A 55,797-nucleotide genomic window follows, 5' to 3' on the forward strand; every position below is an offset into this window, starting at 1 on the left:
TCCCTGGCGCGGAAACGCTCGAGCTCTGCACGCCAGGGATTGAGCGGTGCGGCGCTGTAGATTTCGTCGAGATTGACCTCGCGGGACAGTTTGTCAGCACGGGCGGCGCGTTCAGCCTGAATCCTCGCCAAGGCCCATCCGGGCGCTGCGAGATCCCTTTCGACGAGGCGAAAAACATCGTGGGGATCGGCGAGCGGCCGCACGAGCAGGGTGTCAAAGAGATCAAAGCTGGCGGTGGCGAACATGCATCAACTCTGCGTAGAAGGATTCGAGGTCCGCCCCGTGCGTTTCCAGGGAGAAGCGATCTTTTGCGGACTGCGCCGCGGCAGCGCTCATATGGAGAAGCAGGGAGGGGTTGCCAAACAGCGTGCGCATCGCCGACGCAAGGGCTTCGGGAATGGCGTCGGAGACCAGCCAGCCTGTGCTGCCATGCTCGATGAGCTCGGGGGTGCCCGCTCGTTCGAGGGCGAGGACCGGCGTGCCGACGGCGAGGCTCTCGATGACACTGAGCGGACAGTTGTCCGCCAGCGATGGGAAGAGATAGAGGTCAGCGGCGGCGTAGGCGAGGGCGATGGATTGATCATCGACAAGATGCCCGGTTCGAATGACTCGCCCGGGAAGGCCTCTTCCGAAATCGGACTTGTCGGCTCCGACGAGCATGCTGACAACCTCGTTGTCTCCCAGAATTCGGATGGCCTCGCGCGCCATCGCCGCGCCCTTGCGTGGATCGTCAAGCGAATGGGCTGCGATCAGCACAACTCGCTGGGCGGGGTGAAGGCCGTGGCGCTGCCTCGCCTCGTCGCGGATCCCGGAATTGAAGACGGCCAGATCAGCCGGGTTGTAGATGACCCGTGGCTTGGGATCGAAGAAACCGGAGCCGGCTGCCTGGCTGGCCATCCATTTGGACGGCGCGATGGCGGCGAAGTTGGAGACCGGGCGGGCATGCCGCTTGATGATTTGAGCCTGGCGGGTCAGATCGAGCGGCATCCGCAGGGATCGTTTTTGCGGACACTTTCCGCAGTTTTTTCTGAACCGTTCGCAGCCGAAGGGATACAGGCAGCCACCGGTGAAAAACGAGGCGTCATGAAGCGTCAGGGCAACGGGCGCATGGCGTGTCATCCATTTCACTGACCATGGCGAAACGGCGCTCCAGTGATCGCTGAAGTGCACGAGATCGTAGTTGTGGCGAAGGCTTCGCAGTCGGGGCCATTCAAGAGGCAGGAATTCACCCCCGAGGCAGCGCCGTGACAAAGCATGTGTGAGTCGAAGCACACGGGCGAACGGGCGGCGGAACAGGGGGCGATTTTGGTTGCCGGCGGAAGTGGGATGGATGGTCAAGAGATCCACCTCATGGCCACGAAGACGCATGGCTGTCTGCAGAAGCTCCGAATACTTCGAAGCCCCTCCTCCGGTTCGGTTGCTCCTGCTGACGACAGCGATCTTCATGGGCCGGGATGCCCTGGGTTCGTTCCGGGCGATTCAAAAAGCGCGGTTGCCTTGAGCCGGCCTCTGGCGACGGCGCCTTCAAAGCCAAGAGAACCCGTTCCCCCAGTGAGGCGGCCGATCAGGGCTTTGAGTCGGAGCTTCATGCGTGCGTATCCCTTGGCATCCGGAAGTCCCTGAGCGAGGTCCAGCCAGTGATGTGAGGCGGTGATGTCTTCAACCAAACGCGTGAGATAGCGTTCTTGAAGCCGTGATGCCGGGATGAGATGGGTGACGCGCAATGCCGTCATGCAGCCGCAGCCAAGGCCGAGTGAGCAGGCGGCCAGGCCGATGTCGGTGTCGCCGCCCGCGAGCAGGGACTGACCGTCGCGATCGAGGCGAAGCCGTCGAGGATCATCGAGCAGGCTTGCCCGATAGGCGGTCATGACCTCGCGCCTGACCACCATGCCGGCGCCGACCGGCAGCGTTTGTCCCCGCGGATGGTTCGACCATCGATCATGGGAGAACTCCGTGAGCGCCAGGTATGGCAGATAAGGTTTCATCCACGCCTCTGGGGGCGTCTCGAATTCACCATGAATGCTGGCCGACCATACTCCGAGGAACGGCATGCCGTCGGCCAGGTGAACCGCAGTCGCAAGGTAATTGGAGTCGAGGACATTGTCGTCGTCCACAAAGATGAACAGAGAGGATGAAGCCTCGGAACAACCGCGCAGGCGCGCGTGAGTGAGCCCGGGAGTCTCCTCGCGAACGACGCGTGCGAGTGGATGCCAGGAAAGATCGTATGAGGGTGCAAGGGGCGGGTCGGATTGATTGTCCACGACAATCAATTCCCATTCGCCCGCAGAAAATGTTTGCTGCCGCAATGCACCAAGCACGCGCCCGAAATATTGAGGCCGTGGATTCCGGGTGCAAATGACGACAGAAAGGCGCGGTGACATGGGGCAAGTCTATCTTTGCGCAGCGAGTTCGAGCAGGCGCTTCGAGAAAGTTCCGATGGGGTCAGCGGCGATGAGGCTGATGGCGCGCTCTCGCGCAGCCAGTCCCATTGCGGACCATTCGCCACGGCGAACCCACGCGTGTTCAAGCGCCTCATCAAGGCATGCTGCGGTCGGAGCAGCGGCAACGAAACCGGAAACGCCGTCCGTGATTAGTTCGGCATTGCCGCCCACGTCCGTGACAATCGCCGGGCGCCCGCACAATGCTGCCTCAACAAGTGCAAGCGGGAGGCCTTCATGACGCGAAGGCAGAACAAGGGCGTGATGAGAGCGCCAGATGTCCTCGATTGAGTCGACGTGACCTTGAAACACGACCTGATCGTTGAGATTCAGGCGATCGACCATCTGATGAATCAGGAAGGTGCGGTCGCCGGTACCGAAGAGCGACAGACGGACGGGGCGATTGCGCCACTTGGCCTGAGCCAATACCTCAAGGAGCAGGTCCTGCCCCTTGCAAACAGGATCGTGGCGCGCGACGCAGGCGAGGCGGACAATGCTGATGTCTGATGGCCAAGCCAAAGCGCTCGTGACGTTCACTTTGAATGGATTGCGGACAATTTCCGCACGCTCGAGGCGAATGCCCCACTGGGTTTCAAAAAGCCGGCGATTTCGCTCTGCGACAAAAAACCAGTGGGCATTTGTCATGAATAGCCTTCTGGCTCGTGCAGCCTGGCTGTCAGTGGGCCAGAGCCATTCGATTCCGCACTGGGAGATGTTGCACCAAGGGACACCGGATGCGGCAATGAGCTCGAGACCTTCAAGCATGTCGATGCCTGCTCCATTGGATACGCAAATGAAGTCGGGACGCTGGGCTCGCATCCAAAGGGAGAGATCAATGAGTTCGGCCTCGGGTGCAATCCTGCCACGAAGGCGATGTTGGATTCGACGTAGGATGGTGGGGCGTCCTCGATTTCTTTGTTGGACAAGAATCCCCTTCCGATGAAGCGCCTCGATGGCACGAGCGGACTTTGGGTAGCGATACACACTCGCGGCAATCTCATGGCCGAGGCTGCGCAATTTCAGGGCTGTCTGGCACCAGAGCTCCTCGGAACCGCCCCAGGATCCTCCGCCCATGAAACTGACAAAGAGAAATCTCATGTTTGTGAAGCGTCAGGCAACGAGGCACCGGCATCGGGGATGACGCGCCGCTTCTTTCAGCATCGGAGCATGGTTCGCATGGGTGGAATGCGGAGCATCTGGAACAAGCGGCGCCTCGCAAAAAGGCATGGGAGACAGAGTGGCTCCATCGCAAGTCAAGTTATCTGCAGACCCGGAATCGCGTCGGGAAAAGCATCCAATTGCTTGCGGGCATTGGATGCCAATGTGGCCTCCCCTCACTATGCGCGGAAAATAGTTCGATTTGGCATCGCGGGTACAATAGTCGACGTATTGGGGCGGAGCCATGAGAGGTGAGGCCGACGCCTATTCAGGTTGTCGTGACTGCTGTTCGCTGTCGTCAGAAACGCTTGCAGCGATGAATCGCGTGGTGGTGGATGACTTTTTGCGCAAGAAGGGAACGATCCCAGTCATCCAGTCGGAGAATCGAACCAAACGTCGTCGCTTGTAACCTTCGAGTTCTCGGAGGCATTCCCGTTGATGCAGCAGCCGAGTCTGAAGCGTTGCGACATTGGTTATGGCAAGTTCCGGAATCATTGGATAAAGGCTTGGCAGGTCGAACTCCCGCACACCTTCAGGATAAGCGGAGCGACGGGGCAGAAGCGTTCCGGAGGGATTGAGGCTGGCGGCAGGATCTTCGGCCATGAGCTTGATCAGACGAACTACGCGGTCGGTGGCGGATCCGGGCTCCATCTGCAAACGGGAGAGGAAGTCCTGATAAACCAGACGGCGACGATGCTCCAGGTCATCTGGGCGCAACAGGCTCTCTAGTTCTCGCGCGAGAGTATCGGGACAGGTGGCGCGCCAGGCCGACAGGAGGTAGGCTGGGGAATTGGTGAAATCCACGATGAGGGTTGGAATGCGCAGGCGCATCGCTTCAAGCGCTAGCGTGGATGGCGTGGTTATGACTGCCGAGACCGATGCGAGGATACGTTCCAGGGGCTCCTGATTGTTTGTGACAGCCGCACTGCCCAGCCTAGCATGAGCCTGAAGACTTGGGGCAATGCGCCAACGCGGCGTCAGGAGCGGATATCGTCGCATGCATACTTCGGTAGCCTGAATTGCTGTGGCGACCTGCTGGGTTTCCTTGGTGGTGAAACCGGGAGTGTTTGCGCTTGCGATAAGGACTGACTTGTCAGGCTGCCGCACAATTGAATTGAGGTAATCGAGTCTTGGTGAACCGGTGATCTCGCAGCGGAACGGGTGATTGCCAAAGGACTCGAGGAGAAGCGCCTGCCAGAGTCCGAGACAAGCGATCCGTGACGACAGAACTGGTTGGAAGAGAGGCCGTCCGTCAGGCGTATTGGAGCGGGGATTGGTCCAGACATTGCGCCATTCGATGATTCCGTCCACTAGGTGAAGCACTGGTATGCGGCGCGCATGGAGTTCTGTAATGGCAGGAAACATTGCCCGGTTGAACTCATCACCAAGCAAGGCTAGATCACAATTGATTGAACTCGGGTCGGTCGAGAGCGGGACTGATTGCAGGTCAAACTCCGGCAGGCACTTCAACCATTCGAAGTAATGCGGCCGGAAATATGCATCAAGCAGCGCAATACGATAGGTTCGAGATGGCATGTCGTGAAGGCTCTTGAGGGTGTGCGTGGAAAACCAATGGGTTGGCTGCGCGGAGATTTTCGGCGAAGGTACAAGCGTTCATGCGAAACGAAACAGAACAGGATCTAGCAGCAAATGGCGAACTTTCGAGTGGCTGCGAAGAGTTGACACGATCTCATCAATTCTTGTTCGGGCCGATGATCAGGAAGCCGCGCTAATGCGAGTTCGGAGGGAGAGCGGAACCCGCCGGCTCGAATATGAAATACCACGGTTCAAGTTCACCTCCGAAACTGTAGGGAGGATGAGTGAGAAAGCCCTCGATTTCTCCGATGAGACCGGATGCGGGGCCGCGCAGGATGACCTCGCGGTTGTCAAACGGTCCGCGCTGTTGAAATCGCGCGACCAGGTCGGACACGGGTTGGGCGCCCGCTTCAATGAAACGCTGCTCCCACCAGTTCCGTGAGCGCAGAGTGCAATGGAATGCATTGTTCTGGCTGCTGGGGCGAAGGCTTATCGTAAGGAAGAGTCGTCTCCCGCATACACGCACCAGCTCCCGCGCTACTTTGGGAATTTGATCCGCCGGTATGTGCTCCAACACTTCGGAGGAAAAAACGAGATCGAAGTGACGGTCCGGGAAGGGCAGACTGGCCAGGTCGCCCTGCAGCACCTCCCCAGTGACCACTTCGCCATTCTGCACGGCGAATTGCGACACTTCGACGCCGCGCGCCTCATAGCCCTTTCGGAGCAGGTGTGCAACGACATCGCCGCGACCGCATCCGGCGTCGAGCACGGTGCGATAGCTTCCGGTGGAGAGAGCTTGATCGATGATGTTGATGCCGTAGCTCCACTGGGCGGGACGGGTTCTCCAGTAGCGGTCGTAGCGCAAGCGATGAAGTTGTCCGCGCAATCGTTGCAGGAATTTTCTCATTGGCACATGCGGATGCGTGGAGAGGTGAGCAGGCGGACCATGAATCTTCTCAATCACATTCCATTGTCTCCCACTTGTGCGAGAAGGCAAAAGTGTGACATGGACCGAATCCGAAGCCGTCGATTGGCGGCCCGGTGACCTGGAAACGGACTGCGTGCGGCAGATCGTGGAGATACTCCTGTCTTCCCTCGCCGTAGAGGCTTGTCGTGATCGAATATGCCCCCACAAGAAGCGGAAGCGCGGGAAGAGTGATCCTCACGGTCGCCCTTCTCTGGAGTGACCAGACAAGACCGTCGGCTGGAGATGCGAATGAACCGAGCACGCCCAGCGATGAGGAGTGGACATGGACAATCAATCTCAGGTTGCGCCGGGGATGTCTGCATGCGATGCGGACATCGAACGATAGCGTGTCACCTGTGAACAGCGCGCCAGGCGGACGTCCCGGGACTGGGTGAAGCGCTGCGCTCTCAAGCCAGACATCACGGTTCGAGGACTGTGTTGGTTCGGTTGCAAGGCCGATTTCCTGATAGAGTGCGATGCCCGCCTCAACCGAAGGGGCGATCTCGCCGCGCCCATGTTTCAAGACCAGGGCCGCAGAACAAATACGCGTGATGTCGATCACATTGTGCGATACAAGAATAGGGCTGGTGCCCTCACGCATGAGCTTTTCAATGCGCTGAAAGCACTTCATGCGGAAGCTGACATCACCGACAGCCAGCACCTCGTCAACAAGCAGCAGATCCGGCTCCAGATGCGCCGCGACCGCGAAGCCGAGGCGTACACGCATGCCGGAGCTGTAGCTTTGCACCGGGGCGTCGATGAATTCGCCAAGGTCGGCAAAGGCGATGATCTCATCCAGTTTGGCGGCGAGTTCGCGCTGCGTAAGCCCGAGAACCGCCGCGTTGACCCTGATGTTCTCGCGTCCGCTCAGGAGCGGATGCATGCCGGCGCCGAGTTCGATAAGCGCACCGACGCGGCCCCTCACTATCACCTGGCCGCGATCGGGCTTGATCAGACCTGCGATTATCTTGAGCAGGGTGCTCTTTCCCGCGCCGTTCGCGCCGAGCAGTCCGACGCTCTCGCCTCGCCGCAGGGTGAACGATACGTCGTCAAGCGCCCAGAACTCCTCCTTTCCAAGCCCCTGCCTGGGACGAAATCCTGTCATGTCGCGCAGGGCGTCGACCACACCGTAGCGCAGCGACGTTTGAAGGCGGCGGGCGAAGCGCTTGGAGACGTTGCGGACTTCCAGAATGGGTGTGTCGTCACTCATGATCCGAAGCGGGCGATGAGGTGGGGAAAGGCAATGCGGGCGGCCAGCCAGGCCAGTATTCCGACCGTGATTCCTCCGAGGCTTATCGCCACGAATCCCCCTCCATGCAGCACGGGTGTGCCAATCCAGCCGGCGCGCGCGGTTTCGATGAGGATCGCCGCCGGATTCCATTGATTTATCGCCGACATGAGGCCGGATGACGTCGGCCCATGAGCGACAGGTGTGAGCAGCAGCCAGAAGCCGCCCGCCAAGGCGGCGGCGGGCGCGACGTCCTGGTACAAGAGACTGAGTGGAAGCAGTACGATGCCGATGCAGGTGCCGGCCCCAAGGATCCCCACGAGCAGACCGGGCAGAAGCCACCAATTGTGGGCGGAGGCACCAGGATAGAGAAGCCATCCGGCAACCAGCAGAGGAAGTCGGATCAGAAACTGCAGTCCAACATCGAGCAGCCCGGCTGCGACGAGCGATTCACGAGGAAACTTCAGCTTGCCAAGCATGCTGCGCGCCTCGGAGAAGGTGCGCATGGGTGTTTGCACGGCTTCAATGAACACCTGCCAGAAGACGAGGCCAACCATCACGTGAGCGACATACCCCGTTTGACCATCTGATCGGGAGGAATCCTGGAGCCGCAGGATGGCGAACAGGCCGGTCCAGGCGAGCGGTGGGATGAAGGCCCAGATGTAGCCGGTGATGGACTGTCGGTAGCGACTCTTCAGATTGCGCAGGAAGAGCTGCCAGGCCAGTTCGCGGCAGCTTCCCAGATCACGCACAAACTCGGCAAGAAAACGCCCCGGATCGCGCCAGACGCTCTCACTGCCGTACTGTTGTTCGGGCGCAATCTTCATGACTTGGTTTTAGGCATTGAGCGATGGGATACCCAAGGATAGTCAGGCTTTAAACCCGAATGCCGCACAAGCCAGCCCAAATGTGTCATAGGTCTTTGTTGAGTCGAGATTACGGGCCTTTTACGTTGATGTCTAATCGGGTTTGGACGCCGACACTTGAGGCTGGAGCTGAATTGGGGTGAGCGACACGAGCCAACCTCCGGGGGCGGTCCAGAAAAAGCCACGCATCGGCGTCGTCGTTGTGACCCACCGGCCGGCCGGCGGGCTGGAAGGACGTCTCAGCCGTATGAGCGCCCAAGGGGATGCAATGGTCGTGGTGGACAATGCTTCGGGGCCGGAGGCTCGCGTCAGTTTGGAAGAGACCTGTACCCGCCACGGATGGGAATTGATTGCGAATCCGGAAAACCGGGGCATTGGCGTGGCGTTGAACCAGGGAGTGGCGCGTTTGGCGGAGAAGGAATTTGAGTGGGTCATCCTCTTCGACCAGGACAGCAAGCCCGAGCCCGGCATGAGCGGGCGCATGGCGGCCTCGCTGCAAAGTCATCCGAAGTCTGACCGGGTTGGGGTAGTGGGTGCCGCATTTCAGGAACGAGCAACCGCGAGGCAGCATCGTTTTTTGCGGCCCCACCCACTATTCCCATGCCTCTTTCAGAAGATCGAACCGATGGGTAAGGATTTGTTGGGGGTTACCAGTGTGATCACATCGGGTTCGCTGGTGAGGGTTGCCGCGATGGAAAATGCGGGCCGATTCGACGAAGCTTTCTTCATCGACTACGTTGATACCGATTTCTGTCTGCGCTGTCGCCGGCAGGGCTGGCTCACCATGGTGAGCGCGGCCGCGCATTTCACCCATGAGCTCGGGCGGCGTGAACGGCGGTGGTGGGGCGGCATGGAAATGGAACCCACCCATCATTCCCCGGTGAGACACTATTACATGGCGCGCAACCGCATCGCGATGTGGCGCCGTCACGCCGCGGCAGTTCCGCATTGGGCGCTCTATGATTTCTGTTTCGCGCTCTACAACTATTTCCGCGTCGCGGTTTTTGAGACAGGGCGATGGAGAAAGTTTCGGGCGGTGTGCCTTGGGACGTGGGATGGTTTGCGTGGCAGGAGCGGTCCTTGCCCGGAATCGAGGCAGAGGGCGTTGCTGGAGGGGCACGCTCCGTCGTGACCTAGGGACGTTTGTCGCGAAACATCGCCGGAGCGTCTCGCGCGGAACGTCGATGACTGAACTCGGAGAGATCAGTGGTCGGGCACGCTGATCCCGTACATTTCGATCTGGTCCATACCCCCACCTCTCCGCGTCCTCCGCGACTCCGCGTGAAACCCTCCGGTATGCGAATTCTGGTACCTGCCAGCTGGGAATCATCTGGCACCTTCGCACAATGCTCGTGCCCAAGTCACGACGGAGCGTGCCCCGCCATTTGATGAAGAATTGAGCAACCCAAACTGACCTCCGACATTCCGCGTTTCATCCCCCCCCACAGCATTTCCATGCCTTCATGCTTCGCATGAACCCTGCTGTCCCCGCCCGACCTTCGCGTGCTTCGCGCCTTCGCGTGAAACCATGCCGATGTCGCCGTCCATCGGGCGGGCTTGCCATTGTGGCGATAGTCGGAGCATTGTGGATCATGAGATCGTCCAAGCCAATCGTCTCGAGTTCGGAGGGGGCGGGGCGGAGAATTGTGTCCAGGGCATTGCTTGTGCGGGCTGTGTGGGAATGCTTTTTCAGCCCCAGCGGAGAAGCATCTTGAGGTAGTTCAATGCCTTTACTTGCGACGAGATTGGGAGAAACCCGCCATGTGTCCTCGCTCATGCGCAAGGCACGTTCGCTTGGACTGGCTGGACCGTCAGAGCTTCTGACTCTGGCCGTTCAGCGTGGTTGCGATCACTACTCCGGATCGGCTGGGGATCAGCCGGTAAATGATCCCGGAATTGAGCGATTGAGCACTGAGGAACTTGCCGTGCTGCTTATGCTGGGTGAGCACCCTTTCGACGCGACCGCGCTGCGATGCGCTGCGCAGCTCATGAGTGGTCCTCAAGTTGATCCCAGGCGACTGGCTGCATTGGCTCGCAGGGAACGATGCGGGCGTGTCCTTGCTCATATCGCAAGGGCAGGGTGCGAACACTATGAAGCCGGCAGGGATTTTTGGGTTCAGCTGCTTTCCCTGATACCATCGCATCGTCCGGTTGATGAAGGCATACTTCCCCATTGGACACGGTTTGTTGCGCTCACGGGCGCACGGCGGTACGCGAGGGAAATCAAGAGTGTCTGGCTGCGGCCGCGCCCGTGAATTGACTGACTTTGACTGTGGCTCCTGATTGCGGGTATCAACCCAGGAAAGTAGTCGTAGCTCGCGCAGCATCTACACGGCACCGTATACACCGATTTCCAAGAACTTCATTGGACTTGAAATGAGACTACCTGCCAATGCCGCAATTGCGCGCGAGAAGGTGACGAACTATCTGTTGGTTCGACGGGATCGAAATGACAAATCGACATTTCTCAAACTTGGCGGCTTTGGGAACCACAATCCGGATGTGCTGATCGCCGCAATTAGTGGCCTTTTACGGCAAAACGATGCGACGCAGATCGATGAAAACAAGTTTGGTCGGTACTATGAAGTCATAGGTGTGTTGCGTGGGCAGCTTGGAGTCGGATTGCGTGTGCGTTCCATCTGGATGACTGAACACTTGTCAGGCGTAACAAAGTTCATCACTTTGATTCCCATCGAGGTCGTGCACCCATGACGTTTCCACTCTACACGGATGTTGCGCTCGCCTGTGACCTGCCGGAATACCGGCTTCGCCGCGGTGACTTGGTGCGCTTGGTTGAACATCATGTGGCACCGGATGGAACTGAGGGCTATTCGGCTGAGGTGATGGGGGCAAAAGGTCAGACCGTTGCAGTCATCGCGGTACCGTCCACAGCCATCGAGGCACTCCGGGACAATGAGATCCTGAGTGTTCGCACGATCTCTGTCTGAAGTTTGTTCGATCATGGGGGGTTCTGGCCTGAATTGACCTTCTCAACTGAGGCTCGCATTGAATGATTCAAATGCGCCGGGAAGTTGTTCGAGTGGCGCGAAATTTTGAAGTCCATGGCTGAATCCGCCCACAGGGAGTCGGAGGTTCCTGTCCTGTCGGTCATCATCGTCGCCTACAAATCGCGCGATGAGATCGGGCCCTGCCTTGATTCGATTCCCGCGCGGCTCCTGGGGGGAATTGTCGAGATCATCGTCGTCGACAACTCGGCGGGCGACGGCACCGGCGAGTTGGTGAAAAGCCGCTTTCCCGCGGTGACCTACCTGGATCCGGGAGGCAATCTTGGGTTCGGGCGGGCGAACAACCTGGGTTTCGCCCGCAGCCGGGGAGAGCATGTCCTGTATCTCAATCCCGACACCGTCTGCAACGCGGCGGCGCTGGAGCATTGCCTGCGCCGGCTGAAGGCGGAGCCGGACATCGGACTCATCTCGCCGCGGCTCGAACTGGCCGACGGTTCGATGGACCTGGCGTGCCGCCGGTCGATTCCGACGGTGTGGGACGGCTTCTGCCGGGCGTCGGGGCTGGCGGCGGCGTTTCCGGGGGTGAAGTTGTTTTCTGGATACAACCTCACCCATCTTCCCAGGGAGGGTGCCTACGACGTGGACGCCATCAATGGCGCCTTCATGATGGGGCGTCGCGCCGTGCTCGAGGGAACCGGCGGATTCGACGAGGCGTTCTTCATGTATGGCGACGATCTTGATCTGTGCATCGGCGTGCGTGCTGCGGGAAAGCGGATCGTGTATGACGGGAGTCAGTCCATCGTGCATCTCAAGGGGCTGAGCGTCGGAAAGGATTTCGACCGCATGTCGACGGCGATCTTTGACGCCAATCGCGACGTCTACCTCAAGCATTTCAATCCGAAGGGCTCGCGCTGGATCGAATGGAAATACCGATTCGCTTTCGGCACCTGGAAACGCGTCTCCCGCCTGAGAGCGCGCCTGCGTGGTTCAACCCGCGTTCGCCCGGGGTGATGGGGCGGAAGCAGGAGGTCGGAAGTGTCTCAGGTCGGATGTCAGATTGCTGACCGCTGATTCGATCCGTCAAGCCGGTCACGACGGAGCGTGCCCCTCGTGCTTGCATCACCCCTTCCGACCTGGAGGGGCACGCTTCGTCGTGCCCTGGGGACGTGCGTCGCGAAACATCGCCGGAACATTTTCACGCGAAGCCGCGGAGCACGCGGAGAAAGGAGCCCGCAAACGGGCGGACCACGGCAGCCCATGGCAATGCGTGAGGCGATCGCGCCAACTGATTCTCGGTCGGTCGAGCGCGCCTAAGGCGCACACCATGGCGGCATGGGTGAATGAATGCGCATCAACGGATCCTGGATCGAGCGCGCTGAAGGCGCAGGTCATGGGAGCCCATGGCGACGCCATGGGTTTCGACGGGAGCAACAATTTTGAGCCCTGAAGGGGCGACCCACGGTGTGATTGTGACAGGCGTTGGGCCGCCCCTTCAGGGCTCGGGTTTGGTGTGTGGGATTGGAACCCCGGGCGATGCCCGGGGCTGGTGCTGGTGCGCCCCTTTGGGGCTGGGAAAAATTCGATCCGTCGAACCGGTCACGACAAAGCGTGCCCCTCCAAAACTATTTGCATCCACCTTCCGGCCTGGAGGGGCATGCTTTGTCATGCCCTGGGGACGCGGCTCGCAAAACCTCGCCGGTGGGATTGCTCCATCCCATGGCCCGACCCAAAAGCTCCCTACCGCTGCCGATTCTGCCTCACGTAGAGCGCGATGACGGCGGCTGCGAGGAGGTCGCTGCCGGCGATGAGTGCGCGCAGCGCGAGCGGAATCTTCAAGGGCAGCACGACGATCAGGATCGCGCCAAGAACCAATGCGAAAACCACGACGCGGAGCGCGCTCTTGCTGCATTGCGGAGCGGAACTGGCCGGTCGGCCATTGCTGGATGCGGGTGAATCAGAGGGAAGGGGCATGGCGGCAAGGGAGAAGGATTGTTGTGATCTTATCAAACGGGATGAGTTGCATGACAACCGGGCCTTCTCGCTGGTTCAAGTCGCCGCCAGCGGCAGCGTGATCCGCATGCCCGTCCCCGACGGACTGGTGCGCACGAGCGAGATGTCGCCGTGATGCGACACAAGAATGCGTTTGGCGATCGCCAGCCCGAGGCCCGTGCCGTCGGGACGCCCGGAGAGGAAACTGTCGAAGATGCGGGGGCGAATCTCCTCGGGTATTCCGGAACCGGTGTCCTCGACATCGAGGTGCACGACGGCTGGGCCGTCGCCCCGCTCCTCGATGTGCGCCCGCAGCCGGATTGTGCCGCCCTCCGGCATCGCCTGCGTCGCGTTGATCAGCAGATTCAGCAGGACCTGCTGGAGCTGCCCCTTGTGCACCTCCACGACCATCGGCTCGGCGGGCAGGTCCAGTCGAAGCTGGATCTTTCCCTGGGCCAGCTTGAGGCGGATGAGCACCAGGGTGTCGTCCAGGATGTCGCGCATGCTCCATTTCGCGTGGAGGCTCGCCGGCGCCTTGGCGAACTGCAGCACGCGCGTGACGATCGCCTCCAACTGGTCCAGCTTCTCCCCGATCACGCGCACGTCCGTCTGGCGGGGATCGGCGTCGGGAAACTCGAGGTTGAGGTTGCCGAAGAGGAGCTTGATCACCGTGAGCGGATTGCGGATCTCGTGCGCTATCTCCGCGGCGAGCAGTCCGAGCGTCGTCAACTGCTCGTTCTTCCGCAGGGTCTCCTCGCTACGAAAAACCCGCGCATAGAGCCGCGCGTTCTGAAGGGCGACCGCGGCGAGCGAGGCCAGCGCCGCGCAGAGGCGCTTCTCCTCGTTGTTGAATCGGTGTATCTGTTCTGTGAATACAGCGAGCACCCCCAGCACGCCGCCTTCATAGAGCAGGGGCGTCGCCAGCATGGAGCGCAGCCGGTCGTCCGACGGAAGATCGATGACGTCGATGTATTCGGGCGACTGCACATTCGCCAGTTCGAGCTGCTTGCGCGTGTGGCACACGGAGCCGACCGCACTGGAGTCAACCGGCAGGTCCTGGTCGAGCGTGGGCGTGGGACTGTCGGCCGCCCCGGGGATCGTCAGGGCGGCCAGCCGGAGAACGGCGCGCGGCTCGTCGAAAAGATAGAGCCCGCAGGCGCGCGAGCGCGTGATCTGCCGGGCGTCTCGGGCGATGCTCTCGCAGAGTTCGCGCTCGTCGACCTGGCTGACGAGCGCCTGGCCGATTCCGATGAGCGACTCCAGTTGACGCGCCTTGTCGCGCAACTGCTCCAGCTGCCACAACCGCCGCATCACGGCGGTGACTTCCTCGGTAAACCGCACCAGCAGCGCCAGATCATCCTCGTCGAAGGCGCCCGCGGTGTCGCTGTCGAGATTGATGACGCCGAGCACCTGTCCGTTCTCGTCCATGGGCGCGGCCATTTCCGCGAGGACCGACGGCCTGATGCGCACGTAGCGCGTGTCCCTGGTGACGTCAGCCACGAGTTGCGCGCGTCCGTGGAAGGCGACCCAGCCCGTGATGCCCTGTCCCAGGCGGAGGACAACATCATGGTAGTCGGCGGGCAGTCCGCGCTGCGCCTCGATCTCGAGTCGGCCGGTGTCCGGATTGAGCAGAGCGATGGAGCCCGACGAGGCTTGGAAGTGCCCGATGATCACATCAAGGATCTGTCCGAGCGCGACCGCAGGATCCGCCTCCCTCGCGCAAAGCGTGGCGATGCGATGGAGCGAGCCATCGATGGAGGGGCGGGAAGGCGCGGGGTCAGGCATCAATGGTAGGGATGACGCCAGCGGAGGGATGAATTGGCGAGGGCCAGGGCCGCGACCGCTGCCAGTAGATCCTGGAGGGGCGCGCCTCGTCGTGACCGGGGACCTGCGTGGAAGAACGGCGCCGGGAGAATTTCACGAGAAAACGTGGAGGATGCCTGGGGGAGTTTGACATCAGGAGCGGCTGACCATCATCGCTCAGACCGCCAGGGAAGTCCATCCTTGCCGATGGATTGACATGGCGGGAGACGGCCAACGAATCTGAAGGCAGGAGGTGGACCCTACTACAGTTGCTCGGAAAGTTTGTCGCGCAGATCCTCCGCCCAGGCGACAATCGCTGCGATATCGGCGTCGGTGAAGGCGGCGTCGCGGTGCGTCCAGGTGTATGACCTGAGCGGCATTTTGCGCTCATTCAACTCGTCAATGATGGAGTCGAGTTTGTCCGCCTGCCGTTTCAGGGAGTAGCTGCCGAAGTTCGAGAGATTGAGTTCGTGCTTTCCGTCGCGCACATGCCAGTCGAGCCACCAGGCGACGGGCTGGATTTCCGCGTACCACGGGTAGCGCGTGTTGTTGGAATGGCAGTCATAACAAGCAACCTCGAGACGCCTGCGAATCGCCTCGGGCATGGGATGCGCCGCGCGCAGGTCCTCGGGCGGCATGGGGCCGGGGCTCAGGTTCTTCGTGGGGCGCACAAATTGAATGGCCACGAGTCCAAGACAGAGGGCGATCGCAGCCCGGCGGAAATATCGACGCATGACCGGGATCGCTAGCCGATGTCGGTGGATTCGTCCATTCCGGGTTTCTGCGATTGGAAAACGCGGTCTGATTCCGAATTCCGTCTCGAGGCGCCGTGAGCTACAGATCGAGGATCGGGCCGAGCGGCACGATCCGTGTCGGATTGATGTCGTCGTGGGTCATGTAGTAGTGCCGCTTGATGTGATCGAAATTCACGGTATCGGCGATCCCCGGGGTCGAATAGAGATCCTTGAGGTAGCGCTGCAGATGCGGATAATCGACAATGCGGCGCAGGTTGCACTTGAAGTGCCCATGGTACACCGCATCGAAGCGCACGAGCGTGCAGAAGAGCCGCCAGTCCGTCTCAATGCAGCGATCGCCGAAAAGGAAGCGTCGGCCGGCGAGCCGGCGCTCGAGGGAGTCGAGGCAGTTGAACACGTCGCGCACCGCCGTCTCGTAGGCCGATTGCGCCGTGGCAAATCCCGCGCGGTAAACGCCATTGTTGACCGCTTCGTAAATCGTGCCGCTGAGTTCAGCCTGCTCGCGTTCGAGATCCCTGGGAAAAAGATCGGGTGAAGCCGCGGCCTGGGGGAACTCATCGTTGAACATGCGGCAGATGTCGTCCTCGGAGTTGTTGACGATGCGCCGGGTCTGCCGGTCCCAGAGCACAGGCACGGTCCATCGTCCCCGATAATCCGGCTCGCTGGCGAAATAGGCTTCCTTGAGCAGGGAGAAGCCATTGACCGGATCGCGGGAAAAGCCCGGGCCCTCGCGGAACGCCCAGCCTTCCTCCTCGGTGCGGATGGGGTCCAGGACCGAACAGCTCACGACGGTTTCAAGCCGCTTGAGGTTGCGCACGATCAGCGTCCGGCTGGCCCAGGGACAGGCCAGTGAAATGTAGAGATGGTAGCGATTCGCCACAGGCGAATACGGCGTTGATCCATCGCGGCGTATCCAATCGCGAAAGGCGTCCTCCTGGCGCTTGAAGGCGCCGCTCTCGCGATTGGCGCCTGAAGTGAAGGGTGTCATGAGTTGGATTGAATGGCTTGCCCGGGCTTCCGGCTATAATTTCGGCGTGGGGATGCCGAGAGCGTCGGCAAGATCGGTGAGGTGCTCCTGCTCCTGCATGATAATTTCGCGAAGCGCCTCGCTGAGCGCGAACTCCCCCATGGCCTCGGCCTGCCCGATGCGCTCGCGGTAGGCGAGGATGGTTTCGTGTTCGTTTTCGAGGTCGTACCGGAGCATGTCATCCGGCTTGTCCGAAATCTTCACCTTGCGCGGTTGGGTGACAGGGGTGCCGTTTAAGTAGTCGATCTGCTTCGCGATGATGAGAGCGTGGTTCAGCTCCTCGGCCGCGTGCAGCTTCAGTTCATTCGCGATGTGCTGGTACTTCGCACCTTTCATCGTCTGGCTGTAGACCGTGTAGGCGATGATCGCCTGAAACTCACGGGCAAGATCCTCGTTCAGTAAGCGCACCATTTCATGGCGGCTGATGGCGGTGGATTTCTTTTTCATCACCACAACCTAGCACAGCACGGCCGATTTCTCACCTGCGTTCGAGGTGAAACATTCCACTGAAACTTGTGTATTTTCGACTGGCCGCGCGGCATTCCCCGCGCCGGGGCGCGCTGCGCTCAGTACTTTGCCGGGCGGGCCGGTCCGATAGGGCGACCCTGCGCGTCGACCTCGGTCTCGTAGGGGACGCGGATCGTGCGGCCGTCCGGCGTGGTCTCCGTCCGCCATTCGCGAATGATGCGGCGCTCTCCATTGAACGGCACCTTTGCCGCGGCGGAGGCGCTTTCTCCAGCTGCAACAACGGCGCCGGCAACATTGCCGACGACGGCGCCCGTGGCGGTGCCGATCGCCGTGCCCACGGCCGGGCCGGGCTGGCGGGCATTGGTGTCGCGTCCGTCGGTCGTGTAGCAACCGGAAATCGCGAGGGCGCCGAGTGAAACGATCAGTGAAAGGGAGAGGGAGGTCGCGGCCATGGCTTGGATGGTGGGTTTGTCACAAGTGCTGGACCGCACTTGGGTGAATTCGTGCCAAGAATGTCACGCTGATTGCGGACGTCAATGCAGCCGCCAGCGGTGATGCAGGTGAAATGCGTTCGGCGGAAGGAGGCGTCCGTCGCAGAATGCCGCTATTTGATTTCCAGATGCGTTGGACTCGCAGTAATTCCTTGTGTTTCGAGCACTGCATTCTCCCGCTCCGCACGGAACTGGCTCGTATAGAGCTCGTGGTAGTGGCCCCGCTGCTTGAGGAGTTCGGCGTGCGTGCCGGACTCCTCGATGCGCCCGCTGGCGATTACGAGGATGCGTGAGGCGCTGCGAATCGTGCTGAGACGGTGGGCGATGACGAAACTTATCCGGCCGGCGAAGACGGTCTGGAGGCCGCGCTGGATGAGCTGCTCGGTTTCGGTGTCGATCGAGGATGTCGCCTCATCCATCACAAAGATCCGCGGATCCGCCAGAAGCGCGCGGGCAAAGGAGAGCAGCTGGCGCTGGCCGGTGGAGAGGCGGTTGCCACCTTCGCCGACCTGCGAATCGTAGCCGTTGTCCAGCGCCTGGATGAAGTCGTGCGCATTGACCCGCCGGGCCACCTCCTCGATCTCGGCGTCGGTCGCGTCGAGCCTGCCGTAGCGGATGTTCTCGCGGACCGTCCCCTTGAAGAGGTGCGGTGTCTGCAGGACGATGCCGAGTTGCGACTGCAGCCAGGACAGGGAGCGCTCGCGATAGTCGGTGCCGTCGATGAGGATCTGTCCGGTGGTGGGTTCGTAGAAGCGGCTCACCAGCGAGACGATCGTGCTCTTGCCGCCGCCGGAAGGACCGACCAGCGCGATTGTTTCCCCCGCTTGAACGCGGAGGTTGAAGTCATGCAGGACCTGCGGGCCGGTGTCGTAGCGGAATCCAACATTCCGAAACTCAACCTCGCCGATGCGGTCGGGGTGTCCGTCGTGGGCGAGGGTATCGCCCGCGGCCGCGCCGCTCCGGGGGGATGCCGCATGGGCTGCCATGCGCGCCCTGACCTCGGGCGAGTCCCGGATTGCGGGCTCCGTGTCAAGCAGTCCGAGGACGCGCTCCCCGGCCGCCTGGGCACCCTGCATCTCCGTCAGCTTGTTCGCGAGCTGGTTTATCGGGAAGAAGAACTGCCCCGAGAAATTGATGAAGGCGACGAGCGTTCCGAGCGTCATTTCGTCGTCGATGACAAGGATGCCGCCGCGCCAGAGTGCCACACCCGCGCCGATGCTGCCGATGGTCAGGATCAGCGGATAGTAGAACGCGCTCTGCCTCGCATTGGTCACGGCCGCCAGAAACATCTGGGTCGAGATTCCCTGGAACTCGCGCAGGTTTTCCTTCTCGCGCACGAGGGTCCGGGTCGTGCGCACGCCCTGGATGGCCTCGTTGAAGGAGGCTGTGATCTGCGAGTTGTATTTCCGAATTTCCCGCGCGCTGAGCAGGATCCGCTTCTGGAACACCTTGCTGACGATCGCGAGGGGCGGGACGACGGCGACAACGATCAGGCCGAGCCGCCAGTTCATCACCAGCAGGCTGAGCGCGATCATGAAGACATAACTCACGCCCCAGACGATATCGAGAAAGCCCCAGGCAACGACGCGGGAGAGGCGGTCGCAGTCGCTCGTCAGCCGCGTGATCAGCCAGCCGACCGGCCGCGTGTCGTAGAAGGCGAACTCGAGTTGCTGGAGGCGGTCGAAGGCTGCGCCGCGGATGTCGTGGCCGAGGTGATTCGCGATCGCTCCGGCGCAGTCGATGAACACCCAGACCGCGACACAGAAGACCAGGACGACACCGGCGTAGGCGAGCATCCAGGGGGTCAGTCGCGCCGAGGCGCCACCCGCCATTGCGGCGTCGATTGTCCAGCGCGTGATCTGGGCGAAGGCGGCGTCGCAGACCGCTATGGCGACGGCGCAGAGGAAGAGCGGCACGAGAAACCGCTTGAGACCCAGGGCGCGCTGGAAGAGTTTCCACCACAACCGGGCGTCGAGCCTGGCCTTGAATTCATCTTCCTGATGAAATGCGGATGACATCGGTGGAATGCGGCTGGCTAGGTTTCGAGCAGCTCGCGCTGGAACTCGGCCTCCACGGTCGACTGGATCCGCCAGAGACGGCGGTACAGGCCCTCCACGCTGGAGAGCTCCGCGTGGGCGCCCGTTTGAATGATCCGCCCCCTGTCCATCACGATGATGCGGTCGGCGTGAACAAGCGTCGACAGCCGGTGCGCGATCACGAGGGTGGTGGAGCGTCCGCGGCGCCTGCGCAGCGCATCGAGGATGAGCGTCTCCGTCTCCCCGTCGACGGCGCTGAGGGCGTCGTCCAGGATCAGGATCGGCGGGTTGCGCAGGATGGCGCGCGCGATCGCGACACGCTGCCGCTGGCCGCCCGAAAGGGTGATGCCGCGCTCCCCGATGAGCGTCTCGTAGCCGAGTTCGAACGTGCGGATGGTCTCGTCGATGCAGGCGACGCGGGCGGCCTCCTCGATCTCGCGATCCTGCGCCTCGCCGCCGCCGAGCCGGATGTTGTCGCGCAGCGTCTTTGAGAAGAGGAAGGGCTCCTGCATGACCGTGCCGACCTGTCCGCGCACCCATTTTCGCGGCAGGCCCGCAAGTTCCTCCCCGTCGAGGCGGATCGACCCCTGCTCGTAGTCGTAGATCCGCAGGAGCAGATGCATGAGCGTGCTCTTGCCCGCGCCGGACGGGCCGAGCACGGCGAGCGTTTCGCCGGGGGCGACGTCAAAGGAGACGCCGTTCAGCGCCCCGCCCGCGTCAGGCGCGCCGTCGCCGGCGACCGGCCGCGCCGCATGGCTGAAGGCGAGATTGCGCACGGAGATCGCGCCGCGCAGCGGCTGCAGGGTCCGGGTCACGGACGCGGGTGCCGCATCCTCCTCGCGCCGCAGTGTAAGGATTTCCTGGATACGCGTGATCGCCACAGAGGTCTTGCCGAGGTCGGTCAGGATGCGGCCCATCTGCCTGACAGGCCAGAGCATGATGCCGAGATAGGCGAGGAAGGCGAAGAGGACGCCGACCGAGAGCGTTCCCTCGCCGACCCAGCGGGCGCCGATGAGAAGCACCAGGCCGATCTGGGCGAAGGCGACGAGGTCGCTGATCGACCAGTACCAGGACATCAGCCGCAGGAGGCGCATGTGCCGGTCGCGAAAGAGCGCGTTGGGGCCGGCGAACCTGGCCTTCTCGAATTCCTGCCTTGCAAAGGCCCGCACCACGCGGATGCCGGTGAGATTCTCCTGGATTACCGAGGTCAGCGCACCCTCGGCCTCATCGACTGACTTGAAGACGTGGCGCACCTTTTTGAAATAGACGTAGCCATAGGCCACAAGTGGAGGGACCAGCGCGAACGCGATCGCCGTCATGGGGGGACTCAGCAGCAGAAGCAGGGGCAGGGCCGTGGCGGCGAGAATCAGGGACTGGCCGATCTCCATCACCTGCACCGCGAGAAACTGACGCAGGGTTTCGACATCGCTGCTGCAGCGTTGAACCAGATCACCCGTGTCCAGGCGATCGAGGTTCTTCGCGGGCAGGTGGTTGATGTGGTCGTAGAGATTGTCCTTGAGCTTCCGGGCGATGCCGTCGCTTGCGAGCGACGTGAAGCGGCCCTTGAGGTAGCTTCCCGCGCCGCTCATCCCCGTGAGGAGCACAATGAAGACCGGCGCGAGCCACAGGTGTGCGCGCAGCGACTCTGCTCCCCCCGCGCCTGCGAGCATCATGCGCACAAGCGCGCTCGCCTCCGCGGGATCCTTCGAGCCGATGGCGTGGTCAATGGTGGCGGCTCCCACAAGAGGCGCAAGGTAGCTGGCGGCCGTCGCAAAAAGCAGGCTCAGCAGGGCCACGCCATAGTGCAGGCGTTCGCCCCGCATGAGGCTCCAGATGACCTTGAGCTGCGAAAACATCGGGTGGAGAAAGCGGAATAGGCATCCGCGGACAAGAACGTTCCGGTGAAACTCCTAAAGGAGCGGTTTCAGCCATCGCCATGCCGTTTCAGCAACCAACTCATGTCCCTCGGCGGTCGGATGGATGCCGTCCGGAAGATTGAGATCGGGGCGGCCGCCGACACCCTCAAGCAGGAAGGGAATGAGGGTTGCGGTATTCGCTTTCGCCAGCGCCGGATAGATGGCCGCAAATTCGTGCGCGTATTCACCCATGCTGCGCGGCATCTGCATCCCGGCTATCACGATCTTCGCCGAAGGGTATTTCGCGAGGACGGCGTCAATGATCGCCTGCAGGTTCTCGCGGGTCGAATCGACCGGAAGTCCTCTCAGGCCGTCGTTGGCCCCGAGCTCAAGGACAAAGACATCGATCTTCTGACGCAGGATCCACGGGATGCGGCGCCTGCCGCCGGCACTGGTGTCGCCGCTCAATCCGGCATTGACGACCCGGTAGTTCAGTCCGGCCTCCTCGATTTTTTTCTGAATCAGGCCGGGGTAGGCGGCGGATAGGTGGTCATCGAGCCCGTACCCCGCGGTCAGGCTGTCGCCGAAAAACACAATGGTGCGCGTTTCGTGCTCAGACGCTTCCGTCCCGGCGCGAACGATTGCGACCGACAGCAGGGCGAGGAGGAAAAGGAGTTTCATGTGTTGCGGAATTGCGGGTGGCGGATTTGGTCGCAGTTTCGTCCCAGACATGACTGTTCAATCCATGCTGAAAGTCGAGCGACTCACCAAGACCTACCTGTCCGCGGGCGCGCCGCTCACTGTTCTGAAGGACGTGGGATTCACGCTGGGAGCGGGCGAAAGCCTCGCGATCGTCGGACCCAGCGGCAGCGGAAAGACGACCTTGCTGGGATTGTGCGCCGGGCTCGACCGACCGAGCTCCGGTGCCGTGACTTTGGCTGGCGAGGAGATCGGAAGGATGAGCGAGGATGAGCGGGCGCGCGTGAGAAACGAGCATGTGGGATTCGTCTTTCAGAACTTTCAACTGATACCGACGCTGACGGCACTCGAGAATGTCCTTGTGCCGCTCGAGCTGCGCGGATCGGCGGGCGGAGAGTCCGAGGCGGTGGCGCTGCTGAACCGGGTCGGACTCGGCGAGCGCTGCGATCACTATCCCGTCCAGCTTTCCGGAGGAGAACAGCAGCGCGTGGCGCTCGCCCGCGCGTTCATCAATGCGCCGAAGATCCTGTTTTGCGACGAACCCACCGGCAACCTCGATGCCGACACGGCGCAGGCGATGACCGGGCTCATCTTCGAAATGAACCGGGAGCGCGGCGCGACGCTTGTGCTGGTGACCCATGACATCGAGCTCGCGCGAAGGTGCGGGCGCATCCTGCGCCTGAGGGCCGGCTCCGTCGTGGAGGATTTCCAGACGCGCGCGTTCGAGACGGGGGCGGTGTGTACATGAGTTTCGTGCTGCGCATGGCCTGGCGCGATTCGCGGGCGGCCCGCCGGCGCCTCGCGCTGTATTCGCTTTCGATCGTGCTTGGCGTCGCCGCGCTGGTCGCGATCGGATCGTTCAGCGCCAATTTGAACTCCGCGATCGAAGGCCAGGCGAAGGGACTGCTCGGCGCGGACCTCGCGGTGCAGTCGCGTGTGGCCCTGACGCTGGATGCGGCGGCTTTTCTCCGCAGCCTGGGAGGCGAGCAGGCGAGGGAGGTTTCGTTTGCAACGATGGTTGTCTTTCCGCGGACGGGGAATCGAACGCGACTCGTTTCGCTCCGCGCCGTGGAAGGCGCGTACCCGTTCTACGGCGAGTTCGTGACGGACCCCGCGGACGCGCCGCGACGGATTGCGGCGGGGGAGGCGGTCGCGGTGCTCGAGGAGTCGCTCATGTGCCAGTATCAGGTGAAGGTCGGCGATCCCATAAAGCTGGGCGCGTCGACATTTACGGTGGCGGGCGCGCTGAAAAAGATTCCTGGTGAATCGGCGGCGGTCGCCATGCTTTCGCCGCGCATCTTCATTTCCCATTCGCGGCTGGCTGCAACGGGACTGCTGGGTCCGGGCAGCCTTGTGCGCTACAAGACCTACATCAAGTTCGCCGCGGGCACGGATGTCGAGCGGCTCGTGGACGATCTGCGGGCACGGTTTCGCGAACTGCGGCTCGGATTCGACACGGTGGAGGAGCGCAAGAACGAACTCGGGCAGAGCATCCGCAATGTCGACGCTTTCTTCAGCCTTGTTGGATTCGTGGCGCTGTTTCTGGGGGCGATCGGCGTGGCCAGTGCGATTCATGTCTATGTGCGGCAGCGGATCGCGACGGTCGCGGTGCTGCGCTGTCTGGGCGCGAGCGCCTGGACGAGTTTTTCTGTCTATCTCGTGCAGGGTTTCCTGCTGGGCCTGCTGGGCGCGGTCATCGGTGCGGCGCTGGGTGTGGCGATCCAGTTGACGATCCCGGCGCTGGTGAGGGACCTGCTGCCCTTCGACGTGGACTTCTTCATTGCCTGGAGCGCGGTGTTGCGCGGCGTGGGTGCGGGTCTGCTGATCTGCTTTCTGTTCACCCTGCTGCCCCTGCTGGCCATACGGCGGGTGTCACCGCTCGTCGCGATACGGGCATCGGCCGCGGAGGACGGACGTTCGCGCGATCCGCTGCGCTGGGCGGTGTATGCGCTGATCTTGGCGGCGGTCGTTCTGTTTGCGCTGTGGCAGGCGCCGCGCTGGCGGTTGGGACTGGGATTTGTCGCCGCGCTGGCCGTGAGCCTGGGAGTTCTCGCCGGGCTGGCGAGGGCAGTCTCCTGGTGTGCGCGCCGCTTCATGCCGCGCAGCGCGCCGTATGTCTGGAGACAGGGTGTCGCCAACCTGCACCGACCCAACAACCGCACCGTGCTCCTGCTGCTTGCGCTCGGGCTTGGAACATTTCTGGTGGTGACGCTTGCGCTGACGCGGACGACCCTGCTGGCGCAGATCAAGGGGGTGGGTGACAACCAGCGTCCCAACCTGCTGTTCTTCGACATTCAGGACGATCAAATGGCCCCGCTGGAAAAAATCCTGAAGCGGGAGGACGCGGAACTGAAGGCAAAGGCACCCATCGTGACCATGCGGCTGCGCGCGCTCAAGGGCCGTTCGGTCGACCAGATTCTGAAGGATGACTCGTCGCGGATTCCCTCGTGGACGCTGAGGCGCGAGTATCGTTCTACGTATCGTGGGAAACTTTCGGGCACGGAGAAGGTCGTCGCCGGCCGGTTCGATGGGACGGTTGCGGCGGATGCGGCGACGATTCCCGTGTCGATTGAGCGGGGTCTCGCGAAGGACATGCAGCTCGGGCTGGGCGACACCATTGAGTTCGATGTGCAGGGCGTGCCGATGATGACGCGCATCACCAGCATCCGCGAGGTGGAGTGGAGGCGCATGGAGCCCAACTTCTTCATGGTGTTCCCCGAGGGTGCCCTGGAGGCGGCGCCGAAGTTCTTCGTCGTGGCGACGCGTGCGGAGACGCCGGGGGATTCGGCGCGCCTCCAGCAGGCGGTGGTCAGCGAACTCCCCAACGTGTCGGCGATCGATCTCGCGCTGATCCTGCAGACGCTGGATGGAATTTTTTCGAAGGTGCAGTTCGTGATCCAGTTCATGGCGCTTTTCACGGTGGTCACGGGTGTCATCGTGCTGGTCGGGACGATTCTCAGCGGACGCCACCAGCGCCTGCGCGAAACGGTCCTGCTTCGCACGCTCGGTGCGAGCCGCCGCCAGTTGATCCGGATCCAGGTGGTGGAGTACGTGATTCTGGGCGCGCTCGCCGCGGGGGTGGGATGCGCGCTTGCGGTGGGGGCGAATGCGCTGCTCGCCCATTTTGTTTTTGAAACGACGGGTGCGCTGGCTCCGGTCACGCTGCTGGGGGCGTGCGCGGCCGTGATGACGACAACCCTTGCAACCGGGCTGCTGTCGAGTCGCGGCGTCGTTGATCATCCGCCGCTTGAGGTGCTGAGGCAGGAGACCTGAGGTCGCTCTTCCCGCGGCATGCGGGCCTGTGACGAATCTGCCAGAATGTGGTGGCCATGCAGCGGATTTTTGGGGAGACCTGTTTTCTGATGCGCCGCGTTGTCACTTTCCACTACACCCTGCGGGACCCCGGGGGACGGGTCATCGATTCCTCCGCCGGGGGCGAGCCTGTGACGTATCTGGAGGGTGCCGGCCAGATCATCGATGGGCTCGATGAGGAGCTTCGCTCTGTTGAGCCGGGCGTGCGGACCCGTGTGCAGGTGCCGGCGGGGTCAGCCTATGGGGAGCGCGATCCGTCGCAGGTGCAGTCGGTGCTTCGGGCCCTGCTTCCGGTGCAGGGCGAACTCAAGGCGGGGGATCAGTTCCAGGCCGGCGAGGACCAGTTTGCACCGGTTGTCACCGTTGTGGGCGTTGACGGGGATTCGGTCCTGCTGGATGCGAATCATCCGCTGGCCGGCGTGGATCTGACCTTCGACGTTGAAATCATCGCTGCGCGACCGGCGTCGCCGGAGGAGCTTTCGCACGGACACGTACACGGTGCGGATGGTGCGTGTCACGCGCACGCCTCCTGAGAATTGCCATGAATGTCCTTGGAATCGACATCGGCGGATCCGCGCTGAAGGGAGCGCCGGTGGACACCGCAACCGGCAGACTGCTCGCGGAGCGCCTGCGTGTGCCGACGGACAAGCTGTTGACCCCGGCGCAGATGGCGCGGACGATCAAGGGCATTGCGGAGCACTTCAACTGGAAGGGACCGGTTGGGGTGGGATTCCCCGGCGTGATTCGCAGAAGCACGATCTACACCTCGGCGAATCTGCATCGCGGTTTTGTCGGGTGCAACGGGGAGCGGCTCTTTGGCAGGGTCATCAAGCTGCCGGTCACGCTCATCAACGATGCCGATGCGGCGGGCCTTGCCGAGGTTAGATTCGGCGCCGGCAGTAGAGCGAGGGGCACCGTGCTGATGCTCACGTTCGGCACGGGAGTGGGAAGCGCGCTGTTTGTCGATGGGCGACTCTATGCCAACAGCGAGCTGGGGCATCTTCCGATGAAGGGCCGTGACGCAGAGAGGCGCGTTTCCGCGGCTGCGAAGGAACGGAAGAAGCTCTCCTTCCGCAAGTGGGCTCACCGCGTTGACGAATACCTTGGCATTGTTGAGACGATCCTGAATCCCGACCTCATCATTGTCGGTGGCGGCATCAGCAAGGACTACAGGAAGTGGTTCAAGTACCTTGACCTGAATGTCCCGATCGTTCCGGCGAAGTTCTTCAACGAGGCAGGCATTGTCGGAGCCGCGCTGCACGCCGCCGACTGCCGGGAGCGGCGCTGAGACGGGGCGCGCGGCCGCTGGAATCGTGATGGTGGCGCCGATTCTCATCGTCGGACAGGGCATTGCGGGGACCGCCCTTGCGTGGGAATTCGAGCGTGCGGGATTTTCGTTTGAGATCGCTGATGCGGGCCTCGACGGATCGGCCACGCAGGTTGCGGCGGGAATCGTGAATCCGATAACCGGTCAGCGATTCGTGAAGAACTGGCGCATCGACAGCCTGCTCGGACCGTCGCGGGAGTTCTACCAGGGCATCGGCAGGGAGCTGGGCATCGAGCTTGTTCGCGATGTTCGCATCCGCCGGCTGTTTGCCGATGTCGGTGAATTTGCACGCGGGAAGGAAAAGGCGGATGCCGGAAAGTGGCGCCCGTACGTCGATTCCTCGGCGGTGGAGCCCGAGGGTTTCTGGATCGAAGGCGGCTGCCAGGTTGATTTGCCGGCGCTTCTGGAAGGATCGCGACGACGCTGGATCAAACGAGGGATGCTTCAGCAGCGAGTCGTCGACCCTCCGGCGGAAATTTCGAGGCGCGACTTGGTCATCCTCTGCACGGGCGGCGGCCTGTATCGGGAATTTGGTGACAGTTTGAAGTTTGAACGTGCCAAGGGTGAGGTCATTGAAGTGGCGGCTGCGGGCGGGGTGTTTGAACCGGGCGTGATCCGCAGCGGGGATGCCTGGGTGGTGCCGCGCAGCCACTCGACCGCGCAGGTGGGTTCGACCTACGACCGCGAGGCCGAGGACCTCGTTCCGACCGGCCCGGCCCGCGAAACGCTCTTCGCGCACCTGCGCGGGCTGCATCCGGGTATTGAAGCGCGCATTGAAAGGCAACGCTGCGGCTGGCGCATGTCAGTACCCGACCGCCGTCCCGTGGTCGGACGCGTGCCGGGACTCGAACGCATGGGCATCTTCGGCGGACTCAGTTCAAAAGGCGTGCTCACCGCCCCATGGATCGCGCGCCAGTGGGTGCACCACCTCGCGGAGGGCATTGGGTTCGACGCGGACATCGCCATCGGGCGCTGCTGGCAGGGCTGCGTTCGGATGGGTTTAAACGCGGAGACGCCAAGGCGCGATGTTCGGAGAGAATGAGGACGTTTCGGATTCGACGGAAAGTCGCACGCGGAGATGGATTTCCCTTCATTTGGAGGGGCACGCTCCGTCGTGACCTGGGCCCGTGCATCGTAAAACGCGGCCAGACCAATTCCATTTTCACATCGCGCACCTTTGACCCGGCTATTGATGAGCCTCCACCCTGCAAGGGCTCATCTCTCCCATTGTCATGCCGCTTCACACTCACTTCCCCTGCCGACGTCGTGGCGCGACGAATTTGGCATGGGTCGCCAGTCGGCATTGGGGAGCTTGACGGTCAGGAATGCGAAAGGTGAGGTTTGACCCCTTTTGAACTGGGAAACGAATTTTTGTTTTTGTTCGATGCCCGGGACATGCCGGGCGGGGACATTCCCGCCGACACCGCCGTGTTTTGGATCGACGTTTGAGTATCCGATGAACGCCGATCCATTCGCTTCCAGCGATGTTCAGGAGCTCGCCGGGCCAACTGCTGGAGTTCCGTTAAAGGGTGAACCTCCAGATACCTTTGTTATGTGAAATAATAGGAAATAATGGATGCTTAAATCGCAATCGACTGGGACAGATCGTGTCGAAGTCGCAATCTTTGCTATGAATTCCACCACTGACCGTGAATGATATTTTTGGCTCTAAGCGTCATATAACATGATATTACATATCAGCTTAAGATTTTCTGCAGCACCATCCAATCTTCTGGATTCTGAGTGCGGGTTGCGCGGGTCTCAGAAAAGTCATATGAAATACATGCCAGTTGCCTTTGTTTCACAAATAGACTTGCCCTGGGAAAGCGAGAAACGTACGGCTGAATCGTGAAATCGAACCCTGCGAGCAAACCTGTCAAAGTCACCGTATTGGATGTGGCGGCTGCGGCGAAAGTGGCGGTGGGAACGGTTTCACGCGTGCTCAACACGCCTGATGCGGTGGGTCCGGAGATTCGGCAGCGGGTGCTGGATGCTGTCGGCAGGATCAACTACAAGCCGCTGCGACGGCATCGCAAGACGGGTGGGAATGTCCGCGGTGGAGTTCGCAGGCAGCAGGGCAACATTGGAGTGCTGCTGATGGGGATGGACGACTCGCTGACGCACCTGCCGGTGATCAGCGAGGTTCTGCACGGCGTCGAACTGGCGATGGCGGAAGAGGGATTGAACCTGATGCTCGCCAACGTCCCGCAGGCGGATCGGGTTCCCGCTTTTCTGGCCAACAATCAGGTCGACGGCCTCATCCTGAAGTGTCCGCTTCTCGGCGATCTGCGGGCTTGCGCCAACCCCAAGCTGGTCGACGCCATCAACCGGATTCCCCACATCTGGCTGCTTGGCAAGCCGGAGTCCGCGGAGGGCGACATGTGCGGCTCCGATGGTGAGGCGGGAACCGCCCAGGTGGCGAAACATTTGTATGCGCGGGGACACCGGCGGATCGGCTACCTGCATCCCAGGCCCGGACAGACTCGATCGGAAGGGGTCAAGCACTCGCTGGCGCTTCACATGCGGCAACTGGGCATGGAGCTGCGGATTTTTGAAAGTGCGTCATCCAGGGAGGTGAGGTGGCCGCTGCCCGCGATCACCAGTCCGGATGAAATTCTGCCCCTGCTTGACGTGTGGGCCGCGCTTCCCGAGGCCGAAAGGCCGACCGCGCTGGTGGTGACTGCGGACAGCATTGCCGTGCAGGTTTATCATGCGCTTCACCAGCGTGGAAAGCAGGTTGGGCGGGATCTCAGCCTGATTTCCATCAATCATGAACGCCCGTTGGTTGTCGGATTGAATCCGTCGCTCACGACCATCGACATTCGCGCCCAGAGCATCGGGCGACGCGCCGTCGAGCAATTGCGCTGGCGCATGGCCGACCGGAGCGGCGCGGATACCGCACCCGCGCGCGTCTTGATTGAACCCCGCTTGGTGGAAGGCGGCTCGGTTGCACGATTGACGCCGCATTCCTGACCGATTTCACGCGCGGCTCTCTCCCATGGACAAGATGCGGTGCGGACTGTGGACGCTTGCGACCCTTGCGCTGCTTCAAGCGGGCGCGCACGGGAAGCCCGAGACCGTCGCGCTCTGGCTGTTTGATGAGCCTGCGGGCGTGTACCCCAGCACACCCCTTGACACAAGTGCCGGCTTGGACGCACCGCTTGTGCTGGGTCTGGGTGGAAGCGTGATTCCAGGGCGGTTTGGGAATGCAGTTTCGACAGTGCCATATCCACCGACGAAGATTCCGAGCCAGGGTGAGGAAACGGCCGCTCTCGGCGATTTTCCCATTCCGAAGGGTAGCACCCAGGAGCCTCTGACCTGGCGCAACAACCAATTCACAGCGCTGATGACATCCGGAGAAAATCACCTCCGGAAACAGGTGAGCTTTGTGCGTCCGACGCACACCGACATGAATCTCGGGAATTTTGACTGGACGGTGGAATTCTGGGGGCGCGCCCGCGGTGAGGCGGCGTGGGGAACATTGCTTGAAGTTGGCACCGGACCGAGGGGCGAAAACCAACTCTTCACCCGGATCGGTTGCAATCTGCAGTTGGGCGCGATGAGCATTGAACAGATGAGCGGTGGACCGGCGGTCGAGACGGTCCTTGAAGCCTCCTCCGGAAACGCGCTGTCCCCGAGCTGGCATCATTTCGCATTGGTGCACCACTCAGCGTCGATGCGCCTTGTGCTGTTTCTCGACGGCAAGCAGCGTGCCGAGGCGGAAGGTGTGACACTGAACCGATTGCCACAGGGGAGCGAGGACTACATGAGCATTGGACGAGACGGCGCGTGGCGGCATGCGCTTCCGGGTGCGATCGATGAGCTGCGCATTTCCCGTGGAGCGGTCTACACGCGTGCATTTGAACCGCCGGAGAGCTTCGCACCCGTTGAGCCCATGGTTGAGCTGGAGCGCGGACCTCCCCTGCTGTTCGCACCGGATTCTGCTGCGGAGACGGTTGTTCCGCTTGGACAGCGCAAGTGCCTGTTCATCGACGGTTCATTGATTGCGAGAAGTGAAAACGTTGAGTTTGCGGTGAAGCCGCCTCGACGAATTGATCGCGTGGATCTCAGGATTTCATCTCATTTTCGCAAGCATCTCACGGTCATCGAGGATCCGGATGGCCTGATCCGAATCTACAATGGAGGAATCGACGACTATCTCATCGTGCACACGTCGCACGACGGCCTGCATTTCACGGCTCCGGACACGGGTCTGCATCACAAGGATGCAAGGAATGTCGTCATTGCGGAACCCGCGCCCCTGGGCCGGCCGATCATCGACTTCAATGGTCCGGCGGAATATCGTTGGAAGTATGTCAGCGGGCTCGAGGGTCGCGGCGTCTACCTGTACACCTCGCCCGATGGCTGGACCTGGCGCCGGCACCGCACCGCGGTGCTGCCCTTTCGCTCGGGCTCGCAATCCAGCCTGTACTATGACGACCAGCGCGGGCTGTACGTCGGTTTTCACCGGACGGGATTTCCAATGAGCCTGGAGGGTGGGACGCAGCGCGAGTTTGTGCGGTCGGAAGCGCGCGATATTTTTCACCCGTGGCCCGTGACCTTCCTGTCCCAGGAGCAGGTTTGGGATATCGCGAAGAACCGTCCACTGCGTTCGCCACAGCCCTGGTGGCTGGACAACGGCCCGCTCACTCCCGGCGATTTTGGGGTGGAGCTGCCGACCTCGTTTGCACCCGATCCAGCGATCGATCCGGCAGGCAGCGGCATCTATGTGCCCAAGGCCGGCAAATACCCGTGGGCGACGGACACCTATCTGGCGTTTCCATCCCTTTACTTCGATTATGAGCAACCCAGACTGCCGGCGGCGCGGCGAGCGTTGATGGATCCGGTACGGGGGCTGGGCTCAGGGCAGGTGGAAACTCAAATGTCGGTCAGTCGTGACGGCATTCACTGGCGGCGGCTGCCCAGCCCCGCCTACATTCCGGCGGGTCGCATCTGTGGACGCGATCTTCATCAGGTGTACATGGGCGAAGGCATGGTTCGCCGGGGCAATGAGATCTGGCAGTACTTTTTTGGCAGGGAGGATTATCATTCGCCGGTGAAGCCGGCCCCGGGCGGCGACGCTGTCTATCGGGCGGTTCAGCGCCTCGATGGTTTCGTCGCGGCGGAGTCAGCGTATGACCGGCTCGCGACGCTCACGACGAAACCGTTTAGATTCCAGGGAAACCGGCTTGTGCTCAACATTGACACCGGCGCGATGGGTTATGCCCAGATTGGCATTGTTGGTGAGGACGGATCCCCCATCCCTGGCTTTGAATGGCAGAACTGCGTCTACATCAATGGTGACTTCATTGCCAAAACAGTGGAATGGCTGACCGGCAGCGGCCATCCCGCGCACACCGACGTATCGGCGCTGGCCGGTCGACCGGTGAGGCTGGTGATGAAAATGCGGGGAACATCGCTCTACGCGTTTCAATTCGAGGGCCGGTGAAAAGCACGCCGCGCCAGCGGCGGGCTGCGCGGGTTGTTTTCGAGAAGTGTATTTTGTTTTGGATACGAGCATTCCTGCGGCAATGCACCGCGCGCGTGGGCGCGTGAAGGAGGAGGGATGGCATTGCCGGCATACTGATGAAATATTATTATTTCATAGAAGTGCCGGCATCGTGAATTCGTGCCCAACCGTGCGCTGTTTTTTCGGCGTAGCGCAATTTCATGAGAGCAACATTTCTCCGTCGCATTCCCTTCCGCGCTGGCACGGGAAAAATCGTCTATTTCAATGCTTGACACGAAGTAGTTTCATCCACGTTTTCACGTCTGATTCAAACCGGTTGGATCGCCAACCACGCCACACCTCCGATCCTGTAGTACCCCGAAAATTTCCAGCCGCACCGCCTGGCGGAATTTTCCGCCACAGTGAGCCTGGTCCAACAACAGCTTATGACGACGCCAGGCATTCCTTCACTGATTCCAGTCCGTGGCTCGCTGGCCATGATTGTTCTTGTTCTGACGGCGGCAAACCTGCGTGCCGGTGACATCACCGGTCGAGTTTCCGATCCGAAGACCGGTAATTACGTCGTCGGCGCATCGATTCTTGATGTCGGGACCAATCGGGAGACGATTTCCGATCGTGAAGGCCGCTATTCGCTTCGCGGATTGCCGGCGGGTCCCACCACGCTGCTGATCGACTCGATCGGCTATGACACCAAGTCAGAGAAAGTGCTGGTGCCGGAGAGCGGCTCAATAGAGCTGAATGTTCTCCTGGGCAGTGAAGTCGTGCAGCTTGGCACATTCACCGTCGAGGGCGCGCGAATGGGGCGTGCGAAGGCGCTGCAGCAGAAGCGCACCGCACTGAAATTCAAGGACATCATTTCCGCGGACGCGGTCGGCAATCTGCCGGACAGAAATGTTGCCGAAGCGCTCTCGCGGGTGGCGGCATCGGTTTGACGATGAATGCGGGTGAAGGCACCTTTGTTTCGATTCGTGGTGTGGAGCCCAACCTGAACAATGTGACGTTCAACGGCACGACTGTCGCTCCTCCGGGCGTGGATGGACGAACCGGCCGTGCCACGGAGCTGGAGGCGCAGATCCCCTTCAGTGCTTTCCTGGGCAAGGGCGTGCTGGCCGGTTTCTCCGTGAATGCCAATGCCACATTCATCAAATCGAAAGTCACCGTGCCGGGACGGGAAAGCGAGGACCTGCCGTTCTTCCAGCAGCCCGACCGCATCTTCAACCTGGCCCTTTCCTACCAGAAGGGTCGGATCACGGCGCGAATCGCATACAACTACCAGACGGAAAGCCTCACCCTCCTCGGCGGGGAAAGCAGTGAAACGGGCAGCGAGGATGAATACCAGGCGGATCGGTATTTCATTGATCTCCAGGCGGGCGTGAAGCTGTCGGAAAGATTCTCAATTTTTGCCAACTGGAAGAACGTGACGAACGAGTATGACGACACCTACATCGGAGAGAGATACCGGCTGCGCCAGTCCTACGATTTCGGCAGCGATTTTCGCGCGGGCATGCGGTATACCTTCTAGTGTTCCCGTCCAATGAAATCGGAGCTGCTGATCGCCGCCGCGCTTGTTGTTGCTCCACTCCTGCATCTTGAGGCAGCCATGTACGCCCGCTTCGAAGATGACGGTGGCGTGAGTCATTTCGCATCCCTCACAGGAGGCACCCTGGATGTCCTCGATGCGGCGCCATGGGCCGGCGGCAAACCCACGGGGGAGAGAGTTGCGATCGAAAAGGTGCGGCTCCTGCCGCCTTCGGCGCCGCGCAATATCATCGGTCTGGCAGGGGCGTATGTCCGCAACGGGATGCGGCCTGCGCGCGATACGATTCGATGGTTCGCGAAATCTCCTTCAGCGGCCGCCGCATCCGGAGAGGACGTGCCGGTTCCCCAGGGACTAGACACGCTCAAGGCCGAGGTGGAATTGGTGGCGATCATCGGACGCCGCTGCCGCAATCTCACGCCTGAGCAGGCGCGCGCCGCGATCTTCGGCTTTTGCACGGGCACGGAGATTTTTGGCTTCGCTCAAGATTTTTATCAGACTCATCGCGAAACTCCCCCGTCCAGCGACACGATGCTCGAAGCCGGCCTCAAGCTGGGTGACAAGATGGCCCCCTTCGGACCCTTAGTACACACCAGTGTTGATTGGCGCGAACTGTCCACAACCTTGCGCGTGATTGCTGCGGACGGAAAGGTCTCGGCGGAATATCACGATTCAACCAAGGGCATGCTCCACACACCAGCGGAAGCTGTCAGCCAGCTCTCGCAGATCATGACACTGGAGCCGGGCGATGTCATTTTCACCGGCTCGACGAAATCGTTCATTGTGCACGCTGGAGATACAGTGGAGACGGAAGTCGCCGGACTTGGGCGTCTGCGCAACCGCATCGTGCCTCCTCCCTCAGGCACGCCATGACGACGGGATTGCGAGACGATGCGAGCTGAGGCATGAGTTTTCTGCCGATGCCGTTGAATTTGATCTGCCATGAAACGACGTGATTTCCTCAAGGCTGCAGTGACGGCGGGTTCCGGTGCCGCCCTTTGCGGCGCGCCCGGTTTTGCCCGCGCCCAGGAGACGCACGATGTCCGCAATCTGCGCATCACGGATCTGAAGACATTCCTGGTTGATGGCGGTGGGGATGAGAACTTTGTTTTCGTCAAGGTCTACACCAATCAGGGCATCACTGGCCTGGGCGAAGGCACGCTCGCGGGCAAGGGGTTGACGGTCGCCACGGCAATCGGCGAACTCAAGCGGCACCTCAAGGGCAGGGATCCCACGGAGATTGAGCGCATCTGGCAGGACGTTTTTCGTGGTCCGCGCTACCGCGGCGGCCCCGTGCTGATGTCGGCGCTCAGCGCTGTGGAGATCGCGTTGTGGGACATCCTGGGCCAGGCCGCGGGACTTCCGATCTGGCGGCTGCTGGGCGGTCGCGCTCGCGACAAAGTGCGCCTGTACTGTCACGAAGGCCACCTGCAGCGCATCAGCCACCGGGAGAAACGCCGTGTCAGCTCTCCCGAAGAAGCCCTTGATCTCTGGGTGAAGCGGAAGAGCGAGGGATGGACCTGCGTCAAGGGCGGTTTCTTTCCGGTGGAGAGCCGCGGCGTTGATTTTCGAAAGGCGATCGAGGAGGGGGTCGCGCAGCTCGCCCAGGTGCGCGCTGCTGTCGGACCGGAGTTTGACATCATCGTGGAGATGCACGCCAAGGCCAGCCCGGTGGCGGCGATCGAGTTCTGCAACCAGGTCGAGCCCTACCGGCCGCTGTGGGTGGAGGAAGCCTCGCAGCTTGAGAGTGAAGTGATCTCCGAGGTGCGGCAGATCCGCTCGCAAACCCGGGTGCCGCTGGGCACGGGCGAACGGCTGTGCACACGGTACGAGTTCGCGCCCTTGTGCACGGAACGCCTGGTGGATGTCATCATGCCCGATGTGGTTCATGTCGGCGGCATATCTGAAATGCGCAAGATCGCGGCGCTCGCCGACACCTTCCGGATCGAAGTGTCCCCCCACAATCCGCAGAGCGAGGTCAGCACGCTTGCGTCGCTTCACGTCTGCGCCTGCACGCCAAACTGCGGGCTTCTGGAAATCGGGAGCGGGCAGGATCCCTTCTGGCGCGACCTCTTTTTTGGCGGGCTTTTCAATTACGAACGCGGCTATGCCGCGCTTCCCGAGAAACCGGGCCTGGGCATCGACCTGGACGAAAAAGTGGCCTCGAAGTACCCGTATCAGGAGAAGGATTTCAAGTCGCTGCGGTTTCCCGATGGCGCGATAACGGACCGTTGAACCCAGTGCGCGATTCCATCGTCAGCCCAACGCTTCACCGAAACCCGGATTCGCCCGCGCGACGCCTGTTGCGCAGGCGGTCCGGGAGCCAGTGACTCCGGACCGCAACTAAATGCGCCCAGTTCTTGATGGACCTCTCCGCCGCGATCGTTGCTTTTCCGCCGGCCTCGCATCCGCCGGCAACATGTCCGTTCCTCTGTTGATCGATGAGGTGGAGGCTCGGACGCAGGTGCGATTGGCCAGGTCCGAGGAGTGGCCGGAATCGCATCCGGTGATCTGGGTGGGCACGGAGAATGAGCTTGCGACGCTGCCTGCAAGCTTCGCCGATTCCGTGCGCGGACTTGCCGTCTCGGGTCGCCCCGAGGGATATCGAGTGAAGGCGTTCAGCGGGGTGCCATCGCCGGCCCTCCTGGTGATTGGGCATGATGGCCGCGGCGCACAGTTCGGCGCCGGGCAGTTGCTGCGCCGATTGCACATGCGGCCCGGATGCATTGCCGTGGCGGATGACTTGGACATCACGGCGGCGCCTCAACTCAAGTTGCGTGGTCACCAACTGGGGTATCGATTCACACCCAATTCCTACGACGCGTGGGATCTGGATCGCTGGGAACAGTATTATCGGGACCTGATCGTGTTTGGCGCCAATGCGGTGGAGCTGATTCCGCCTTTTCTTTCGGGAAATCCCGGACTCCGCCACCGGCCAGTGCCTTTGTTTTCCGCGACCGGAGATGGAGATGAATGCGGCGATGTCGGCGCTTGCCGACAAATATGATCTCGACGTGTGGCTGTGGTACCCTGCGTTGGCGGGCGACTACAGCGACGAAAACATCGTGCGGAAGGACCTTGCCCAGGCGGAGGAAGTGTTTCGCAAGTTTCACCGGATAGACGAGGTCTTCGTGCCAGGCGGAGAACCGACGATTCACATCTGATCAGATTCGGCGAGTGGCCTGCCTGACGCCGGACCGCTTTCTGTAATCAAGGACCATGCACGGTTCGAGCGAAGCGTGTGGTCGGACTTGCCTGGGCTGAACACCCGGAACCGGCTCATCAACGCTTGATGATCGAGCCGAACGAAACCAGTTGAAGTCCCGCCGGGCCTGCGACGAATCCGGCCGCCTGGCCTGCCGGCACAAACAACGTGTTCCACTTTCGAACCTGGGCGGTTTCGTCCTTGATGCTGACCGTGCCATTACCGCCGACGATGAACAGGACTTGTTCTTTGTTCGAATCAATGCCGAGGTTGACTGAAGCGTTTGGAGCGAGCCGCCACGCCAGGGCTTCACACCGCTCGCTTTCGTCACGATTGATCAGAATGGTTGCGGAGGCATTCTCCCGTTTGGGAAAGGCGGCGTGTTTGCACGGTTTCACCGAGGCGGTCGCCAGAGTATTGCCAGCGCTCTGCTGCGCAGCCTGCGCGCGGCGCGTTTCGCGCACCTTGTCGATGTGCTCGGCAAACGACGCGTGGCCTTCCTTGTCGGCGTCGAGAAAGGCGTTGAAGAGAAAATACCGAGTCCCATCACGGGATCGCGACTGATGGTCTGGTGGACCATGCCCGCGGGCACGTAAAAGAAATCGCCCGCTGCCGCCTGGAATGTCCGACCGCCAATGTGCACTTCACCATGGCCGTCGAGGACCAGGAAGTTCTGCTCCTTGCGCTCATGCACGTGGGGCGGGCCATCCAATCCGGGAGTCCAGGCGTTTATCGCAACCTCCGTGAGTGCGGTTTCAGAACGGTCGATCAACACGGTGATTTCATTGAGACCGGCAACATCCAGCTTCTGGCCTTCCTGCGGGTGGCGGATGATCATGAGGCCGAAGAGTCAGGTGAAGGGATATTGTGAAATCAATAATGAAATAACGTGAAAATAAGAATCACCCTCGCCGTCCGCGCTTTGGGATGGAATTGTGCATCGAAGTTTATTTCCAAAGGAAAATTCAGTTCAGCGAAGCGCCTTGCGCCTCATGGGTCTCGAGGCTGAACTTGAGTTAATTTTCACATGAATCAACACCATCATTCACCAAAGCAGGCGTGGTCGCTGCTGCTCGTGAGTTTGCTTTTTGCGGTCTGCGCCCTGCCGGCTAAAGCGACACGGCTCGTGATTCTGCACACCAATGACGTGCACGATCATGTCCGTCCCGGATACGATGGCGCTGGCGGTTTGCCGTATGTGTCAGGCTACATCAGACAGGTGCGTGCGGTGGAACCGGCCGTGCGCTGGAGCGGGAGGCGTACCGGCTGCGGACGCGCTGCGGCGCGCCGCCGGTTCGGATCTTGGATTCTGCCATGTTGGCAACATCATCCGCAGCCCCTGCCTTCGGGACCCGTGGACGTGATGCGTTGTTCGTCGCCGGGGGCCAGCGCGGCGACAAGACCGTGCTCGTTGCCCTGACCGGCGCGCAGATCAAGGCCTATGTGACCCTGCTTGGCGGCGGAGAGAAGTACAACCAGACGACTGGTCCGGCATGCGCGTGATGCACGGCGCTGATGGAACGAAGGACCCGCTGACCACATCCCCTGGACGACAACCGCAAGTACAGCGTGATCATGCCTGAACTCGAATGGAGCTCCCGCTTCGTCAAGATGTCGGACCTCGCCCGCAAAAACGCGCCAGGCAGCCCGCTCGCCGGACCGCTGCCGGAGCCGCGGCCGTCGTCCGTGGAAATGACGCTTGCTCTGCGCACTCGCGCGCTGGAGCTGACGCAATCCGCGCGCAGTCTGGGCGCGAGGCGCGCGCCTTCGCGGACGCGGGCACGGATGTTCCTGACGACCCGCTGTGGTGGCGTTAACCCCATGCAGGTGGATGGAATCAGACTGCTTCCGCAGCCGGAAAGCTGTCACGCGACGGGTATGAAAGGCTGTTGCTCCGCATGAGCGACACGATGCGATGCAGCAGGTCCGGATCTCCGTATCCGCCGGGTTTCGTTACCAGCGTTGCATCGGCGCCTGTGCCGCGGAGGACGGAAAGGACACAGGCATTTTCAAGCGCGCCGAGGATCTCCAGTCTATCACCGCCGAACGCCTGACAGGCTGTCCATGCGGTTTCGCCTCCCGTGAGAAAACAGGTGATCCCGGGTTGCGGGCCGAGCGCACGCAGGGTTTCTCCGACGGCGCGGAGAATCTCTGATGGCGGGGCGGTGTCCGTCGCAAATCGCATCACTGCGGCGCGGGTGACCTTCAGGCTTTCGGCGAGGGCGTGCACTGTGGCGGATGCTGAAAATGTGTCCGTTGAAACTGTGACAATCGGAATGCTTCGACGGGCGGCCAGTTGGTCGATCTGCCGATGACTCGCCGGATGGCGGCTGCCGCAGACGACGAGGAGTGAATTTCCCTTCGGCAGCGAAACCGACGGGGCGGCTGGAAGGGCGTCCAGGCGTGCCAGCGCAGCACCCAGGCCGTTGGCCCCGATGGGAACCGCGGCGGGGCAGTGGCTTCGAATGGCGGCGGCCAGGCGGTCCAGTCTTGATCCGTTTCCGCATCCGCAATCACCAGGTGCGGACCACGAGCCGCATGGTGCGTCAGGAATCGGCCGACCGCCTTCTCATCGCGAAGCAGCGCATGCGGCAGGTGCGCCTGCGGCAGGGGACGCTCTTGAGCAGCGTTGCCACGCTGCTGGTCGTGGCCGGCCAGGCGGGATCATTGCGAAACTCGGTTTCATTGAGTCGCACGCCATGCACCAGGAGTTCGCCGTCGCGAACAATGCGACGCGCCGCGGGATTGGCTGGCAGAAAACAATCAATGGCGGCGACAGGCTCTCGCACACGGCGATCACCTCCGCCGACAGCGGTCCGCGCAGAGTCGAATCGATCTTCTTGAAAAGCAGCGTGCTTCCCGCCGCTTTCCGGCTCAGCAGGTGGCGGCTGACGATCGATGCGGCATCACGCGGCGACGCGTTGCGGGTTTCAGTGGAAATGACCTCAAGGTCTTGGGAGGACACGGAGCGACCGAGCGGAACGCTGACACTTCTTCCGGCCTGTCGAAACGATGCGCCGACTTCCAGCGCTCCGCTCAAATCGTCGGCGAGTATATATCCCTTGGTCACTCGTGAAAGATCACTCTCCGGCTTGTTCGGAGGACAGTGTGCCAACTCGATGTGAAGTCACGTAGTGGCGAAGGTTCCGGTAGATCCGGTTCCGACGTCGCGAAGCGCCGAACCGGTTGAGGCGAGGCGGTTGCGCGCGATTGTGGCTGCGAGCAGCAGCGCCTGCACGAGGGAGCGCGGGTCTCCGCGTCCCGTGCCGGCATTCTCGAAATCGGTTCCATGTTCGACCGATGTGCGGATAAGGGGGAGACCGAGCGTGACGTTCACCCCCTGCCAGATTCCAAGCATCTTGGCTGCGACATGCCCCTGGTCGTGATACATCGCGATGGCGCAGTCGAACTGACCCTGCAGCGTGCGGAAAAAGAGGGTGTCGCCGGCATACGGTCCGCTTACCCGGAAGCCGAGGGCGCTCGCCTGCTCGATGGCGGGCGTGATGAATTTAATTTCCTCATCGCCAAAGATGCCGCCTTCGCCGGCATGCGGATTGAGTCCGGCGACCGCGATGCGGGGCTCCGCAATCCCAAGCTCCCTTACTCCCGCGTGCGCAATGCTGATCACCGAAACGATGCGTTCGGGGCGGACGCGTTCAATCGCTTCTCGCAGGGAGACATGCGTGCTGACATGGCAGACGCGCAGATTCCCAGCCACCAGCATCATCGTCACCTGAGGCTTTCCGCAAAGGTCCGCCAGCAGTTCCGTGTGTCCGTCAAAATGATGCCCCGCCGCATGAAGCGCCGCCTTGTTTATGGCTGAGGTGACGACGGCATGCGCCTTCCAGCGAGCGTGAACTCCACGGCGCGCTCGATGCATTCGTACGCGGCCTGGCCGCACGTGGGGTCGATCCGGCCGCGCACGAGCGTTTTCTCATCGATGTTGGCGAGGTCGACAACATCGATGAAACTCGGATCATCGCCGGCGAATTCAGGTGATGACACGCGGCGCACCGTTGCGGAGCTCCCCGTGATTTCTGCAGCCGCGCGCAGCGTGCCGGCGTCTCCGATCACAACCGGCCGGCAGACGGCGCGCACCTCCGGGAGTGGAAGGGCTCTTGTCAGAAGCTCCGGTCCTGTGCCAGCGGCGTCACCCAGGGTGACTGCGAGGATCGGCTTGGCGACTCTGCTCATGCCAGGTTCGCGATCTGCTGGAGTTGTCGCCGCAGTTCATCGACCTCCGCATCGCCGGCCGCGAGCAGCGGGGAAGCATGGCACGTGTGCACAACCCGTGTATTTCCATGATCGCCTTGAGCGCTGCAAGGAGCTGGGAGATGGTTCGGCCCTTCTGGTACGTGGCGTTGATGGTGTCCACGCGATGCTGCGCGGCGTCCGCTGCCGCGGAGTCGCCCGAACTCAATGCGTCCATCAGCAGACGCAATGCGCGCGGCGCAAAGTTTCCGGCGCCGGGGACGCAGCCATCCGCGCCCGCGCGCATGCTGCGGCTGGTGAAGGCGATCGACCCGCAGAACACGGCGAAATCGGGATGTCCGGCGAATTGCCGGCTCAACTGTTCGAGACGCGCGCCGTCGGGTTCCGAATCCTTGATCCCGGCGATCAGAGGATGCTGGGAGAGCCGTTCGACGACGTCGAGCGGCAGGCTCTGTTTGGTGGTCTGTGGAATGTTGTACAGGTACAACGGGCCGCCGACCGCGTCCGCGAGGTTCTTGAAATACCGCTCCATCATTTCCGGAGTCAGCGGATAGTAGGAGGAAGGTTGCCGACCACCGCATGGACGCCGAATCGGAGGAATTCGCGCCCGAGTTCGACCGAATGGGAGAAGCTCGTGTCACCAATTCCGCCAAAGAGGAGCAGGCGCCCCCTGGCGGCGTCGCTCGCGAGGGCCATGAGCCGGCAGCGCATGCGCACCGACATGGAGGCAAACTCACCCGTTGTGCCGGCCACCATGACGCCCTGGCAGCCTCCGGCCACGATGTGGTCCGGGATGCGGCGGAGCGCCGGCTCGTCGATTTCGCCCGCGCTCGTGAACGGAGTCAGGAGCGGCACGATGGCGAGCCCTCTCAGCTGCGTCCTTTGAGACCATGAGTCGTGAGTCTTTTCATGAAGCGTTCAGTAGGCTGCGCGATAGATGCTTTCGGCGTCGGCAATGGAAAGTTCCCGGGGGTTGTTTTTCAAGAGCCGGTGACTTTCATCGCCTCGGAGGCGAGGCGCGGCAGATCGTGCTCCGGTATGCCCACATCGCGGAGCCTGAGCGGTATGCCGCAGGCGGCGGCGAGCGCCACCAGGCGTCGCAGACCGGATTCTGCGGTGGCCATTGGCGTTGATTCAGGCGCACACCCGAGCGCCAGTGCAATCTGTGCGTAGCGCTCCGGCATGGCGGGAAGGTTGAAGCGGAAGACGTGCGGCATCAGAAGCGAATTGGCGACGCCGTGTGCGATGCGATACTCGCCGCCTAGCGGATACGAAAGGGCGTGAACCGCTGCGGTGTTGACCGGAGCCAGGCACAGGCCGCCATAAAGCGCACCGAGCATCACCTGCGTGCGCACCGCGGGATTCAAACCATCACTGACGGCGGCCTCAATGTTTGCGCCGATGTTGCGGATGCCTTCCAGCGCGTACACATCGACAGCAGGGTGGGAGAAATTGTTCGCATAGGCCTCCATGCAATGAACCAGGGCGTCGATGCCGGTCGCAGCCGTGACAGCGGGCGGCATCGAAAGCGTCAATTCCGGATCGCAGATCGCCACATCGGGCACGAGGTGCGGACTGACGACACCCTTCTTCAGGCGCTCCGATTCATCGAGCAGAATGGCCGCGGCCGAAACTTCCGCGCCGGTGCCCGCCGTGGTGGGAATGCAGGCGAGGCCTCGCGAACGTCGCTTGAGCAACCCGACGCCGAAGACCTCTTGCACAGCCTGGGCCCCATCGTAGAGCGCGGCAACCAGTTTGGAAACGTCCAGCGCGCTGCCGCCGCCGATGCCGACAATTGCGTCGGCCCTGAAATCACGCGCCAGCGCGATCACCCGCTCGAAGAGTGCGATCTCGGCTCCCGGTCGACTCCAGTGAAGCATTCGACTGTCGCTCCGCGCGCCCTCCGGGATGAAAACAGCGACTGCCGGGTGGCTGCGATCGTTGGGCTGGTGACGACAAACAGGCGGTTCCAGCCGGCGAGACCGAACTCGTCCGGGCCTTGCCCGACGCATCCGGGGCCAAAAAGAACCCGTCTGGGCTGCTGAAGTGTGACGCTTCTCATTTCGAATAAGGATTGCCGGGATCCCCGGGAGGCGGGAGTGCCTCCGATGCACCGAGCGATGGATCGTAGTCGGGATTCAGGCACATCTCCTGTGCGCCGACATCGTGCCGCCAGCCGCGAAGGCGTTCGGCGAGTTTCGCGCACACCTCCGGCTTATTCGCCGCCAGGTTTGTCTGCTCCGACGGATCGTGCCTCAAGTCGTACAGCTCATAGGGCGGGCGACCAGGAACCCCGCCGATTGTCTGCTCGAACCATTCGATGATCTTGAAATCCCCGATCCTCGCGGCGCCGCATGGAGCGAGGCCAAGGTGGTGGTAGTGGGAAAATGCCATGCAAGAATGGGATGGGCGGGCACTGGCGCGGCATTGCGAACCAGCGCTGATTGCAGGCTCCGGCCATCCAGGTCTTTGGGGATCTTCTCGAAGGCAAAATCCAGCAGCGTGGGAAACAGATCGGTTCCCAAGACTGGTTCGGCGTGGGTCGAGGCGGGCACAATGCCGGGCATTGAAATTATGAACGGCACCCGGATGCCCGCCTCGTAGAGGTCCGCCTTGCCCCCCTGAGCGGCTTGCAGTCATCGCTGCGGCCGAACGCGCCGTGGTCCGCGGTGAATACGACGAGGGTGTTCCGCTCCAAGTCATGTGCACGCATGCCATCCATCAGCCTCCCGATGCTTTGATCGAGCTCCTCGACCATGGCGCCGAGCACCGGACGCTGATGGTCCAGATTCGAACCGGGTTTGATCATGTACTTTCCTGTCAGAGACGCCGGGCCCAGTTCGGGACGATGCAGGCTGTTGTGGGCGAGCACGCAAAAAAAGGGCTTGGAGCGCTCGCGCGTCACGAAGTCGATCGCTGCATCCGTGAGCCGTCGCACATGATGCGGATCCGCCTCCGGGTCGGCGCCGGGCTCGGGCTTGCGGGTGACAAGCACTTCGTCGAAGCCCTGCGATTCGGGATCCGTGGGACGATTCGGCTGGTAGTTGTAATCCCGCGCGAGGTGCCACTTTCCAAAATGCCCGGTCGCGTATCCAGCGGCGCGCAGGGCGTCTCCCAGGGTGACAGCCTCAACGGGGAGAAATCGCTGCCAGTCCGGTGTCTGGAGCCGGGGATTCTTCGGAACAGTCCCGGGAATGTAGTTCGTCAGATGCAGCCGTGCCGGGTGGAGCCCGGTGTACAGCGCGGCGCGTGCGGGTGAGCAGACCGGACTCGCACTGTAGGCTGGGTGAAGCGCGCGCCTCCGGCGGCGAGTCTGTCGAGATGCGGAGTTTCGTAGTAGCGACTGCCATAGCATCCGAGTTGGTGCACGCCCATGTCATCGGCGATGACGAGGAGGATGTTGGGCCGCCGGGTCATGTGGACGCAGCGCCCTGCCCGCGCCACGGAACGCTCCGGTACGTCAGGCGATCGACGTCGTCGGGAATGTAGCCGCCCAGAAACCTGCTCGCCATCAAGCCCGTTCCGAAAAGCACGAGGTGGCCAAGCACGCCGATGAGCAGCGGATTGAGCGGAAAATTGAAGCGCCCGAGATCGATGATCCGCGTCCTGGCTCGGTGAGAATCGCCCAGGTCGTGTATGCCAGGCAGACTCCGATGCCGACATAACACCCGCGACGCGTTGCGGTGCGACTGAAGAATCCAAGGCAGAACAGTCCCAGCGTGCCGCCGGCGAGAATGGAACCGACAGTGACGACCCGCTCCATCAATGGCGCGGAATCCTTCGTCGGAAGCAGCAGCCACGCCACCAGCATGGTGAGCGCGCCTCCAAGAGTCACCATCGCACGACCACAAAGAACCTGCGTCCTGTCCGATGCGCCTGGGCGAAAGAAACAGAAGTAGTCGCGGGTCAGAACCGTGGCGACACTTGAGAGATCAGCGCTCACGCTGGACATGGCTGCGGCGAGAATCGCCGCGACCACGAGTCCGAGCAGTCCGACCGGCATGAAGTTGGCCAGAAAGTAGGGCATCACGCTGTCGCCCAGCGCCGGCGGCGGAATCTTCCCGAGGGTGAAAAAACCGTTGAGACAGGCTCCGGCAAACATGAAGAGGGCGAAAATCGGAAGACACAGGAGGGCGCTGACAAACGCCGCGCGGCTGGCTGAACGATCGTCCCTGGCCACGAGGTAGCGCTGGACGATGTGCTGGTCGGTCGAGTAGCGGCGCGTCCACTGAACGGCGTAGGCCAGCATGAAGAGCCACATCGTGGTGTTGTGCGTGCTGAACAGCATGTCCCAGGTGAAGCCTTCCACGCCAAGGCTGAGTTTGCCCTGTCGCCAGGTCTCACCCACAACTGCAAAGGGCGCTCCCGCTTCCGGTGCAAAAGCAGGCGGAGCAGGATGAAGATGCCGCCGACGATCAGGACGACGCCTTGAACAACATCCGTCCAGACGACTGCGGTGACGCCGCCGAGCATGGTGTAGACTATCGTGAAGATTCCCACGCCGAAAATGACCGGTCGGAGGTTCCATCCGGTCAGAACGTTCAGCGCGATCGCCGTCGTGATGAGCGTGACGCCGAGATCAAAGATGCGGTCGGCGAGAAATCCGAAGGACGTGTAGAATTTTCCACCGAGTCCGAAGCGCTGTCCGATGTACTCGTACGCGCTCATACGCACAACGCGGCGGTAGAAGGGAACGACAATCCGCGACACCACCAGCAGCACGATGGGCACGGTCATGTGGGGGATGAGAAGGATGAGTCCCTTCTGGTAGGACGTGCCCGGATGGCCGACGATTGTGCCCCGTGCTGATGATCGTGGCCATGATGGTGAAGGCCACCGCCCACATCGGTATGCTTCTGCCGGCGACGAAGTATTTTTCCGCGGTTTTCTGTCCGCGCGATACATGAATCCCGATCGCGGCGATCAGGACAAAGTAGAGCGCAATGACGACAAGGTCGAGAGGGGCGAGGTTCATGAGTCGGCGGGATTGGCTGCGGCGCTACCAGGGCATGACGCGATTTGTGTGCTTCCGACCAATCTCGGCGACCTCCTTTTCGCCGCCAGCGATGATCGTAATTCCCGCGGCAAGCTGCGCCAGGACGTCCTCCGTGCGCGCGTTGTCGAGGATGTGAAGCCCGCTGGACTTGCCGGCGGCGATGACCCGCTCCGCCGCAGCCTTCAGCTCCGGCGGCTGAATGACTCCGGGTTTGCGCCCGTAGTCGAAGGCCACGTCCAGATGCCCGCTGGCATAGCTCGTGTCGCGCGGCCCCCATTCCGCGAAGCTGATTCCCGGCACGCGTGCAATTTTTTCCGTCAGGGCGAGACCCTGCCTGTCCTCGATTTTCACCCCGAGCATGATCTCGCCCTTGGGATTGAGCGGCCAGACGTCAGCCACCGCATAATAGTCGCGGGGCGAAACACCCCAGATTCGCGATGCGTATTCGTGGGTGCCGAACATGCGCAGCCCCGCCTCCAACTTCCCCCGCCCGACCCCTTCGCGATGGATCTCATAGCGCCGCACGCACAAACATGGCGACCGCCTCGGGATTTCGCGCGTGACAAAGATGCAGACCATGGACGCCGGCCGCGAGCGCCTGCTGGAACATCCAGTGGTTGCTCTTCACTGTCTCGACATCGAGTCCATAGACGGGAAGCGTGACAAATACAGCCGGTGTGCGGTGGCCGCTCGGGGTGGGGCCGCCATCGACGAGGCCGCGCATGAACTCGCGCAACTGCGTGAAATCCATGGCGGCGCCCTCCATGTCATACATGAGCAGATCCGCCCAGGTTCCTGCCGCGGCCTTGCCCTCCGTGTAGCCGCCCCGCCCGTAGCTGTAGTAGACCGGCTGTCCTGCTTCGAGGAGCTCGATGACTTTGTTGATTCGTTTTGGACCGGCGTAGGTGGCGGCGGCGGCCGCGGACAGGCTGAACACCGCGCAAACCGCCAGCAGGCAAGCAAGAGGCAGCTTCATGATGAAGGTCGGGATGGAGGGCTATTGAAAGCGTGCACCGAGGCCGGCGGGACTGCCGGGCTTCGGTGTGAATGTGCGCAGAATTTCGAAGAATTTCGGCGCCTTGGTGACGGCGTCGAGCCGTCCCCAGACGACGATCCTGGTGCCGGATGCACTGGCAATCACGCGCCACTGGCCGCCCGTGGCGGAATCGCTCATGCGCACCGCGCGGCCGGCGTAGTCGGAAGCTTCCAGCGGCTCTTCCGTCCGCACGGTGGTGGTGCAGGTGTTGGGATCGAAATGCAGGTCGAGCAGACGGCCCCGCACGCCATCGTCGAGGAAGACATCCCGGACCGGCTGGCGCTTTTCTCCCGGAGTGCCCTCGGGCGCCATGTTGCCGGAGATGGTGACGCGCTTGGATTCGACGGCCGCAGGAGCCTCCTTGAAGATGTTTCCCTCGATGCGGCTCGGGCCGAGCGTGGGCTTGTCCTCCAGGAACCGCCAGTCCTGCCAGATCGTGTTGTGTTCAGCCACGATCTCGGAACGTTGCAGGTAGAAACCGCCTGCGTTTTCGGCGACGAGATTGTTGGTGAACCGGGCGCGCGTTTCCATGGTCACCCGCATGGCTCCGGAATTCCGACTCGAGTTGGTGTTCCCGACAATAGTGTTTCCGTCGACGATGATATCAAAGGCCTGCGCGGGCGGGTAGGCATCGAGCGGGGCGTCGTAACGGTGTTCCTGTCCCCCCAGAAAAAGCCCGCCGGCATCATCGCCCGCCTCGTTCGCCACGAAGACATTGCCGGCAAGCCGCGGTGAGGACCAAAGGGCGACAAAGACGCCGCCCGCATCGTTTCGCGTGAGCGCTTGGTTCGCGACAATCACGCTGTCGCGCAGTTCGCCGCGGCTCCAGTCGAAGAAGGACACTGCGCCGCCGTCGGAGCTCCGCATGGGATCATGCAGTCCCGAATGATTGTTGGCGAAGACGCAGCCGATGATCCGCGGGGCCGCGGCGCGATCCGCGGCCACTGCGCCGCCGCGGCCGCATTCGGTCGTGTTGTCGTAGAAGAGGCAGCGTTCGATCCGGGCGTGGGAGCCGTTGAGAAGCATGATGGCGCCGCCGTCGTTGGCGGTTTCATGAAGCAGCGGCGGATCCCAGGGCACCGGTGCGAGAGTGCGGTTGTTGATGAAAATGCAGTTGGCAATGTCCGGGGATGTTCCGTCGCACAGCAGAGCCGCGCCCTTGCCGCGCACGCGGGCATTGACGAAATAGAATCCGTCGACACGGGCGTCGTCAGCTCCGAAAGCGATGCGACCGCGCTCCTGTCCGTCCAGGATTGTCCGATGGCGCATGACGTCGCGTTCGCCGCCCTGTCCGACTGAAGCCGCCAAAAAGATCGACCCGCGCCTTCAGGACAAACGTCGGCTGGCTGTAGCTGCCGGCTGACACAAGCAGCGCGACGCGTTTGCCGGCGGCCGGGACACCTGCGGCTTCGAGCGCCGTGATGATGGACGCGAAGGGCTTCGCGACGGAACCGTCTCCCTTGACGTCGTCACCGGTCGCCTGATCGACGTAGCAGACCGTTGAATACTTTTCGATGTGCGCCGATTCGGAGGAGTCGATTCCCGCGCGCACGCGTGCGTGCACCGCCGGCAGGCACGCCAGGAGAATGCCTGATGCCGCGAAAGAATGGAGGGTCAAGGTTGGGCTGTGCATGGACAGTGGGAACGCTCAAGGCGCCAGTGGCCTGGAGGGTGAAGTGACTTGAGGGGCATGTTGCATCGCCTGACGCCTGATGGCTCTGCGAAAGGCATTGTGGTCAAGGATCGACGGAGTCCGTGAAGCGACGCGGCATCCGATGGCCTCTCCCAGCAGATCGATCGTTCTCTGCGAACTCCGCCGCCGGTTCTGCGGCGCCTGTTGATTTGAGCGCAATGTCCACAATCCAATCAGTACCCGCCCCAACAGCGAACACGGTAGTCTTGCCTGTACCTGTCGTATGGGGAAGCATCACTTTCGACGAGTGATGAAATTGAGCTGTTAGATCAAGTATAAAACATGAAATAGTAATCGAATTCGAATGTTTCACAAGGCTGGATCAATCCACGGGGTCGACTTCGAGTGCTTCGATGATCGATTGGGGCTGTTCTCTCGATAATCCAGCTTCAGCGAGGCATTCATGTCTCGATGGTGATCGCATGGCTCGCCTCGCTTAATTTCCGTTATTTCAACAAAAAATGTAATGTATCGATTTAAGTTCGTGGGAAAGCTTCGATATTCATTTCATTGACTGCATATGGGCTGCGTTCGAGACATGCACCATCGGCTGCCATTGGGTGAGAATTCCCATGTCGCAGGCGGCCCCCGGGCGCTTGCAGGATGTTGTCAAACTCATGTGCGATTCCAAACCAACCGTTCTCATACTTTGCACCGGGAATTCCTGCCGCAGCCAGATGGCCGAGGGTGTTCTGCGGACCGCTGCCGGAGACTTCCTCAATGTTGTCAGCGCCGGATCCAAACCTGCGGGCTTTGTGCATCCCCTTGCCTTCAAAGTGATGCAGGAAATTCAAATCGATATTTCCCATCATGTTTCGAAGGACATGCGCCTGTTTGTGTCGAAAGGGGTGGAAACCGTCATCACCGTATGCGATTCCGCCGGACAATCGTGTCCGCATTTTTCAGGGAAGGTGAACCGCCACCATTGGCCGTTCGAGGACCCGGCTCTTGCGAAGGGCGGTGACGAGGAGGTTCTGGCTCAATTCCGGCGCATACGTGATGAAATCCGACGCGCGTTTCTGGCGTATGCTGATGGCCGGCGCGATCAGATGAGGCTTAGGGACTCGCGATCCTGACTCCGTCGTGTTGCGGCGGAGTCATTGGACGGCCAGATTCTTTGCATCCTTTCACGCGTCGGTTCGTCCAGAGGGTGTATGAATCAAACAACATTGAATCCAAAAGAGATCAGGCGCGGAGGTCCGGCGTCGCTACGGCGAAATTGCCAGGGGTGCCACGATCCAAGGGGCCTCTAAGGAAACAGGCGGCGTCTGCTGCCAGCCGGCGGACACCGGTGGCGGCGCCAGCATCTGCTGCGGCACCGGAACGGGAACGCAGGCGCGCACGCGTGACCGCTCTGAAGCGGATGCCGGCGGCATTCCCGAAGGGGCGGATCTCGGGCTCGGCTGCGGAAATCCTGTCGCGCTTGCCTCTCCGAAGCCCGGCGAAACCGTGCTGGACCTCGGAGCTGGCGCCGGATTCGACGCGTTTGTCGCGGCGCGCGCAGTCGGCCCGACCGGGCGTGTCATCGGAGTCGATATGACACCGGAGATGGTTTCCAAGGCGCGGATGAACGCGAGCAAGGGAGGCTACGAACAAGTCGAGTTTCGCATCGGCGAAATTGAATCGCTGCCGGTTGCGGATCGATCGGTGGATGTGATCATTTCCAACTGCGTAATCAACCTGTGCCCGGACAAGCGCTCTGTTTACAGGGAGGCGTTTCGCGCACTCCGTCCCGGCGGGCGGCTTGCGGTGTCGGATGTGGTCGCGCGCGAGGAACTGCCTGAGGAAGTGAAGCGCGACCTTGCCTTGCACAGTGGATGCCTTGCCGGTGCAACGCTGCAGGCGGAACTGGCCCGAATCCTTGAAGAGGCGGGGTTTGTCGACATTCGCATCCGGCCGAGTGGCAGCGGTGATGCAGGGGGCGCAGGCTGGCTTGGGGCGCGGGGCCGGGAATCCGCGGTTTTTGCGGCCGAGGTGACTGCGACCAAGCCTGACTCCGCGTGTTGTGGACCGAAGTGCTGCTCCTGACATGGCCCGTCGCAACAATGCTGATTCGCCGGAAGGCCGTCCGGCTGGCAGGGACCCCTCGCGGGACGCTGTGGAATCGCTCTGGCGAACGTTTTCCGCTCCATTGAAGGGATTCCTGCAGGCGCGCACGCGTTCAAGAGCCGATGCCGACGATCTCCTTCAGGAGGTGTTTGTGCGTGTGCACAAACGCCTGCCGTGTCTTCGGGATCCGATGAAACCTGTGGCTGGATCTATTCGATCGCCCGCAATGCGGTGATCGATCACTATCGAATGAGGCGGGAGCAGGTTCCGTTGGACTTCGAACTGGAGTCGGACGATCGGACGGAAAGTGACCGCTTGGATTTCACGCCGGTCGTCCGAAAATTTGCCGCGACACTGCCCCCGCAGTATCGCAGGCCGCTGATTCGGCATGACCTGCACGGGGAGACAATGGAGGAGGGTTCTTCACGGAATCGTGTGGGTAGCGCCTGAGGGAAGAAGGGGCGCGAGGTCGAGCTTGCCGCAGAAAAAGAGGATGCGGGCGCGGTAGTTTTCGAAGCGGCGGAAGCCGCGGGCATCGGCCTTGATGGCTTGGATCTTGGAGTTGAAGCCTCGGTGAGGGCATTGCGATCGGGTGCTGGAAGTACGTCAGAAGATTCACCAGATGGCTTTGAGGGTGCGGGCCACGGCCATCACCTTCGGCAAACGGCTGCGCATGACGGTGCGGTACCACTGGAGAAGAAGGCGTTCGCCGCTGGCCGCGTCCGACTGGCTCCAGAACCCACCATCTGCTCCTCAGGCCAACCAAAGCCGGAGGTCTCTCAGGTTCATTTCCAGCAGCTCGGCGAAGCTGGCCTGATGCTTCTCCGGCACGGTGCCATGCAGCCAAAGATACCGAGTCTGCTTGAGAGTCCTGCGGTCGCCGTTTTCGGCCAGCTTGGCCGCCTCCTGCCGGCGGGTCTGGTCGACCGCCTCGTTGAGGTGCTTGGAGACATGGAAACGGTCATGGACGATCGCAGCCTGCGGAGCGGCGAGATCCGCGTGGCAGCAAAGTTAGCCCTCATGTCCATGGCGGCGGCCTCCACTTTCAACCGCTGCGCTTCCGGCAGGCATCTCCACAGGGCAATCGCCTGCTCGGTGTCCCGTCCAAGCACCACGTCCAGCACCCGCGACTGGCCGAGGTCGGTCATCAGCGAAACGTAACTTTGGCCTCGCAGAAAACTCTTTCATCGAGGCCGACTCGACGGAGTCCTCCGTGCTCCGTCGAGCCAGGCCCCGCTCCACGGCCCGCTCGATCAGCCGTTGGACGCTGTCCCAATGCAGTCGCAGCAAATCTGCGGCCTGCGTCAGCGACCGACAGGCCGCGATCACTGCCACCGCAAAGGCTTCAAAGTGGAACGTGAAGCGCGAGCCCGGCTCTGCCCACGGCACCGTCACCGTCTTCACCCGTGCTCTGGCAGGCGCACCGCGGTACCCCGCACCGCAGTTCCAGAAGGTATTGCATCACACTCAGGTGCCGCCACGTCCTCTCCGGCAACCGGTCGTACACCGGGCACGGCTTCCCGCACTCGGGGCATGCCACCGGTGTCCGCTCCGGCCAAGCCACGCAGATCGTGACCCGCTCCCGTTCCAGATCCTTCTCCACGTTCGTCACCCTCCAAGGCTTCTCGAGTTTCAGCAGCTGGCGGTAATGCTCGTTGACGGTTTCTTCCATCCTCACACATTAACCGCCCAGACCCTTTCCCACAACCAAACGTGAAGAACCTGGAGGAGGTTGCGCTGGCATTGAACCTTTCGCTGCCCGCGACAAAGAGCCGCATCCGGCGGGCGCGGCTTCTGCTGCGCCGGATGCTGGATGCGTGCTGCCGATTTGAGTTCGACAGGCGCGGCAGGATGATTGAAGCGGTGCCGCGCGGCGCGTGTGACTGCTGAAGCGGAGCGCGGGCGCGCCGATGTTGCACATTTCCGCCTGTCATTCCGCATGACGCTGGCGGCACCGGCCGGCAGTGCGAAAAGTGAGGTTTGACCCCTTTGGCTTGGGAGGACCCCTTTGGGGGTTTGATTCGGACATGGGTGGGGTGCGAACCGGTGTTTTTTTGACTGGCTTGGGGGCGGCCTGGCCGAAAAGGACGCGGATTGTCGGGCCTTGTTTAATCCAGACGCCGGTTTTTTACACGATGGGGGATGGCAAATGCAAAAATGTTCCCAACGACCGGGCTGGAGGGATTCCGCTCGACTGACCGAGGATTGGAAACAGGCTTCGAAGCGCCCTGATGCCCCCTTGAAACCCTGAACCCTGCATGCCCCCGGTTGATCAAGCCCGCTGGTTTGGCGAGGAAGTCAAACCCCACGAACCCGCCCTGCGCGCCTACCTGCAGGCACGCTTCTCATCGCTTGGCGACCACGATGACCTGGTTCAGGAGACCTATATTCGAATTCTTCGCGCAAAGACCGCGGGCAAGGTTCGCTACGTGCGGGCGCTGCTCTTCACCATCGCCCACAATACGGCGCTTGATTGCTTCCGTCGCAAGCGGGTTGTGCCTATGGAAACGCTCGCCGAACCTGCGGAAACCATGGCGTTGGAGGAAGATTTGCCGGTGCCGGAAACGGTGGGTCGGAAGGAGGAACTCGGTATTCTTGCCGACGCCGTCGGCAGGCTGCCGGAACGATGCCGGCAGGTGGTCCTCCTGCGCCACCTGGAGGGGCTTTCGTACAAGGAAATCGCCGTCAGGCTGGATGTCTCCACCGAGACCGTGAAAACTCAACTGGCGGCAGGGATGCGCCGGTGCGCGGACTATTTCTCAGCGCAGGGTCTTTTGAGGCCATCGGTATCAAAGGAGACGGTTTCAACATGAACACGCCGGACACGGAAGGAGACCGATTCAGCGCCGAAGATTCCATTGAGGTTCTCGCTTCGCTCTGGCTGGTGGAACGTGCGGACGGACTGAATGCGCGCCAGCTGCGCGAACTCGAGCTGTGGCTCGCCGCTGATCCGCGTCACGCGGCGGCGTTTGACCGGATGGAGCGGGCCCGGCTGCTGCTGGACCGGCTGCCCTTTGCAGCCGGTCAACTGCCGGGCTTGTCCGACGTCGGCCCCGAGACTGCTGCCTCTGATCTGAGGTCCGCCTTGCGTTGGCGCACATTTGGGGGGCTGGCGGCAGCCATCGCGATCTCAGCGATTGCCTGGTGGCATTGGCCCGTTCCACCTCCGGCACCGGCCGCATCCTCACTGCGATATGTGACGGCATCGGGCGGGTACGAGCGGTTTGCGCTGAACGACAACTCAATCGTCGAACTGAATGCAAACACGGAGTTGCGAGTGACCATCACGCCATCGCAGCGCCAGGTGACGCTGCTTTCAGGAGAGGCTCATTTCACGGTTGCACACGATGCGACACGACCCTTCGTGGTGACGGCCGGGGCCTGCTCCGTGCGCGCCGTGGGCACGGCATTCAATGTGCGATATGCGCCGGTTGAAATTGAAGTGGTGGTGACCGAGGGCAGGGTGCTCGTGGTACCGAAAGATTCGCCGGTGGGGCAGATGCTTGAGCATCAAAGGGCCGGCCCGCTAGTTGCTGCCGGGGAGCGTGTCATCATACCGGTCGGTCGCAGCCCATTGGCGCAAGAGGTCGAGACGATGGCTCCGCCAGCGATGCGCGCTGCTCTTGCCTGGCAGGAACGCAAGCTGGTCTTTGCAGAAACGCCCCTGCGCGATGTCATCCTTCAGTTCAACCGTCGCAACCGCACCCAGTTGGTGCTTGGAGATTCAACGCTGGGCGAAAAGCTGGTGGGAGGCACCTTCGATTCCGACAATGTGGATGCGTTTGTCCGTTTGCTGGAGGCCAGCGGCGACATTGTTTTAGAACGCCGTGCCGAAGATGAGGTGCTCGTACGCCGGGCGGATTGATCCCTTTGGCGCGCTGGAAACAGTATTCCTCCCTGTGTTGATCCCCCATTTTGCCCGATGCTGCGTCTCAGGGGTGTCACTGCTCTTTCGCATGGCATCTCCTCTCGCACCCTCCTGTCCCTCTGTCGTTGCCGCGCTCACCTGCGCGGCGGGCGTTGGCGCGGATGCGCGTGCGGAGCCGGTGCAACAGAAAAACTATAACCTCCCGGGAGGGGACGCAGCGACCACCTTGAAGCGATTTGCCGCCGAATCCGGCGAGCAGATCGTTTATTTGGTGGCGAACGTCAGGGGACACAGAACCAAGGCGGTGGTGGGCAGGTTTTCGGCGCGCGAAGCGCTTGAACGCATGCTTGACGGAGCCTCCCTGGCTGCCTGCCAGGATCCGGCCACCGGCGCGATCGTCGTCGGACGGAAACGTTCCCCGCAGTTGCCGTCCGAATCCCGCGGGAGGGAAATCCCTGAACATCGAACCGAACAACCTCCCGTGAAGAAAACGAACCTCATCACCCGAACCGCGGCCTGGCTGGCTGCTCTTTCCTCGTTGGCCAACGCGCAGCAGGTCTCATCCCCTGAAGCGCAGAATGACGTCATCGAACTCTCACCCTTTGTGGTCCAGGAAGAGGAGGGTGGCTGGGTCGCCACAGAAACCATCGGAGGCACCCGTCTGCGCACGAATTTCAAGGATGTGCCCAACCAGTTGGAGACGCTCACAAGGGAATTCATGCAGGACCTTGGAGTAACCAACTTCGATGACGCGCTCATCTATACGGCCAACTCAGAAAGCCGGAGCGAGTTCGCAGGCGGTGCTAACG

General features: G+C 61.9%; 63 protein-coding genes and 3 pseudogenes (2 of these 66 cut by a window edge). 28 read left to right on the forward strand and 38 right to left on the reverse strand.

The annotated features are described in order from the left end of the window. The 8 genes from HS122_07805 to HS122_07840 all read right to left on the reverse strand — a co-directional run. Positions 1-245, reverse strand: the 5' end (the start) of a protein-coding gene (locus HS122_07805; GenBank protein MBE7538301.1) for a hypothetical protein. It extends 1,672 nt beyond the left edge of the window; 245 of the gene's 1,917 nt are visible here — the first part of the coding sequence; the start codon lies at positions 243-245; its stop codon lies off the left edge, out of view. Then, positions 223-1,446 (reverse strand): glycosyltransferase, encoded by a 1,224-nt coding sequence (locus HS122_07810; GenBank protein ID MBE7538302.1) that lies wholly within the window; start codon positions 1,444-1,446, stop codon positions 223-225. The genes HS122_07805 and HS122_07810 overlap by 23 nt, the downstream gene beginning before the upstream one ends. Then, complete coding sequence (locus HS122_07815) at positions 1,443-2,381, reverse strand: glycosyltransferase (protein ID MBE7538303.1); 939 nt, start codon at positions 2,379-2,381, stop codon at positions 1,443-1,445. The genes HS122_07810 and HS122_07815 overlap by 4 nt, the downstream gene beginning before the upstream one ends. Positions 2,382-2,390: 9 nt before the next feature. Continuing rightward, the gene (locus tag HS122_07820; protein ID MBE7538304.1) at positions 2,391-3,536 is read right to left on the reverse strand and encodes a glycosyltransferase; all 1,146 of its coding nucleotides are present in this window, start codon (positions 3,534-3,536) and stop codon (positions 2,391-2,393) included. 324 nt (positions 3,537-3,860) lie between these two features. Continuing rightward, a complete protein-coding gene (locus tag HS122_07825) occupies positions 3,861-5,132 on the reverse strand; it encodes a hypothetical protein (GenBank protein MBE7538305.1) in 1,272 nt (423 codons plus the stop codon). Positions 5,133-5,325: 193 nt separating this feature from the next. Next, positions 5,326-6,039, reverse strand: coding sequence for a class I SAM-dependent methyltransferase (locus HS122_07830; protein MBE7538306.1), 714 nt, complete (start codon positions 6,037-6,039; stop codon positions 5,326-5,328). Positions 6,040-6,088: 49 nt separating this feature from the next. Next, the gene (locus HS122_07835; GenBank protein MBE7538307.1) at positions 6,089-7,309 is read right to left on the reverse strand and encodes an ABC transporter ATP-binding protein; all 1,221 of its coding nucleotides are present in this window, start codon (positions 7,307-7,309) and stop codon (positions 6,089-6,091) included. Then, complete coding sequence (locus HS122_07840) at positions 7,306-8,154, reverse strand: ABC transporter permease (protein ID MBE7538308.1); 849 nt, start codon at positions 8,152-8,154, stop codon at positions 7,306-7,308. The genes HS122_07835 and HS122_07840 overlap by 4 nt, the downstream gene beginning before the upstream one ends. A 178-nt stretch (positions 8,155-8,332) precedes the next feature. Between HS122_07840 and HS122_07845 the strand changes: the two genes are divergently transcribed. Beyond that, on the forward strand, positions 8,333-9,325 hold the full coding sequence (locus HS122_07845) for a glycosyltransferase family 2 protein (GenBank protein MBE7538309.1): 993 nt from the start codon (positions 8,333-8,335) through the stop codon (positions 9,323-9,325). Between the two features lie 679 nt (positions 9,326-10,004). Here the strand turns inward: HS122_07845 and HS122_07850 are convergent. Continuing rightward, positions 10,005-10,196 (reverse strand): hypothetical protein, encoded by a 192-nt coding sequence (locus HS122_07850; protein MBE7538310.1) that lies wholly within the window; start codon positions 10,194-10,196, stop codon positions 10,005-10,007. 373 nt (positions 10,197-10,569) lie between these two features. On the opposite strand from HS122_07850, the gene HS122_07855 reads away from it, so the two are divergent. The 4 genes from HS122_07855 to HS122_07870 all read left to right on the forward strand — a co-directional run bounded on the left by HS122_07855 (position 10,570) and on the right by HS122_07870 (position 12,606). After that, positions 10,570-10,905 (forward strand): hypothetical protein, encoded by a 336-nt coding sequence (locus HS122_07855; protein ID MBE7538311.1) that lies wholly within the window; start codon positions 10,570-10,572, stop codon positions 10,903-10,905. Continuing rightward, positions 10,902-11,141, forward strand: coding sequence for a DUF4926 domain-containing protein (locus tag HS122_07860; GenBank protein ID MBE7538312.1), 240 nt, complete (start codon positions 10,902-10,904; stop codon positions 11,139-11,141). Before HS122_07855 ends, HS122_07860 begins: the two co-directional genes overlap by 4 nt. A gap of 114 nt (positions 11,142-11,255) precedes the next feature. Then, positions 11,256-12,170, forward strand: coding sequence for a glycosyltransferase family 2 protein (locus HS122_07865; GenBank protein ID MBE7538313.1), 915 nt, complete (start codon positions 11,256-11,258; stop codon positions 12,168-12,170). 142 nt (positions 12,171-12,312) lie between these two features. Continuing rightward, positions 12,313-12,606 carry a hypothetical protein gene (locus HS122_07870; protein MBE7538314.1) on the forward strand — a complete coding sequence of 98 codons (294 nt, stop codon included), beginning with the start codon at positions 12,313-12,315 and terminating at the stop codon, positions 12,604-12,606. Positions 12,607-12,896: 290 nt separating this feature from the next. On the opposite strand, the gene HS122_07875 is transcribed toward HS122_07870, so the two are convergent. The 9 genes from HS122_07875 to HS122_07915 all read right to left on the reverse strand — a co-directional run bounded on the left by HS122_07875 (position 12,897) and on the right by HS122_07915 (position 22,265). Then, positions 12,897-13,130, reverse strand: a complete 234-nt coding sequence (locus HS122_07875; GenBank protein MBE7538315.1) for a hypothetical protein — start codon at positions 13,128-13,130, stop codon at positions 12,897-12,899. Between the two features lie 75 nt (positions 13,131-13,205). Further along, entirely contained in the window at positions 13,206-14,933 is a 1,728-nt protein-coding gene (locus tag HS122_07880) for a GAF domain-containing protein (GenBank protein MBE7538316.1), read from the reverse strand. 281 nt (positions 14,934-15,214) lie between these two features. Continuing rightward, positions 15,215-15,685: a heme-binding domain-containing protein gene (locus HS122_07885; GenBank protein MBE7538317.1), complete on the reverse strand. Its 471-nt coding sequence runs from the start codon at positions 15,683-15,685 to the stop codon at positions 15,215-15,217. A gap of 100 nt (positions 15,686-15,785) precedes the next feature. Next, complete coding sequence (locus HS122_07890; GenBank protein MBE7538318.1) at positions 15,786-16,694, reverse strand: glutathione S-transferase C-terminal domain-containing protein; 909 nt, start codon at positions 16,692-16,694, stop codon at positions 15,786-15,788. A 33-nt stretch (positions 16,695-16,727) separates the two neighbouring features. Next, complete coding sequence (locus HS122_07895; GenBank protein MBE7538319.1) at positions 16,728-17,180, reverse strand: ferritin-like domain-containing protein; 453 nt, start codon at positions 17,178-17,180, stop codon at positions 16,728-16,730. Positions 17,181-17,299: 119 nt separating this feature from the next. After that, entirely contained in the window at positions 17,300-17,653 is a 354-nt protein-coding gene (locus tag HS122_07900; protein ID MBE7538320.1) for a flagellar motor protein MotB, read from the reverse strand. A 152-nt stretch (positions 17,654-17,805) separates the two neighbouring features. Then, positions 17,806-19,710 carry an ABC transporter ATP-binding protein gene (locus tag HS122_07905; protein MBE7538321.1) on the reverse strand — a complete coding sequence of 635 codons (1,905 nt, stop codon included), beginning with the start codon at positions 19,708-19,710 and terminating at the stop codon, positions 17,806-17,808. 17 nt (positions 19,711-19,727) lie between these two features. Next, positions 19,728-21,584 (reverse strand): ABC transporter ATP-binding protein, encoded by a 1,857-nt coding sequence (locus HS122_07910; GenBank protein MBE7538322.1) that lies wholly within the window; start codon positions 21,582-21,584, stop codon positions 19,728-19,730. A 54-nt stretch (positions 21,585-21,638) separates the two neighbouring features. Continuing rightward, the gene (locus tag HS122_07915; protein ID MBE7538323.1) at positions 21,639-22,265 is read right to left on the reverse strand and encodes an arylesterase; all 627 of its coding nucleotides are present in this window, start codon (positions 22,263-22,265) and stop codon (positions 21,639-21,641) included. Between the two features lie 49 nt (positions 22,266-22,314). Between HS122_07915 and HS122_07920 the strand changes: the two genes are divergently transcribed. The 13 genes from HS122_07920 to HS122_07980 all read left to right on the forward strand — a co-directional run bounded on the left by HS122_07920 (position 22,315) and on the right by HS122_07980 (position 37,093). Next, positions 22,315-23,031, forward strand: a complete 717-nt coding sequence (locus tag HS122_07920) for an ABC transporter ATP-binding protein (GenBank protein ID MBE7538324.1) — start codon at positions 22,315-22,317, stop codon at positions 23,029-23,031. Continuing rightward, positions 23,028-25,556, forward strand: coding sequence for an ABC transporter permease (locus tag HS122_07925; protein ID MBE7538325.1), 2,529 nt, complete (start codon positions 23,028-23,030; stop codon positions 25,554-25,556). The genes HS122_07920 and HS122_07925 overlap by 4 nt, the downstream gene beginning before the upstream one ends. Positions 25,557-25,645: 89 nt before the next feature. Beyond that, positions 25,646-26,128 carry a peptidylprolyl isomerase gene (locus HS122_07930; protein MBE7538326.1) on the forward strand — a complete coding sequence of 161 codons (483 nt, stop codon included), beginning with the start codon at positions 25,646-25,648 and terminating at the stop codon, positions 26,126-26,128. 8 nt (positions 26,129-26,136) lie between these two features. After that, complete coding sequence (locus HS122_07935; protein ID MBE7538327.1) at positions 26,137-26,883, forward strand: ROK family protein; 747 nt, start codon at positions 26,137-26,139, stop codon at positions 26,881-26,883. Between the two features lie 28 nt (positions 26,884-26,911). Further along, positions 26,912-27,964: an FAD-binding oxidoreductase gene (locus HS122_07940; GenBank protein MBE7538328.1), complete on the forward strand. Its 1,053-nt coding sequence runs from the start codon at positions 26,912-26,914 to the stop codon at positions 27,962-27,964. Positions 27,965-28,770: 806 nt separating this feature from the next. Continuing rightward, on the forward strand, positions 28,771-29,895 hold the full coding sequence (locus tag HS122_07945) for a LacI family DNA-binding transcriptional regulator (GenBank protein MBE7538329.1): 1,125 nt from the start codon (positions 28,771-28,773) through the stop codon (positions 29,893-29,895). Between the two features lie 25 nt (positions 29,896-29,920). Further along, positions 29,921-32,371: a hypothetical protein gene (locus HS122_07950; protein ID MBE7538330.1), complete on the forward strand. Its 2,451-nt coding sequence runs from the start codon at positions 29,921-29,923 to the stop codon at positions 32,369-32,371. A gap of 422 nt (positions 32,372-32,793) precedes the next feature. Next, positions 32,794-33,324, forward strand: a complete 531-nt coding sequence (locus HS122_07955) for a carboxypeptidase-like regulatory domain-containing protein (GenBank protein MBE7538331.1) — start codon at positions 32,794-32,796, stop codon at positions 33,322-33,324. Positions 33,325-33,326: 2 nt separating this feature from the next. Next, the gene (locus tag HS122_07960) at positions 33,327-33,914 is read left to right on the forward strand and encodes a TonB-dependent receptor (protein MBE7538332.1); all 588 of its coding nucleotides are present in this window, start codon (positions 33,327-33,329) and stop codon (positions 33,912-33,914) included. Between the two features lie 12 nt (positions 33,915-33,926). Beyond that, a complete protein-coding gene (locus HS122_07965) occupies positions 33,927-34,802 on the forward strand; it encodes a fumarylacetoacetate hydrolase family protein (protein MBE7538333.1) in 876 nt (291 codons plus the stop codon). A 69-nt stretch (positions 34,803-34,871) separates the two neighbouring features. Further along, positions 34,872-36,164 (forward strand): hypothetical protein, encoded by a 1,293-nt coding sequence (locus HS122_07970; GenBank protein ID MBE7538334.1) that lies wholly within the window; start codon positions 34,872-34,874, stop codon positions 36,162-36,164. Positions 36,165-36,348: 184 nt separating this feature from the next. After that, on the forward strand, positions 36,349-36,936 hold the full coding sequence (locus HS122_07975; protein ID MBE7538335.1) for a hypothetical protein: 588 nt from the start codon (positions 36,349-36,351) through the stop codon (positions 36,934-36,936). Then, positions 36,911-37,093, forward strand: a complete 183-nt coding sequence (locus tag HS122_07980) for a hypothetical protein (GenBank protein ID MBE7538336.1) — start codon at positions 36,911-36,913, stop codon at positions 37,091-37,093. Before HS122_07975 ends, HS122_07980 begins: the two co-directional genes overlap by 26 nt. Positions 37,094-37,211: 118 nt before the next feature. Here the strand turns inward: HS122_07980 and HS122_07985 are convergent, their stop codons facing one another. Together HS122_07985 and HS122_07990 are read right to left on the reverse strand one after the other, a co-directional pair. Continuing rightward, complete coding sequence (locus HS122_07985; protein ID MBE7538337.1) at positions 37,212-37,532, reverse strand: hypothetical protein; 321 nt, start codon at positions 37,530-37,532, stop codon at positions 37,212-37,214. Next, positions 37,529-37,972 (reverse strand): cupin domain-containing protein, encoded by a 444-nt coding sequence (locus tag HS122_07990; protein MBE7538338.1) that lies wholly within the window; start codon positions 37,970-37,972, stop codon positions 37,529-37,531. The genes HS122_07985 and HS122_07990 overlap by 4 nt, the downstream gene beginning before the upstream one ends. A gap of 476 nt (positions 37,973-38,448) precedes the next feature. On the opposite strand from HS122_07990, the gene HS122_07995 reads away from it, so the two are divergent. Beyond that, complete coding sequence (locus HS122_07995) at positions 38,449-38,637, forward strand: hypothetical protein (GenBank protein ID MBE7538339.1); 189 nt, start codon at positions 38,449-38,451, stop codon at positions 38,635-38,637. 334 nt (positions 38,638-38,971) lie between these two features. Here the strand turns inward: HS122_07995 and HS122_08000 are convergent, their stop codons facing one another. The 10 genes and pseudogenes from HS122_08000 to HS122_08045 form a co-directional block, all read right to left on the reverse strand. Then, positions 38,972-39,688, reverse strand: a complete 717-nt coding sequence (locus HS122_08000; GenBank protein ID MBE7538340.1) for a hypothetical protein — start codon at positions 39,686-39,688, stop codon at positions 38,972-38,974. Beyond that, the gene (locus HS122_08005) at positions 39,681-39,923 is read right to left on the reverse strand and encodes a hypothetical protein (protein ID MBE7538341.1); all 243 of its coding nucleotides are present in this window, start codon (positions 39,921-39,923) and stop codon (positions 39,681-39,683) included. The genes HS122_08000 and HS122_08005 overlap by 8 nt, the downstream gene beginning before the upstream one ends. Before the next feature lie 20 nt (positions 39,924-39,943). Further along, positions 39,944-40,255 (reverse strand): annotated as a pseudogene (locus HS122_08010) (hypothetical protein). A 6-nt stretch (positions 40,256-40,261) separates the two neighbouring features. Continuing rightward, positions 40,262-41,328 (reverse strand): annotated as a pseudogene (pdxA, locus tag HS122_08015) (4-hydroxythreonine-4-phosphate dehydrogenase PdxA). Next, positions 41,285-41,878 (reverse strand): dihydrodipicolinate synthase family protein, encoded by a 594-nt coding sequence (locus HS122_08020; protein ID MBE7538342.1) that lies wholly within the window; start codon positions 41,876-41,878, stop codon positions 41,285-41,287. Before HS122_08020 ends, pdxA begins: the two are co-directional and overlap by 44 nt. A gap of 11 nt (positions 41,879-41,889) precedes the next feature. Beyond that, a complete protein-coding gene (locus HS122_08025) occupies positions 41,890-42,201 on the reverse strand; it encodes a dihydrodipicolinate synthase family protein (protein ID MBE7538343.1) in 312 nt (103 codons plus the stop codon). 125 nt (positions 42,202-42,326) lie between these two features. Next, entirely contained in the window at positions 42,327-43,226 is a 900-nt protein-coding gene (locus HS122_08030; protein ID MBE7538344.1) for an iron-containing alcohol dehydrogenase, read from the reverse strand. A 375-nt stretch (positions 43,227-43,601) separates the two neighbouring features. Further along, positions 43,602-43,982: a sulfatase-like hydrolase/transferase gene (locus tag HS122_08035; protein MBE7538345.1), complete on the reverse strand. Its 381-nt coding sequence runs from the start codon at positions 43,980-43,982 to the stop codon at positions 43,602-43,604. Next, the gene (locus tag HS122_08040; protein ID MBE7538346.1) at positions 43,919-44,701 is read right to left on the reverse strand and encodes a sulfatase-like hydrolase/transferase; all 783 of its coding nucleotides are present in this window, start codon (positions 44,699-44,701) and stop codon (positions 43,919-43,921) included. The genes HS122_08035 and HS122_08040 overlap by 64 nt, the downstream gene beginning before the upstream one ends. A gap of 156 nt (positions 44,702-44,857) precedes the next feature. After that, a complete protein-coding gene (locus HS122_08045; protein MBE7538347.1) occupies positions 44,858-45,595 on the reverse strand; it encodes a hypothetical protein in 738 nt (245 codons plus the stop codon). A 125-nt stretch (positions 45,596-45,720) separates the two neighbouring features. On the opposite strand from HS122_08045, the gene HS122_08050 reads away from it, so the two are divergent. Further along, the gene (locus tag HS122_08050) at positions 45,721-46,155 is read left to right on the forward strand and encodes a hypothetical protein (GenBank protein ID MBE7538348.1); all 435 of its coding nucleotides are present in this window, start codon (positions 45,721-45,723) and stop codon (positions 46,153-46,155) included. Between the two features lie 190 nt (positions 46,156-46,345). Here the strand turns inward: HS122_08050 and HS122_08055 are convergent, their stop codons facing one another. The 4 genes from HS122_08055 to HS122_08070 are packed head-to-tail and all read right to left on the reverse strand — an operon-like array spanning position 46,346 to position 48,996. Continuing rightward, positions 46,346-46,867: a hypothetical protein gene (locus HS122_08055; protein MBE7538349.1), complete on the reverse strand. Its 522-nt coding sequence runs from the start codon at positions 46,865-46,867 to the stop codon at positions 46,346-46,348. Next, positions 46,854-47,318, reverse strand: coding sequence for a hypothetical protein (locus HS122_08060; protein ID MBE7538350.1), 465 nt, complete (start codon positions 47,316-47,318; stop codon positions 46,854-46,856). Before HS122_08060 ends, HS122_08055 begins: the two co-directional genes overlap by 14 nt. Positions 47,319-47,339: 21 nt before the next feature. Continuing rightward, on the reverse strand, positions 47,340-48,647 hold the full coding sequence (locus HS122_08065; GenBank protein ID MBE7538351.1) for a right-handed parallel beta-helix repeat-containing protein: 1,308 nt from the start codon (positions 48,645-48,647) through the stop codon (positions 47,340-47,342). Continuing rightward, a complete protein-coding gene (locus HS122_08070) occupies positions 48,589-48,996 on the reverse strand; it encodes a hypothetical protein (protein MBE7538352.1) in 408 nt (135 codons plus the stop codon). The genes HS122_08065 and HS122_08070 overlap by 59 nt, the downstream gene beginning before the upstream one ends. 692 nt (positions 48,997-49,688) lie before the next feature. Here HS122_08070 and HS122_08075 point away from each other — a divergent pair. The 4 genes from HS122_08075 to HS122_08090 all read left to right on the forward strand — a co-directional run bounded on the left by HS122_08075 (position 49,689) and on the right by HS122_08090 (position 51,570). Next, the gene (locus HS122_08075; protein ID MBE7538353.1) at positions 49,689-50,147 is read left to right on the forward strand and encodes an arsenate reductase ArsC; all 459 of its coding nucleotides are present in this window, start codon (positions 49,689-49,691) and stop codon (positions 50,145-50,147) included. Between the two features lie 97 nt (positions 50,148-50,244). Next, entirely contained in the window at positions 50,245-51,099 is an 855-nt protein-coding gene (gene arsM, locus HS122_08080) for an arsenite methyltransferase (protein ID MBE7538354.1), read from the forward strand. A gap of 1 nt (position 51,100) precedes the next feature. Further along, a complete protein-coding gene (locus tag HS122_08085; protein MBE7538355.1) occupies positions 51,101-51,355 on the forward strand; it encodes a hypothetical protein in 255 nt (84 codons plus the stop codon). Continuing rightward, the gene (locus tag HS122_08090) at positions 51,295-51,570 is read left to right on the forward strand and encodes a hypothetical protein (GenBank protein ID MBE7538356.1); all 276 of its coding nucleotides are present in this window, start codon (positions 51,295-51,297) and stop codon (positions 51,568-51,570) included. Before HS122_08085 ends, HS122_08090 begins: the two co-directional genes overlap by 61 nt. On the opposite strand, the pseudogene HS122_08095 reads toward HS122_08090, so the two are convergent. The 4 genes and pseudogenes from HS122_08095 to HS122_08110 all read right to left on the reverse strand — a co-directional run bounded on the left by HS122_08095 (position 51,544) and on the right by HS122_08110 (position 52,792). Beyond that, positions 51,544-51,708 (reverse strand): annotated as a pseudogene (locus HS122_08095) (transposase). The gene HS122_08090 and the pseudogene HS122_08095 overlap by 27 nt on opposite strands. Positions 51,709-51,873: 165 nt before the next feature. Beyond that, positions 51,874-52,092, reverse strand: a complete 219-nt coding sequence (locus HS122_08100) for a transposase (protein ID MBE7538357.1) — start codon at positions 52,090-52,092, stop codon at positions 51,874-51,876. 39 nt (positions 52,093-52,131) lie between these two features. Next, entirely contained in the window at positions 52,132-52,524 is a 393-nt protein-coding gene (locus tag HS122_08105; protein MBE7538358.1) for a transposase family protein, read from the reverse strand. Further along, positions 52,466-52,792 (reverse strand): transposase family protein, encoded by a 327-nt coding sequence (locus HS122_08110; GenBank protein MBE7538359.1) that lies wholly within the window; start codon positions 52,790-52,792, stop codon positions 52,466-52,468. The genes HS122_08105 and HS122_08110 overlap by 59 nt, the downstream gene beginning before the upstream one ends. A 41-nt stretch (positions 52,793-52,833) precedes the next feature. Between HS122_08110 and HS122_08115 the strand changes: the two genes are divergently transcribed. The 4 genes from HS122_08115 to HS122_08130 all read left to right on the forward strand — a co-directional run. After that, positions 52,834-53,010 carry a hypothetical protein gene (locus HS122_08115; protein ID MBE7538360.1) on the forward strand — a complete coding sequence of 59 codons (177 nt, stop codon included), beginning with the start codon at positions 52,834-52,836 and terminating at the stop codon, positions 53,008-53,010. Positions 53,011-53,378: 368 nt separating this feature from the next. Beyond that, positions 53,379-53,933 carry an RNA polymerase sigma factor gene (locus HS122_08120; GenBank protein ID MBE7538361.1) on the forward strand — a complete coding sequence of 185 codons (555 nt, stop codon included), beginning with the start codon at positions 53,379-53,381 and terminating at the stop codon, positions 53,931-53,933. Next, the gene (locus HS122_08125) at positions 53,930-54,985 is read left to right on the forward strand and encodes a FecR domain-containing protein (GenBank protein MBE7538362.1); all 1,056 of its coding nucleotides are present in this window, start codon (positions 53,930-53,932) and stop codon (positions 54,983-54,985) included. Before HS122_08120 ends, HS122_08125 begins: the two co-directional genes overlap by 4 nt. Positions 54,986-55,076: 91 nt before the next feature. Next, positions 55,077-55,797: the 5' portion of a hypothetical protein gene (locus tag HS122_08130; protein MBE7538363.1), read on the forward strand. The gene runs 2,756 nt beyond the window's last position; only the first 721 of its 3,477 coding nucleotides appear in the window; its start codon is at positions 55,077-55,079; the stop codon falls past the right edge of the window.

This window comes from Opitutaceae bacterium, assembly GCA_015075305.1.
In the GTDB taxonomy this organism is placed as follows: Bacteria; Verrucomicrobiota; Verrucomicrobiia; order Opitutales; family Opitutaceae; genus UBA6669.

Coding starts and splice junctions, on each gene's coding strand:
- HS122_07815 (MBE7538303.1), bottom strand. CDS start 2,381: ATGTCACCGCGCCTTTCTGTCGTCATTTGCACCCGGAATCCACGGCCT.
- HS122_07935 (MBE7538327.1), top strand. CDS start 26,137: ATGAATGTCCTTGGAATCGACATCGGCGGATCCGCGCTGAAGGGAGCG.
- HS122_07980 (MBE7538336.1), top strand. CDS start 36,911: ATGTCGGCGCTTGCCGACAAATATGATCTCGACGTGTGGCTGTGGTAC.
- HS122_07820 (MBE7538304.1), bottom strand. CDS start 3,536: ATGAGATTTCTCTTTGTCAGTTTCATGGGCGGAGGATCCTGGGGCGGT.
- HS122_07975 (MBE7538335.1), top strand. CDS start 36,349: ATGTCCGTTCCTCTGTTGATCGATGAGGTGGAGGCTCGGACGCAGGTG.
- HS122_07910 (MBE7538322.1), bottom strand. CDS start 21,584: ATGTTTTCGCAGCTCAAGGTCATCTGGAGCCTCATGCGGGGCGAACGC.
- HS122_08065 (MBE7538351.1), bottom strand. CDS start 48,647: ATGCGCCATCGGACAATCCTGGACGGACAGGAGCGCGGTCGCATCGCT.
- HS122_07825 (MBE7538305.1), bottom strand. CDS start 5,132: ATGCCATCTCGAACCTATCGTATTGCGCTGCTTGATGCATATTTCCGG.
- HS122_07890 (MBE7538318.1), bottom strand. CDS start 16,694: ATGACACCCTTCACTTCAGGCGCCAATCGCGAGAGCGGCGCCTTCAAG.
- HS122_08030 (MBE7538344.1), bottom strand. CDS start 43,226: ATGCTTCACTGGAGTCGACCGGGAGCCGAGATCGCACTCTTCGAGCGG.
- HS122_07905 (MBE7538321.1), bottom strand. CDS start 19,710: ATGTCATCCGCATTTCATCAGGAAGATGAATTCAAGGCCAGGCTCGAC.
- HS122_08075 (MBE7538353.1), top strand. CDS start 49,689: ATGTGCGATTCCAAACCAACCGTTCTCATACTTTGCACCGGGAATTCC.
- HS122_07875 (MBE7538315.1), bottom strand. CDS start 13,130: ATGCCCCTTCCCTCTGATTCACCCGCATCCAGCAATGGCCGACCGGCC.
- HS122_07895 (MBE7538319.1), bottom strand. CDS start 17,180: ATGAAAAAGAAATCCACCGCCATCAGCCGCCATGAAATGGTGCGCTTA.
- HS122_07950 (MBE7538330.1), top strand. CDS start 29,921: ATGGACAAGATGCGGTGCGGACTGTGGACGCTTGCGACCCTTGCGCTG.
- HS122_07930 (MBE7538326.1), top strand. CDS start 25,646: ATGCGCCGCGTTGTCACTTTCCACTACACCCTGCGGGACCCCGGGGGA.
- HS122_07835 (MBE7538307.1), bottom strand. CDS start 7,309: ATGAGTGACGACACACCCATTCTGGAAGTCCGCAACGTCTCCAAGCGC.
- HS122_07880 (MBE7538316.1), bottom strand. CDS start 14,933: ATGCCTGACCCCGCGCCTTCCCGCCCCTCCATCGATGGCTCGCTCCAT.
- HS122_08060 (MBE7538350.1), bottom strand. CDS start 47,318: ATGAAGCTGCCTCTTGCTTGCCTGCTGGCGGTTTGCGCGGTGTTCAGC.
- HS122_07925 (MBE7538325.1), top strand. CDS start 23,028: ATGAGTTTCGTGCTGCGCATGGCCTGGCGCGATTCGCGGGCGGCCCGC.
- HS122_07920 (MBE7538324.1), top strand. CDS start 22,315: ATGACTGTTCAATCCATGCTGAAAGTCGAGCGACTCACCAAGACCTAC.
- HS122_07855 (MBE7538311.1), top strand. CDS start 10,570: ATGAGACTACCTGCCAATGCCGCAATTGCGCGCGAGAAGGTGACGAAC.
- HS122_08085 (MBE7538355.1), top strand. CDS start 51,101: ATGGCCCGTCGCAACAATGCTGATTCGCCGGAAGGCCGTCCGGCTGGC.
- HS122_07915 (MBE7538323.1), bottom strand. CDS start 22,265: ATGAAACTCCTTTTCCTCCTCGCCCTGCTGTCGGTCGCAATCGTTCGC.
- HS122_07810 (MBE7538302.1), bottom strand. CDS start 1,446: ATGAAGATCGCTGTCGTCAGCAGGAGCAACCGAACCGGAGGAGGGGCT.
- HS122_07900 (MBE7538320.1), bottom strand. CDS start 17,653: ATGGCCGCGACCTCCCTCTCCCTTTCACTGATCGTTTCACTCGGCGCC.
- HS122_07840 (MBE7538308.1), bottom strand. CDS start 8,154: ATGAAGATTGCGCCCGAACAACAGTACGGCAGTGAGAGCGTCTGGCGC.
- HS122_07830 (MBE7538306.1), bottom strand. CDS start 6,039: ATGAGAAAATTCCTGCAACGATTGCGCGGACAACTTCATCGCTTGCGC.
- HS122_08045 (MBE7538347.1), bottom strand. CDS start 45,595: ATGCTGGCCTACGCCGTTCAGTGGACGCGCCGCTACTCGACCGACCAG.
- HS122_07860 (MBE7538312.1), top strand. CDS start 10,902: ATGACGTTTCCACTCTACACGGATGTTGCGCTCGCCTGTGACCTGCCG.
- HS122_08125 (MBE7538362.1), top strand. CDS start 53,930: ATGAACACGCCGGACACGGAAGGAGACCGATTCAGCGCCGAAGATTCC.
- HS122_07865 (MBE7538313.1), top strand. CDS start 11,256: ATGGCTGAATCCGCCCACAGGGAGTCGGAGGTTCCTGTCCTGTCGGTC.
- HS122_08040 (MBE7538346.1), bottom strand. CDS start 44,701: ATGCTATGGCAGTCGCTACTACGAAACTCCGCATCTCGACAGACTCGC.
- HS122_07940 (MBE7538328.1), top strand. CDS start 26,912: ATGGTGGCGCCGATTCTCATCGTCGGACAGGGCATTGCGGGGACCGCC.
- HS122_07885 (MBE7538317.1), bottom strand. CDS start 15,685: ATGCGTCGATATTTCCGCCGGGCTGCGATCGCCCTCTGTCTTGGACTC.
- HS122_07970 (MBE7538334.1), top strand. CDS start 34,872: ATGAAACGACGTGATTTCCTCAAGGCTGCAGTGACGGCGGGTTCCGGT.
- HS122_07960 (MBE7538332.1), top strand. CDS start 33,327: ATGAATGCGGGTGAAGGCACCTTTGTTTCGATTCGTGGTGTGGAGCCC.
- HS122_08110 (MBE7538359.1), bottom strand. CDS start 52,792: ATGGAAGAAACCGTCAACGAGCATTACCGCCAGCTGCTGAAACTCGAG.
- HS122_07995 (MBE7538339.1), top strand. CDS start 38,449: ATGTTGGCAACATCATCCGCAGCCCCTGCCTTCGGGACCCGTGGACGT.
- HS122_07965 (MBE7538333.1), top strand. CDS start 33,927: ATGAAATCGGAGCTGCTGATCGCCGCCGCGCTTGTTGTTGCTCCACTC.
- HS122_08020 (MBE7538342.1), bottom strand. CDS start 41,878: ATGGAGCGGTATTTCAAGAACCTCGCGGACGCGGTCGGCGGCCCGTTG.
- HS122_08120 (MBE7538361.1), top strand. CDS start 53,379: ATGCCCCCGGTTGATCAAGCCCGCTGGTTTGGCGAGGAAGTCAAACCC.
- HS122_07990 (MBE7538338.1), bottom strand. CDS start 37,972: ATGATCATCCGCCACCCGCAGGAAGGCCAGAAGCTGGATGTTGCCGGT.